This is a genomic window from Kitasatospora sp. NPDC015120 (assembly GCF_043080305.1).
GTDB lineage: Bacteria > Actinomycetota > Actinomycetes > Streptomycetales > Streptomycetaceae > Kitasatospora.
The window spans coordinates 57,672-114,140 of the sequence record NZ_JBIBVJ010000007.1 but is presented as its reverse complement, the minus strand read 5'-3'; the positions used below and the strand labels follow the sequence as shown (position 1 = coordinate 114,140).

Annotated in this window: 52 protein-coding genes (2 of these 52 running past the window's edge); 28 read left to right on the top strand and 24 right to left on the bottom strand. The window is 73.1% G+C overall.

Translation table 11 applies throughout. The features are described 5' to 3' along the window. From paaN to paaE, 10 genes are all read left to right on the top strand, one after another. Positions 1-378, top strand: partial view of a phenylacetic acid degradation protein PaaN gene (gene paaN, locus ACF1AK_RS18710; protein ID WP_391499876.1) — the 3' end only. It extends 1,335 nt beyond the left edge of the window; 378 of the gene's 1,713 nt are visible here — the last part of the coding sequence; its start codon lies beyond the left edge, outside the window; its stop codon occupies positions 376-378. Further along, on the top strand, positions 371-1,591 hold the full coding sequence (locus ACF1AK_RS18705) for a thiolase family protein (protein ID WP_391499875.1): 1,221 nt from the start codon (positions 371-373) through the stop codon (positions 1,589-1,591). The genes paaN and ACF1AK_RS18705 overlap by 8 nt, the downstream gene beginning before the upstream one ends. Beyond that, complete coding sequence (locus ACF1AK_RS18700; protein ID WP_391499874.1) at positions 1,588-2,337, top strand: enoyl-CoA hydratase/isomerase family protein; 750 nt, start codon at positions 1,588-1,590, stop codon at positions 2,335-2,337. Before ACF1AK_RS18705 ends, ACF1AK_RS18700 begins: the two co-directional genes overlap by 4 nt. After that, positions 2,334-3,188 (top strand): 3-hydroxyacyl-CoA dehydrogenase family protein, encoded by an 855-nt coding sequence (locus tag ACF1AK_RS18695; RefSeq protein ID WP_391499873.1) that lies wholly within the window; start codon positions 2,334-2,336, stop codon positions 3,186-3,188. Before ACF1AK_RS18700 ends, ACF1AK_RS18695 begins: the two co-directional genes overlap by 4 nt. Next, positions 3,185-3,604 carry an enoyl-CoA hydratase-related protein gene (locus ACF1AK_RS18690; protein ID WP_391499872.1) on the top strand — a complete coding sequence of 140 codons (420 nt, stop codon included), beginning with the start codon at positions 3,185-3,187 and terminating at the stop codon, positions 3,602-3,604. The genes ACF1AK_RS18695 and ACF1AK_RS18690 overlap by 4 nt, the downstream gene beginning before the upstream one ends. An 86-nt stretch (positions 3,605-3,690) precedes the next feature. Beyond that, a complete protein-coding gene (gene paaA / locus ACF1AK_RS18685; RefSeq protein ID WP_391499871.1) occupies positions 3,691-4,659 on the top strand; it encodes a 1,2-phenylacetyl-CoA epoxidase subunit PaaA in 969 nt (322 codons plus the stop codon). After that, a complete protein-coding gene (gene paaB, locus ACF1AK_RS18680) occupies positions 4,656-4,940 on the top strand; it encodes a 1,2-phenylacetyl-CoA epoxidase subunit PaaB (RefSeq protein WP_391499870.1) in 285 nt (94 codons plus the stop codon). The genes paaA and paaB overlap by 4 nt, the downstream gene beginning before the upstream one ends. A 39-nt stretch (positions 4,941-4,979) precedes the next feature. Then, the gene (gene paaC, locus ACF1AK_RS18675; protein ID WP_391499869.1) at positions 4,980-5,855 is read left to right on the top strand and encodes a 1,2-phenylacetyl-CoA epoxidase subunit PaaC; all 876 of its coding nucleotides are present in this window, start codon (positions 4,980-4,982) and stop codon (positions 5,853-5,855) included. Further along, positions 5,849-6,382 (top strand): 1,2-phenylacetyl-CoA epoxidase subunit PaaD, encoded by a 534-nt coding sequence (paaD, locus tag ACF1AK_RS18670; protein WP_391499868.1) that lies wholly within the window; start codon positions 5,849-5,851, stop codon positions 6,380-6,382. The genes paaC and paaD overlap by 7 nt, the downstream gene beginning before the upstream one ends. Further along, entirely contained in the window at positions 6,382-7,479 is a 1,098-nt protein-coding gene (gene paaE / locus ACF1AK_RS18665; RefSeq protein ID WP_391499867.1) for a 1,2-phenylacetyl-CoA epoxidase subunit PaaE, read from the top strand. Before paaD ends, paaE begins: the two co-directional genes overlap by 1 nt. Positions 7,480-7,575: 96 nt before the next feature. Here the strand turns inward: paaE and ACF1AK_RS18660 are convergent, their stop codons facing one another. Beyond that, positions 7,576-8,475 carry a LysR family transcriptional regulator gene (locus ACF1AK_RS18660; protein ID WP_391499866.1) on the bottom strand — a complete coding sequence of 300 codons (900 nt, stop codon included), beginning with the start codon at positions 8,473-8,475 and terminating at the stop codon, positions 7,576-7,578. A 158-nt stretch (positions 8,476-8,633) separates the two neighbouring features. Between ACF1AK_RS18660 and ACF1AK_RS18655 the strand changes: the two genes are divergently transcribed. The 3 genes from ACF1AK_RS18655 to ACF1AK_RS18645 all read left to right on the top strand — a co-directional run bounded on the left by ACF1AK_RS18655 (position 8,634) and on the right by ACF1AK_RS18645 (position 12,050). After that, positions 8,634-9,233, top strand: a complete 600-nt coding sequence (locus ACF1AK_RS18655; protein WP_391499865.1) for a hypothetical protein — start codon at positions 8,634-8,636, stop codon at positions 9,231-9,233. Between the two features lie 139 nt (positions 9,234-9,372). Continuing rightward, positions 9,373-10,875, top strand: a complete 1,503-nt coding sequence (locus tag ACF1AK_RS18650) for a carboxylesterase/lipase family protein (protein WP_391500107.1) — start codon at positions 9,373-9,375, stop codon at positions 10,873-10,875. Positions 10,876-11,303: 428 nt separating this feature from the next. After that, positions 11,304-12,050, top strand: a complete 747-nt coding sequence (locus ACF1AK_RS18645; protein WP_391499864.1) for an IclR family transcriptional regulator — start codon at positions 11,304-11,306, stop codon at positions 12,048-12,050. Here the strand turns inward: ACF1AK_RS18645 and ACF1AK_RS18640 are convergent. Then, on the bottom strand, positions 12,001-12,786 hold the full coding sequence (locus ACF1AK_RS18640; protein ID WP_391499863.1) for an IclR family transcriptional regulator: 786 nt from the start codon (positions 12,784-12,786) through the stop codon (positions 12,001-12,003). The two genes, ACF1AK_RS18645 and ACF1AK_RS18640, sit on opposite strands and share 50 nt — an antisense overlap. A 185-nt stretch (positions 12,787-12,971) precedes the next feature. Here ACF1AK_RS18640 and ACF1AK_RS18635 point away from each other — a divergent pair, with 185 nt between their 5' ends. Genes ACF1AK_RS18635 through ACF1AK_RS18625 form a run of 3 tightly spaced genes read left to right on the top strand, consistent with a single transcriptional unit; the run spans position 12,972 to position 17,381 of the window. Continuing rightward, a complete protein-coding gene (locus ACF1AK_RS18635) occupies positions 12,972-14,519 on the top strand; it encodes an APC family permease (RefSeq protein ID WP_391499862.1) in 1,548 nt (515 codons plus the stop codon). Further along, on the top strand, positions 14,506-16,026 hold the full coding sequence (locus ACF1AK_RS18630; RefSeq protein ID WP_391499861.1) for a GMC family oxidoreductase: 1,521 nt from the start codon (positions 14,506-14,508) through the stop codon (positions 16,024-16,026). Before ACF1AK_RS18635 ends, ACF1AK_RS18630 begins: the two co-directional genes overlap by 14 nt. Further along, positions 16,023-17,381: an aldehyde dehydrogenase family protein gene (locus ACF1AK_RS18625; protein ID WP_391499860.1), complete on the top strand. Its 1,359-nt coding sequence runs from the start codon at positions 16,023-16,025 to the stop codon at positions 17,379-17,381. The genes ACF1AK_RS18630 and ACF1AK_RS18625 overlap by 4 nt, the downstream gene beginning before the upstream one ends. A 675-nt stretch (positions 17,382-18,056) precedes the next feature. Here the strand turns inward: ACF1AK_RS18625 and ACF1AK_RS18620 are convergent. Next, positions 18,057-19,232: a tetratricopeptide repeat protein gene (locus ACF1AK_RS18620; RefSeq protein WP_391499859.1), complete on the bottom strand. Its 1,176-nt coding sequence runs from the start codon at positions 19,230-19,232 to the stop codon at positions 18,057-18,059. A gap of 41 nt (positions 19,233-19,273) precedes the next feature. Further along, entirely contained in the window at positions 19,274-22,543 is a 3,270-nt protein-coding gene (locus tag ACF1AK_RS18615) for a CHAT domain-containing protein (protein WP_391499858.1), read from the bottom strand. Between the two features lie 119 nt (positions 22,544-22,662). On the opposite strand from ACF1AK_RS18615, the gene ACF1AK_RS18610 reads away from it, so the two are divergent. Beyond that, on the top strand, positions 22,663-23,106 hold the full coding sequence (locus ACF1AK_RS18610) for a hypothetical protein (RefSeq protein WP_391499857.1): 444 nt from the start codon (positions 22,663-22,665) through the stop codon (positions 23,104-23,106). Beyond that, positions 23,103-24,014, top strand: coding sequence for a hypothetical protein (locus tag ACF1AK_RS18605; RefSeq protein WP_391499856.1), 912 nt, complete (start codon positions 23,103-23,105; stop codon positions 24,012-24,014). Before ACF1AK_RS18610 ends, ACF1AK_RS18605 begins: the two co-directional genes overlap by 4 nt. A 267-nt stretch (positions 24,015-24,281) precedes the next feature. On the opposite strand, the gene ACF1AK_RS18600 is transcribed toward ACF1AK_RS18605, so the two are convergent. Beyond that, entirely contained in the window at positions 24,282-28,871 is a 4,590-nt protein-coding gene (locus ACF1AK_RS18600) for a polymorphic toxin-type HINT domain-containing protein (RefSeq protein WP_391499855.1), read from the bottom strand. 223 nt (positions 28,872-29,094) lie between these two features. Continuing rightward, a complete protein-coding gene (locus ACF1AK_RS18595; protein ID WP_391499854.1) occupies positions 29,095-30,999 on the bottom strand; it encodes a trypsin-like serine protease in 1,905 nt (634 codons plus the stop codon). An 831-nt stretch (positions 31,000-31,830) separates the two neighbouring features. Between ACF1AK_RS18595 and ACF1AK_RS18590 the strand changes: the two genes are divergently transcribed. Further along, positions 31,831-32,799: a permease gene (locus ACF1AK_RS18590; protein ID WP_391500106.1), complete on the top strand. Its 969-nt coding sequence runs from the start codon at positions 31,831-31,833 to the stop codon at positions 32,797-32,799. A gap of 26 nt (positions 32,800-32,825) precedes the next feature. Further along, positions 32,826-33,710, top strand: coding sequence for a TIGR03943 family putative permease subunit (locus ACF1AK_RS18585; RefSeq protein WP_391499853.1), 885 nt, complete (start codon positions 32,826-32,828; stop codon positions 33,708-33,710). A 29-nt stretch (positions 33,711-33,739) separates the two neighbouring features. On the opposite strand, the gene ACF1AK_RS18580 is transcribed toward ACF1AK_RS18585, so the two are convergent. The 10 genes from ACF1AK_RS18580 to rpmB all read right to left on the bottom strand — a co-directional run bounded on the left by ACF1AK_RS18580 (position 33,740) and on the right by rpmB (position 39,884). After that, positions 33,740-33,904: a hypothetical protein gene (locus tag ACF1AK_RS18580; protein WP_391499852.1), complete on the bottom strand. Its 165-nt coding sequence runs from the start codon at positions 33,902-33,904 to the stop codon at positions 33,740-33,742. Positions 33,905-33,924: 20 nt separating this feature from the next. Further along, positions 33,925-34,767 carry a metal ABC transporter permease gene (locus ACF1AK_RS18575; protein ID WP_391499851.1) on the bottom strand — a complete coding sequence of 281 codons (843 nt, stop codon included), beginning with the start codon at positions 34,765-34,767 and terminating at the stop codon, positions 33,925-33,927. Beyond that, on the bottom strand, positions 34,764-35,669 hold the full coding sequence (locus ACF1AK_RS18570) for a metal ABC transporter permease (RefSeq protein ID WP_391499850.1): 906 nt from the start codon (positions 35,667-35,669) through the stop codon (positions 34,764-34,766). The genes ACF1AK_RS18575 and ACF1AK_RS18570 overlap by 4 nt, the downstream gene beginning before the upstream one ends. After that, a complete protein-coding gene (locus ACF1AK_RS18565) occupies positions 35,660-36,508 on the bottom strand; it encodes a metal ABC transporter ATP-binding protein (protein ID WP_391499849.1) in 849 nt (282 codons plus the stop codon). Before ACF1AK_RS18565 ends, ACF1AK_RS18570 begins: the two co-directional genes overlap by 10 nt. Further along, a complete protein-coding gene (locus tag ACF1AK_RS18560; protein WP_391499848.1) occupies positions 36,505-37,455 on the bottom strand; it encodes a metal ABC transporter solute-binding protein, Zn/Mn family in 951 nt (316 codons plus the stop codon). Before ACF1AK_RS18560 ends, ACF1AK_RS18565 begins: the two co-directional genes overlap by 4 nt. A gap of 276 nt (positions 37,456-37,731) precedes the next feature. Next, positions 37,732-37,896 carry a 50S ribosomal protein L32 gene (gene rpmF / locus ACF1AK_RS18555; RefSeq protein WP_391499847.1) on the bottom strand — a complete coding sequence of 55 codons (165 nt, stop codon included), beginning with the start codon at positions 37,894-37,896 and terminating at the stop codon, positions 37,732-37,734. 12 nt (positions 37,897-37,908) lie between these two features. Further along, on the bottom strand, positions 37,909-38,151 hold the full coding sequence (gene rpsR / locus ACF1AK_RS18550) for a 30S ribosomal protein S18 (RefSeq protein ID WP_391499846.1): 243 nt from the start codon (positions 38,149-38,151) through the stop codon (positions 37,909-37,911). A gap of 22 nt (positions 38,152-38,173) precedes the next feature. Then, the gene (locus tag ACF1AK_RS18545; RefSeq protein ID WP_391499845.1) at positions 38,174-39,337 is read right to left on the bottom strand and encodes a CobW family GTP-binding protein; all 1,164 of its coding nucleotides are present in this window, start codon (positions 39,335-39,337) and stop codon (positions 38,174-38,176) included. Positions 39,338-39,342: 5 nt separating this feature from the next. Next, positions 39,343-39,648 carry a 30S ribosomal protein S14 gene (rpsN, locus tag ACF1AK_RS18540; protein ID WP_391499844.1) on the bottom strand — a complete coding sequence of 102 codons (306 nt, stop codon included), beginning with the start codon at positions 39,646-39,648 and terminating at the stop codon, positions 39,343-39,345. Continuing rightward, entirely contained in the window at positions 39,648-39,884 is a 237-nt protein-coding gene (rpmB, locus tag ACF1AK_RS18535) for a 50S ribosomal protein L28 (RefSeq protein ID WP_391499843.1), read from the bottom strand. Before rpmB ends, rpsN begins: the two co-directional genes overlap by 1 nt. Before the next feature lie 156 nt (positions 39,885-40,040). Here rpmB and rpmG point away from each other — a divergent pair, with 156 nt between their 5' ends. Next, positions 40,041-40,205: a 50S ribosomal protein L33 gene (gene rpmG, locus ACF1AK_RS18530; protein WP_350741047.1), complete on the top strand. Its 165-nt coding sequence runs from the start codon at positions 40,041-40,043 to the stop codon at positions 40,203-40,205. A 217-nt stretch (positions 40,206-40,422) separates the two neighbouring features. On the opposite strand, the gene ACF1AK_RS18525 is transcribed toward rpmG, so the two are convergent. Then, entirely contained in the window at positions 40,423-41,004 is a 582-nt protein-coding gene (locus tag ACF1AK_RS18525; protein ID WP_391499842.1) for a YdeI family protein, read from the bottom strand. A 227-nt stretch (positions 41,005-41,231) separates the two neighbouring features. After that, a complete protein-coding gene (locus ACF1AK_RS18520; protein WP_391499841.1) occupies positions 41,232-41,855 on the bottom strand; it encodes a TetR/AcrR family transcriptional regulator in 624 nt (207 codons plus the stop codon). A 111-nt stretch (positions 41,856-41,966) separates the two neighbouring features. Between ACF1AK_RS18520 and ACF1AK_RS18515 the strand changes: the two genes are divergently transcribed. Both ACF1AK_RS18515 and ACF1AK_RS18510 read left to right on the top strand, forming a co-directional pair. Further along, positions 41,967-43,037: an alpha/beta hydrolase gene (locus ACF1AK_RS18515; RefSeq protein ID WP_391499840.1), complete on the top strand. Its 1,071-nt coding sequence runs from the start codon at positions 41,967-41,969 to the stop codon at positions 43,035-43,037. A 41-nt stretch (positions 43,038-43,078) separates the two neighbouring features. Next, positions 43,079-43,801, top strand: coding sequence for a GNAT family N-acetyltransferase (locus ACF1AK_RS18510; RefSeq protein WP_391499839.1), 723 nt, complete (start codon positions 43,079-43,081; stop codon positions 43,799-43,801). Between the two features lie 112 nt (positions 43,802-43,913). On the opposite strand, the gene ACF1AK_RS18505 is transcribed toward ACF1AK_RS18510, so the two are convergent. Continuing rightward, positions 43,914-44,786 carry a LysR family transcriptional regulator gene (locus ACF1AK_RS18505; protein ID WP_391499838.1) on the bottom strand — a complete coding sequence of 291 codons (873 nt, stop codon included), beginning with the start codon at positions 44,784-44,786 and terminating at the stop codon, positions 43,914-43,916. A 211-nt stretch (positions 44,787-44,997) separates the two neighbouring features. On the opposite strand from ACF1AK_RS18505, the gene ACF1AK_RS18500 reads away from it, so the two are divergent. Then, entirely contained in the window at positions 44,998-45,621 is a 624-nt protein-coding gene (locus ACF1AK_RS18500; RefSeq protein WP_391499837.1) for a nuclear transport factor 2 family protein, read from the top strand. 372 nt (positions 45,622-45,993) lie between these two features. Here the strand turns inward: ACF1AK_RS18500 and ACF1AK_RS18495 are convergent, their stop codons facing one another. The 4 genes from ACF1AK_RS18495 to ACF1AK_RS18480 all read right to left on the bottom strand — a co-directional run bounded on the left by ACF1AK_RS18495 (position 45,994) and on the right by ACF1AK_RS18480 (position 50,476). Further along, positions 45,994-46,935 (bottom strand): ornithine cyclodeaminase family protein, encoded by a 942-nt coding sequence (locus ACF1AK_RS18495; RefSeq protein ID WP_391499836.1) that lies wholly within the window; start codon positions 46,933-46,935, stop codon positions 45,994-45,996. After that, positions 46,932-48,065 (bottom strand): aminotransferase class I/II-fold pyridoxal phosphate-dependent enzyme, encoded by a 1,134-nt coding sequence (locus tag ACF1AK_RS18490; protein WP_391499835.1) that lies wholly within the window; start codon positions 48,063-48,065, stop codon positions 46,932-46,934. The genes ACF1AK_RS18495 and ACF1AK_RS18490 overlap by 4 nt, the downstream gene beginning before the upstream one ends. Beyond that, positions 48,062-48,712 carry a transcriptional regulator gene (locus tag ACF1AK_RS18485; RefSeq protein WP_391499834.1) on the bottom strand — a complete coding sequence of 217 codons (651 nt, stop codon included), beginning with the start codon at positions 48,710-48,712 and terminating at the stop codon, positions 48,062-48,064. Before ACF1AK_RS18485 ends, ACF1AK_RS18490 begins: the two co-directional genes overlap by 4 nt. Positions 48,713-49,027: 315 nt before the next feature. Then, positions 49,028-50,476 (bottom strand): amidase, encoded by a 1,449-nt coding sequence (locus tag ACF1AK_RS18480; RefSeq protein WP_391499833.1) that lies wholly within the window; start codon positions 50,474-50,476, stop codon positions 49,028-49,030. Positions 50,477-50,682: 206 nt separating this feature from the next. On the opposite strand from ACF1AK_RS18480, the gene ACF1AK_RS18475 reads away from it, so the two are divergent. From ACF1AK_RS18475 to ACF1AK_RS18460, 4 genes are all read left to right on the top strand, one after another. After that, a complete protein-coding gene (locus ACF1AK_RS18475) occupies positions 50,683-51,636 on the top strand; it encodes an Lrp/AsnC family transcriptional regulator (protein ID WP_391499832.1) in 954 nt (317 codons plus the stop codon). Between the two features lie 1,070 nt (positions 51,637-52,706). Continuing rightward, complete coding sequence (locus tag ACF1AK_RS18470; protein ID WP_391499831.1) at positions 52,707-53,030, top strand: 2Fe-2S iron-sulfur cluster-binding protein; 324 nt, start codon at positions 52,707-52,709, stop codon at positions 53,028-53,030. 11 nt (positions 53,031-53,041) lie between these two features. Beyond that, entirely contained in the window at positions 53,042-54,340 is a 1,299-nt protein-coding gene (locus tag ACF1AK_RS18465) for an NAD(P)/FAD-dependent oxidoreductase (RefSeq protein WP_391499830.1), read from the top strand. Between the two features lie 565 nt (positions 54,341-54,905). Continuing rightward, complete coding sequence (locus ACF1AK_RS18460; protein WP_391499829.1) at positions 54,906-55,640, top strand: hypothetical protein; 735 nt, start codon at positions 54,906-54,908, stop codon at positions 55,638-55,640. Positions 55,641-55,697: 57 nt separating this feature from the next. On the opposite strand, the gene ACF1AK_RS18455 is transcribed toward ACF1AK_RS18460, so the two are convergent. Continuing rightward, positions 55,698-56,469 carry the 3' portion of a multicopper oxidase family protein gene (locus ACF1AK_RS18455; RefSeq protein ID WP_391499828.1) on the bottom strand. 854 nt of this gene lie beyond the right edge of the window, so the window shows 772 of its 1,626 coding nt (coding positions 855-1,626); its start codon lies beyond the right edge, outside the window; it ends in the stop codon at positions 55,698-55,700.

Genomic DNA, 56,469 nt, shown 5'->3' with positions numbered 1-56,469 from the left:
ACCGACGCCGAGGTCTACACCCGCGAGTGGTTCGGGCCGGTGTCCTTCGTCATCGGCACCGACTCCACCGAACAGAGCCTGCGGATCCTCCGCGACACGGTCACCCGGCACGGCGCGCTGACCGCCGCCGTGCACTCCACCAGCGAGGGCGTCCTCGCCGAGGCGGAGCGCGCGGCCCTCCAGGCGGGGGTGCACCTGTCGGAGAACCTCACCGGCGGCGTCTTCGTCAACCAGTCCGCCGCCTTCAGCGACTTCCACGGCAGCGCCGCCAACCCCGCGGCCGGCGCCACGCTCTCCGATCCCGCCTTCGTCAGCGGCCGGTTCGCGATCCTCCAGTCCCGTCGCCCCGCCCCCGCAGAGGAGACCGCCCGTGTCTGAGATCTACCTGGTCGACGGGGCCCGCACCCCGCAGGGCCGCTACGGCGGAGCCCTGGCCAACGTACGCCCCGACGACCTGGCCGCCCTGGTCGTCGGCGAGGCGGTCCGCCGCGCCGGCATACCCCCGGAGGCGGTGGACGAGGTGATCCTCGGCGCGGCCAACCAGGCCGGCGAGGACAACCGCGATGTCGCCCGGATGGCGGTGCTGCTGGCCGGGCTCCCGGACACCGTCCCCGGCTACACGGTCAACCGGCTGTGCGCCTCCGGCCTGACCGCCGTCGCCTCCGCCGCCCAGGCGATCAGGGCCGGCGAGGCCGAGATCGTGGTCGCGGGCGGCGTGGAGTCGATGACCCGCGCGCCCTGGGTCATCGAGAAGCCCGGCACGCCGTGGGCCAGGCCCGGCGAGATCGTCGACACCTCCATCGGCTGGCGCTTCACCAACCCCCGCTTCACCGCGGCCGACCGAGCCGTCCCCCCGGGCGCCGGGCCCGAGGTGGCGAAGACCACCCTGACGATGGGCGAGACCGCCGAGGAGGTCGCCGCCCTCGACGGCATCACCCGCGGCGAATCGGACGCCTTCGCCCTGCGCAGCCACCGGCGGGCCGTCGCGGCGCAGCTGGCCGGCCGCTTCGACCGGGAGATCGTCCCCGTGCCGGTGAAGGACGGCGAGGTCACCCGGGACGAGGGCCCCCGCCCGTCCACCACGCTGGAGAAGCTCGGCACCCTGCGCACCAGCTTCCGCGAGGGTGGCATCGTCACCGCCGGTTCCTCCTCACCGCTCTCCGACGGCGCGGCCGCCCTGGTGGTGGCGAGCGAGAGCGCCGTCACGCGCTACGGCCTCACCCCGCGCGCCCGGATCGTCACCTCGGCCTCGGCGGGCGTGCAGCCCAACCTGATGGGCCTGGGCCCGGTGCCGGCCACCGAGAAGGCCCTGGCGCGAGCCGGCTGGAAGACCGGCGAGTTGGGAGCCGTCGAGCTCAACGAGGCGTTCGCGGCGCAGGCGCTCGCGGTGATCCGCCGCCTGGGGCTCGACGAGGAGCGGGTCAACGCGGACGGCGGTGCCATCGCGCTCGGGCACCCGCTCGGCGCGTCCGGCGCCCGGATCCTGCTCACCCTGCTCGGCCGGCTGGAGCGCGAGGACGCCCAGCGCGGCCTGGCCACGCTGTGCGTGGGCGTCGGCCAGGGCGTCGCCATGCTGGTGGAGCGGGTGTGAGCGGGTACCGGACGCTGGTCGTCGAGGAGCGCGCGGACCGCGTCGTCGTCACGCTGCACCGCCCCGACGCCCGCAACGCCATCAGCGGCCTCATGATCGAGGAGCTGCACGAGGTGTGCGCCCTGCTGGAGCGCGAGCCCCGGCTGCTGCTGCTCACCGGCCACGGCGGCGTGTTCGCCGGTGGCGCGGACATCGCCGAACTGTTGCGGCGCGGCCGGGACGAGGCTCTCCAGGGCATCAACAGCAGGCTGTTCGAGCGGGTCCGCAGGCTGCCGATGCCCACCGTGGCTGCGGTCGACGGCTGGGCACTGGGCGGTGGCGCGGAGCTGGCCTACGCCTGCGACCTGCGCATCGCCGCCCCGCAGGCGGTCTTCGGGCACCCGGAACCGGGCCTGGGCATCCTCGCCGCCGCCGGCGCGTGCTGGCGGCTGCCCGAGCTGGTCGGCGAGTCGATCGCCAAGCAGGTCCTGCTCGCCGGGCGGAACCTCGACGCCGCCGCCGCGCTGGCCTGCGGGTTGGTGATCGACGTCGTCCCGGCGGAGAGACTGCTGGAGGAGGCGCACGCCCTGCTGGACCGCATGGCCCGTTCCTCGGCCACCGCGCTGCGGCTGACCAAACTCGTCGTCGACTCCCCCGGCGCCCACCCGGTGGCCGACGACCTCGCCCAGGCCGTGCTCTTCGAGGGCAGGGACAAGCGGGACCGCATGACGCGGTTCCTGGAGAAGAGGAAGGGAGACCGCTCATGACCCGTGCACCGGGAACCGTCGGTGTGATCGGGGGCGGCCGGATGGGATCCGGGATCGCCCAGTCCTTCGCCGCGGCCGGCTCGACGGTCGTGGTCGTGGAGAGCGATCCCGGGGCCGCGGCCGCCGCCCTGGACCGCATCCGCGCCGGCCTGGAGCGCGCCGCCGCGCGCGGGCTGCTCGACGGGCCGGCCGAAACGGCCGCCGCCCGGGTCACCACCACCGACGCCGTCGGCGCGTTGCCCGCCGACGCCGACCTCGTGGTCGAGGCGGTGCCCGAGGACATCGCGCTGAAGGCGGGCGTGCTGGCCGCCGCCGAACGGGCCGTCGGCGGGCGCACGGTGCTGGCCACCAACACCAGCTCACTGCCGGTCACCGAACTCGGCGCCGCGCTCACCGATCCGAGCCGGTTCCTGGGCATGCACTTCTTCAACCCGGTCCCCGCCTCCGAACTGGTGGAGCTCGTCGTCGCCCCCATGACGTCCGATGCGACCCTGGACGCGGCGCTGGGCTGGACGAAGGCGCTCGGCAAGAAGGACGTCGTCGTCAAGGACTCCCCCGGCTTCGCCAGCAGCCGGCTCGGCCTGGCCCTCGGCCTGGAGGCGATCCGCATGGTCGAGGAGGGCGTCGCGGCGCCCGAGGCGATCGACGACGCGATGAGCCTGGGCTACAAGCATCCGATGGGACCGCTGCGCCTGACCGACCTGGTCGGCCTCGACGTGCGGCTCGCGATCGCCGAGCACCTGCACGCCACGCTCGGCGAGCGGTTCGCCCCGCCACAGCTCCTGAGGGACAAGGTCGCCCGCGGCGAGCTCGGCCGCAAGACCGGTCAGGGGTTCTACACGTGGTCATGAGCGCCGCCACCGGAGTCGAGGACACGGCGGCCGCGTGTCCGAACGGGGTCGGCTACCGGCTCAGCGGATCCGTCGCCGTGATCGAAGTGGGCCGCCCCTCCGCCCACAACGCGCTCGACCTGGCCATGAGGCACGCGCTGCTGGCCGCGGTGCGCCGGTGGGGCCTGGTGCACCGGGTGACGGAGGACGGCCGGGCGGCGGCCGAGGGCCTGGCCCTCGCCGAGCGGCTGGCCGAGGGGCCGACCGCCGCGTACCGCGAGGTCAAGGCACTGCTACGGGAAGCCGGCACCACCGAACCGGCCGCACTCCTCGACCTGGAGGCCGCCGCCCAGGAGCGGCTCGGCATCACCCAGGACCACCGCCAGGCGGTGAAGGCGTTCCTCGACCGCCTGCCGCCCGTCTTCCTCGGCCGCTGATCCCGCCCCCTCCACCCCTTGTCCTCAGCGCCGGAACAGACGACACTCAAGAACCGAACGAACGGTCGGTAGGGACATTGGTACACATGACGACGCACACCGCGCCCCAAGAGGCGCAGCTCCAGGAACACTTCGACGACACCATCGACCGGGACCAGCGGATCGAGCCCCGGGACTGGATGCCCGAGGGCTACCGCAAGACCCTGATCCGGCAGATCGCCCAGCACGCCCACTCCGAGATCATCGGCATGCAGCCCGAGGGCGAGTGGATCACCCGGGCGCCCTCGCTGCGCCGCAAGGCCATCCTGTTCGCCAAGGTGCAGGACGAGGCCGGCCACGGCCTGTACCTGTACTCGGCGGCCGAGACGCTGGGCGCCGACCGCGCCGACCTCACCGAACGGCTCATCTCCGGGCGGCAGAAGTACTCCTCGATCTTCAACTACCCGGCGCTGAGCTTCGCCGACGTCGGCGTGATCGGCTGGTTCGTCGACGGCGCCGCGATCTGCAACCAGGTGCCGCTGTGCCGCAGCTCCTACGGCCCCTACGCCCGGGCGATGGTCCGGGTGTGCAAGGAGGAGTCCTTCCACCAGCGGCAGGCCTACGAGCTGCTGATGACGCTGATGCGCGGCACCGAAGCCCAGCGGGCGATGGTGCAGGACGCCGTCGACCGCTGGTGGTGGCCGTCCCTGATGATGTTCGGCCCGCCGGACGACAACTCGCCCAACTCCGCCCGGTCGATGGCCTGGCGGATCAAGCGGCACTCCAACGACGAGCTGCGCCAGCGCTTCGTCGACATGACGGTCCCGCAGGCCGAGCACCTCGGTGTCGTCCTGCCCGACCCCGAGCTGCGGTGGAACGAGGAGCGCGGCCACCACGACTTCGGCCGGCCCGACTGGGCCGAGCTCCAGCGGGTGATCAGCGGCGACGGACCGTGCAACACGGAGCGCGTCGCCCGGCGCCGCACGGCGCACGAGAACGGTGCGTGGGTGCGCGACGCGGCCGTCGCGCACGCCGCCAAGCAGGCCCGCCGGGCCGGGGAAGGACGGGCGGCATGAGCAGCACGTGGCCCCTGTTCGAGGTGTTCGTGCGCGCCAAGCGCGGGCTGAACCACGTGCACGTGGGTTCGCTGCACGCCGCCGACGAGGACATGGCCCTCACCAACGCTCGGGACCTCTACACCCGGCGCAACGAGGGCGTGAGCATCTGGGTGATGCGCAGCGACGGGATCAAGGCGTCCACGCCCGGTGAGAAGGACCCGTTCTTCGCCCCGAGCGGCGACAAGGTCTACCGGCACCCGACCTTCTACGAGATCCCGGACGACGTCCCCCACATCTAGCCGCGACACCCGTAGGCACCGCACCGAACAGGAACCCTCATGAGTGACGACCACGTGTACCCGACCCTCGACGACGGGTCCTCCTCCGACGCGCAGTGGGCCTTCGGCACCGGCTTCGAGGATCCCCTGCACGGTGTGGACACCACGCTGCCGGCCGGTGTCGACGGCGCCGAACTCGCCGCGTACTGCCTGGCGCTGGGCGACGACGCGCTCGTCCTCGCCCAGCGCCTGGCCCAGTGGTGCACCCTGGCCCCGGAACTGGAGGAAGAACTGGCCCTGGCCAACATCGGCCTGGACCTGCTCGGCCAGGCCCGGCTGCTGTACACCCGGGCGGGCCAGGCCGACGGGACGGGCCGGACGGAGGACGACTTCGCCTACTGGCGCGAGGCGCACGAGTTCTCCTGCGTGCAGCTGGCAGAGCTGCCCGGCGGCGACTTCGCTTTCTCGATGGCTCGGCTGACGGCGTTCGCCACCTGGCGCCTCGCACTGTTCGAGAGGCTCACCGGTGCGGTGGACCCGCTGCTGGCGGCGGTCGCGGCCAAGGGCGTCAAGGAGCTGGCGTACCACCGCCAGTACGCCGCGCGGTGGGTCGTCCGCCTCGGCGACGGCACCGACGTCTCCCGGGAGAAGATGCAGCGTGCCCTGGACGAGGTGTGGCCCCACCTCGGGGAGCTGTTCGCCTCCCACCCCACGGAGCGCCGCGCGGTGGCCGGCGGCTTCGGGGTCGACCCCGGGGAGCTGCGCCGGGAGGTGGAGGCGACGCTGCGCGAGGTCGTCGACGCAGCCGGTCTGACGGTGCCCCCGATCGGCGAGGCCGAGGCCCTGGGCCGGGACGGCGGTCACACCGAGGCGCTCGGAGTGCTGCTGGACGAGCTGCAGAGCGTGGCCCGCGCCCACCCGGGGGCGTCGTGGTGAGCGCACCGTACGACCTGGAGCCCGCCCGGGCTCGCACCCGCGCGAGGCAGGCCGCCGAGGACGTGCCCGATCCCGAGCTGCCGATGCTGACCCTCGCCGATCTCGGCGTCCTGCGCGACGTCGAGATCGGGGCGGACGGCACGGTGATCGCGAGCCTCACTCCGACCTACTCCGGCTGCCCGGCCATGGCGGAGATGCGGGCCGGCGTGGCCGCGCGCCTGCGAGCGGCCGGCTTCCCTGACGTCGAGGTCCGCACCGTGCTGGACCCGCCGTGGACGACCGACTGGATCACCGCCGAGGGCCGGCGCAAGCTCGCCGAGCACGGCATCGCCCCGCCCGGGCCGGCGCCGCGTCACACGGGCGGGCCCGTGCTGCTTGAGCTGTCCCCCACCAGGAGCACCGTGCGGTGCCCGCGCTGCGGCTCGCCGGACACCGAGGAGACCGCCCGCTTCGCCGCCACCTCGTGCAAGGCCCTGCGGCGCTGCCGTAGCTGCCTCGAACCGTTCGAGCACCTGAAGGAGATCTGATGGCCATCGCCGACATCGCGACGCCCCGGCGGGGCCGCACCAGGCCCGCCTTCCACCCGCTGCGCGTCGCCGGCGTCGAGGCGCTGTGCGACGACGCCGCGGCCGTCACCTTCGAGGTGCCGCCGGAGCTGGCCGAGCAGTTCGCCTTCGCCCCCGGGCAGTCGCTGACCCTGCGCCGGGAGGTGGAGGGCCGCGACGAACGCCGCTCCTACTCGATCTGCGCCCCGGTCGGCGATGCCCCGAGGATCGGGGTACGGGTGGTCCCCGGCGGCCTGTTCTCCTCCTGGCTGGTGCACGAGGTCCGCCCCGGCGACGTGGTGCAGGTGATGGTGCCCACCGGCTCGTTCACCCCGGACCTGTCACGGCCCGCCCACCACGTCCTCGTCGCGGCCGGCTCGGGCATCACGCCCATGGTGTCGATCGCCGCCTCCGTACTGGCCGACCCGGACGCCACGGTCACCCTGTTCTACGGCAACCGCCGCACCGACACGGTGATGTTCAGCGACGAGCTCGCCGATCTCAAGGACCAGTACCCCGACCGCTTCCAGCTCGCGCACGTCCTGTCGCGCGAACCGCGCGAGGCCGCCCTGCTGTCCGGGCGGCTGGACGGCGAGCGGCTGCGGGCGCTGATCGACGCGCTGGTGGACGTCGAGGACGCCGACCACTGGTGGCTGTGCGGGCCGCACCGGATGGTCGAGGACGCGCGGGAGCTGCTGGCCTCGCTCGGCGTCAGCGAGGACCGGGTCCACCAGGAACTGTTCTACGCCGACGACGTCGCCCCCGCGCCCGTGCGGCACGAGGACCAGGTGCCGGACGGCCCCACCAGCCGGGTCACCCTGGTCCTCGACGGGCGGGAGACGGAGGCCGACCTGCCGCGCGGCCGCACCGTCCTGGACGGCGCCCAGAAGGTCCGCCCCGACCTGCCGTTCGCCTGCAAGGGCGGGGTCTGCGGCACCTGCCGCGCCCTCGTCGTGGACGGCGAGGTCGAGATGCGCCGCAACTTCGCCCTCGAACGCACCGAGGTGGACGCCGGCTACGTCCTCACCTGCCAGAGCGTCCCGGTGACCGACAAGGTGGTCATCGACTTCGACTCCTGACCACCCCACCAAGCCGCGAGCGGGGCGGGCGGCGCCGGTCCACGGCACCACCCGCCCCGTCGGCATGCCCTCGTGGGGCGGCCCGGGCAGCCGGCCTCACGGTTCCACCCCGCGCGCGTACTCCCGCGCGACCCGCCGGACCTCCGCCACCGCGGACGACAGGTCGTCGCTCCTGGTGCACAGCGAGAGCGGGGTCGGCTCGATGTCGGCCACGGGGACGAACACCACGTCGGGTCGGCGGTGGACCTCCGCCACGAGAGCGCCCGTGATCGCCACGGCCTCCCCGGAGGCGACCACTTCCAGGAGCTCGGTGATCGTCCGCACGGAGGGCCCGTAGGACACCGGCCTCCCGCTGGGGCGCGGATCGCAGGCCCACCAGCGCACCCACTCGGGATCGGCCTCGTCGTCGGTGACGTGCGGTTCGTCGTCCAGGTCGCCGAGCGAGACCGACTCCCGGCCGGCCAACCGGTGCGTCGCCGGCAGCGCGACGACGCGCGGCTCGTGGAACAGCACGTCGAACCGCAGACCGGTGGCGTCCGCGACCGGCGGGCGCATGAACGAGGCATCCACCCTTCCGTCGCGGACCGCCGAGGCCTGCTCGGCCCAGGCGAGCTCGACCAGCTGGACCGAGGACGCCGGGCCGCCCCGGCGCAGCCGGTCAAGCAGCGGGCGGAAGTGCGGGCCGGTGGCGGCGGAGATGAAGCCGATCCGCAAGGTGCCCGCGCACTCGCGACGGTAGGCCTCCACGGCGGACATCGCCCGATCCGCGGCGGCGATCGAGGCCCGCGCGTGGACGAGGAAGCGCTCCCCGGCCGCCGTCGCGCGCACCGGATGCGCCGAGCGGTCGACCAGGTCCACCCCGAGCCCGCGTTCGAGCTTGCGGATCTGCTGGCTGAGCGCCGGCGTGCTGATGAAGAGGCGCTGCGCGGCCCGGCCGAAGTGTCCCTCGTCGACGACCGTGACCAGCAGACGCGCCAAATGCAGGCTGAATTCCATGTCGCTGTCCTCCAGCGTCCTCGAAACCCGCCCGGGGATCCACCCACAAGCGCGTTAACCAATTGTCTAACGCACCTGGAGAAATGTGTCATGGACCACACGGGCGGGAGGCGTGAGAGTGGCCACACCACGGAACGGACCGATGAGAGGAGCCCACGGTGAGCCGCTATGAGCAGGAGTTCGTGACGATGTTCGCCGGGCTGGAGAAGCAGCTCGAAGGCATCGAGAACCCGCGTCACCGCGCGATCCTGAAGAACTACCGCCTGCACGGCCTGCTGGAGGTGTCCGGGCGCTACCAGGAGCTGCTGGCGCCGGACATGACCGTCGAGCACCCCCAGTACCGCCTGCACGAGGGCGGTCAGTCGATCGTCCTCGACGGGATGCCCGAGGTGACCGCGTTCTACGAGTCGCTGGTCGCGGCCAACGCGCTGGTCATGTGGGTGGCCGACCAGGACATCGCGGTCAACGACCGCGGCTTCTCCGGCGAGGTCGTGTTCAACGCGTTCGTCCCGGCGCCCATGCTCGGCGAGAGCGCCTTCGGCAACGTGCGGGCCGGCGAGGACCCCGGCGAGATCTACCTGCTGCGCCGCACCCTCGCCTTCGTCTGGCCCTACGACGAGCGGGGCCGCCTGATCGGGGAGCACGTCTACGAGGACGCCGCCTCCCGCGTCATCACCCAGCCCGACCCGGCCGACATCATCACCGCCGAACGCGCCGCGCAGCTGCTCGCTCCGGAGATCGACAAGGTCCTGCCGTAGCCGTGGGCGGGGCCGGCTTCCCCACCAGGGCCGGCCCCGCCACGCCCGCCCTCGACCGGGCGGTCAAGGACACCCAGGGTCCCCGGCGGATCCTCAATCCGGGCAAGGCAACGGCGCATCAGCCGGAAGGGACGTGACGATGGAACCGGTCGTCCACATCGGACAGAGGTCGGTCAGGGGTACTGCGGCGGAAGGGGTCCGGATCTTCCGGGGCATCCCGTACGCGGCGACGCCCAAGGGCGCGGACCGCTTCGCGGCGCCGCGGCCCGCGGACTGGGAGGGCGAGTTCGACGCGCGCGCCTTCGGGCCGACCGCGCCGCAGCTGAACCCGGCCGACATCCCCGGGATGCCCGAGCTGAGCGGGCTGCTCGGCTCCGGCTGGGACCGCGGCGAGGACTACCTCAACCTCAACATCTGGACCCCCGGGAACGCCACGGGCGGCGGCCTGCCGGTGATGGTGTTCGTCCACGGCGGCGCCTTCGTCGGCGGCTCCGGCCGGCAGGCCAGCTACGGCGGTACCCGCTTCGCCCAGGACGGCGTGGTGCTGGTGACGGTCAACTACCGCCTCGGCATACCCGGCTTCCTGCGGCTGCCGGGCGCTCCGGACAACCGCGGGCTGCTCGACCAGATCGCCGCGCTCCAGTGGGTGCGCGAGCACATCGCGGCCTTCGGCGGCGACCCGGACAACCTCACGCTCTTCGGGGAGTCCGCCGGCGCGCTCAGCGTGGGCGCGCTGCTCGCCGCCGCCCCGGCGGGCCTGTTCCGCCGCGCCATCAGCCAGAGCGGCGGCGCCTCGCACGCGCTGACCCCCGCGCAGGCCGAGCGGGTGACCGCGGTGTTCGCCGAGAAGCTCGGGGTGCCCGCGACGGTCGAGGCCTTCAGTGCGATCCCCGACGAGACCCTCATCGAGGTGGCGGGCGGGTTCGTCGCACCCCCGATCGACCTCACCGTGGACGGCGTGCGCGACCCCCTGATGGGAATCAGCCGGCTGGGCCCGGTGATCGACGGTGACCTGCTCACCGGACAGCCCGTCGACGCGGTCCGGGCCGGCGCCGCCGCCGGCGTCGACGTGCTCGCCGGGTCGAACCGCGACGAGATGAACCTCCCGCTCATCGCCTTCCCGGCCCCGGAGCCGACCGAACCGCTGGTGCACGCCGTGGCCGGCACGCTGCACCCCGACCCGGCCGCCCTGATCGACGCCTACCGCGCCGCCGGCCGGGGCAGCACCCCGCTCGAACTCCTCAGCGCCATCGGCACGGACTACCTGTTCGCGGTGCCCACCGTGCGCCTCGCCGACGCCCACGCCCCGCACCCCGGCGGCACCTGGCGCTACGAGTTCACCTGGTCCTCGCCCGCGTACGACAGCACGCTCGGCGCCTGCCACGGCCTGGAAATCCCCTTCGTGTTCGACACCGTCGACCGCGTGGACTACGGGGCACTGGAAGTCCCTTCGCAGGACGAGTCGGTGCGCGAGCTCGCCGGGCGGATGCACGCGAGCTGGGTCGCCTTCGCCCGGGACGGCGACCCCGGCTGGCCGCGCTACACGCCCGAGGCACCCGTGGTGCAGCGGATCGGCACCGAGTGGAGCACCACGACGGCGGCGGACGGGCCGGAGCGGAAGCTCTGGCACGGCGTCCGCTGAAGGTTCACCGCGCCGGGGCGGTCTCCGGCGTCCCGGCGGATCGAACCCGCGCTCCGAAACGCGACAACGGTGTCGCTCCCCCGGCACGACCGCCATCGACGCGCTGAACGGCTGCCTCACGCTTCGCGCGCCGCCTGCTCTCCGCCGTGCATCGGCCGGGGTAGGCGGCGACCAGCTCCGGAACATCGCGGGCCAACGTGTCCCACGGCATGGCGGCTGCATCCTCCACGACCTCCGGGTCGCCACGTCACCGTGCAACCGGCCACCGCGATCGACTGCGCCCGACCGCTCCGCATCGGATGGCGGTAGGACCCCAGGGCGGATGCCGCCCCGCCCGCTTCCGGACCTGGGACATCGTCTCTCCGGACTCGCGGTCAGCGGCATCGCCGCCAGGCCGGCCCGCTCGCCGCGGCCACTATGCTCGCGGGGTGAGCGCTGGAACCGTGAAGAGCCTGAGCCGAGGGCTCGACGTGCTGCTGGAGGTCGCCGCCCTGGAACAGGGGGCGACCTCGACGGAGGTGGCCGAGCGGCTCGGACGCAACCGGGTGCAGGTGGCCCGGAGCCTGCACAGCCTGGAGGCGGCCGGCCTGCTCGACCGCGACGCCCGGACCCGCGCCTACGGGCTCGGCTGGCGGCTGCGTACCCGGGCGGTGCTCGCGGCGCGGGCGCGGCTGATGGTGGAGGGGCCGCGGATCCTGCGCGAGGTGGTGGAGGCGACGGGTGTCAGCGCCTTCCTCGCCGAGGTGCGCGGGGACGGCGCGGTGGCGATCCTGGAGGACGTCCCGTCGGGGCTGTCCTGGGTGGGGCGTTCGTATCCGCTGTACTGCGACGACGCGGGCCAGGCGCTGCTCTGGGACTGCACCCGCGAGGAGCTGGAGACGGTGTTCGCGGGCACCGAGTTCATCGCCCACGGCCCGCAGACCCCCGACGGGGTGGCCGAGTTCGAGGCGCGGCTGCTCGCGGCCCGGCTGCGCGGCTACGCGGTCGTGGACGGCGAGTCGCAGCCGGGGGTGTTCGCGGTGGCCGCCCCGGTGAAGGACTTCTCCGGTCAGATCGTCTGCGCCCTGCACACCCAGGGCCCGTCCGAACGCCTCGCGCCGCTGGCCGCGTCACACGGCGAGATCATCAGGGGGTCGGCCGAGCGGCTGTCCGCCCTGCTCGGCTGGAGGCCCTGACCTCCAGGGCGTGCGCGGCGCCCAGGACCGACTCCGCGATCTCCGTCGAGCGCCCGGCCAGCCGGAACCGGGGCACGGCGATGCTGAGCGCCGCGACGACGGCGCCCGAGCCGTCCCGGACGGGGGCCGAGAAGTCGACCACGTCGTGCTCGAACTCCCGGTCGGCGACGACGATTCCGGCGGTCCGGTCGGCCGCGTTGCGGGCCGCGAGCGCCGGCACGTCGCGGACGGCCAGCGGGCCGCCGCCGACGAACTCCATCGCGCCGAGCAACGCGGTGAGCTCCTGCTCGGTGTGGTCGATCAGCAGCGCCCGCCCGGGTCCGGTGCACCAGACCGGGGTCACCGCGCCGGGCGTCGCGGCCACCGAGGAGGACCAGTGGCTGGGCTGTGCCTCCACGGTGAGCGCCACCGCGCCCGAACGCACCGAGAGCCAGGCCGGCTCGTGCCAGCGGGACACCAGCGCGCGCAGCAGCGGGCGTGCCGCCCCCAGGAGTCCGGCGTCGCCCGCGGACGCGGCGAGCGCGAAGTAGCCCGGGCCGACGCGCCAGCCGCGCCCCTGCCCCTCCCGCTCGACCAGGCCGAGCGCGGCCAGGTCCTTGAGCATGCGGGAGATCTGCGCCTGGTCGAGGCCGAGCCGTTCGGCGAGCTGGGCATTGCCGGGGTAGCCGGTCGCGCCCACCTCGGCGGCCAGCACCGCGTCGAGGAGATCCAGGCCGCGGTCGAAGGTCGAGGTCATGGCGCACAGCTTAGCGCGATCAAAGTGTTCATCAACTATTGACGATTATGAACGTCACTGCCCATGATGGCGAGCACACCGGCTCCGGGCGCCGTCCTGGCCCCGCCGGTCCCACGCCCCTCCGGGCTCCCCCGCCACGGCCGGCGCCCCGCCCCCGCCGGTACCCCCACCCTCAAGGAACCGATATGACATCGGTCGACTCCACCGCGCCCCCTCGCGGGTTGCGGCGCCTCGATGTGCTGGCCATGCTGCTGTGCGCGATCGTGGGCCTCGACACGCTCGGCTCGGTCGCCGCCAACGGCCCCGAGGGCCTGACCTGGATGGCCGTGCTCGGCCTGCTCTTCTTCGTGCCGTACGGCCTGATGATCGCCGAACTCGGCTCCGCCTTCCCCGCCGAGGGCGGCCCCTACGTCTGGACCAAACTGGCCTTCGGCCGCTTCGCCGCCGGCATCAACCAGGTCTTCTACTGGATCAACAACCCGATCTGGCTCGGCGGTTCGCTGTGCGTCGTGGCGATCACGACGTTCGAGACCTTCTTCCACCCCCTGCCCGGTGCCTGGAAGTACCTCGCCGGCGCCGTCTTCATCGGAGCGGCCGGACTCGCCGTCCACTCCCCGGTGGCGGTCGGCCGCTGGGTCCCGATCGCCGGCGCCCTCGCCCGGGTGGCCCTGCTCGGCCTCTTCGTCGTCTCCCTCGTCGTCTACGCCGTGCGCAACGGCCTGCAGCCGCTCTCGGCCGGCGACTACGCCCCCACCTACCTCGGACTCGTCGCCCTCACCCCGGTCATCGTCTTCAACTACATGGGCTTCGAGATCCCGAGCGCGGCCGCGGGCGGGATGGCCGACCCCAAGCGGGACGTGCCCGCCGCGCTCCTGCGCGGGGGCGTGGGTTCCGCCGTGCTCTACGGCGTCCCGATCCTCGGAACCCTGCTGGTCCTGCCGCGCGACCAACTCGGCTCGCTGACCGGGTTCATCGACGCCTGCCGCGCCGTCTTCACCGTCTACGGCGGACACGTCGCCGAGGACGGCACGGTCGTGCTGACCGGAGCCGGTGCGCTGTTCGCCAAGCTCGCGGCGGCCGGTCTGATCGTCGGACTGCTCACCAGCGGGACGGCTTGGGCGATGGGACTCAGCCGGGCCCAGGCGGTGGCCTGCGCCGACGGCGCCGGACCGCGCTGGCTGGGCGTGACCGACCGGCACGGCACCCCGACCCGGATCAACCTGGTCTCCACCCTGGTCGCCGCCCTGGTGATGGTCCTCGCGCTCAGCCTCAGCTCCGGTGACGTCCAGGCGTACTTCACCGCCGGGATCAGTCTGGCGATCTCCGCCACCGCCATCTCCTACCTGCTCACCTTCTCCTCCTTCATCGCCCTGCGCCGCCGGTACCCGCACGTCGAGCGGCCCTACCGGGTGCCGTTCGGCGCCCTCGGCGCATGGACGGCGACCGTGCTGACCGTCGGCACCATGGCCTTCACCGTGCTCGCCCTGATCTGGCCGGGCCTGGGCGTCGGCTGGTTCGGGACCGCGGGCGACCCGGCCGACTACCTCCCCTCCGGCTTCGAGGGGCGCCGCGCCGCGTACACGGCCAGCCAACTCGTCCCGGTCGCCCTGATCCTCCTGCTCGGCTGCGCCTTCTACGCGCTCGGCACCCGCCGGCGCCGCGAACTACCGGCCCCCACCCTCACCGTGCCCGCCCCCTCCGACCGAGGAGTCACCGCAGATGTCCCGTCCTGAACCCGCCCGGACCACGGCCGCCCGCCCCGCCGCGCTCCCGGACCACGCCGAGATCGTCGTCCTGGGCGGCGGTACGGCCGGCTGCGTCGTCGCCGGACGCCTCGCCGAGCGCCACCGGGTCCTGGTCCTGGAAGCGGGCCCCGACTACGGTGCCGACTTCGGCGGCTGGCCCGCCGACCTGCTGGACGCCAGCACCCTTCCCACCTCCCACGACTGGGGCTACCGGGGCGCCGGCCTCACCTTCGACCGCTGCCGGGTGATCGGCGGCTGCTCCACCCACAACGGCTGCACCCAGAGCGCTGGTTGGGAGGGTGACTACGACGCCTGGGCGGCCGCCGGCCTGACCGGGTGGGACTCCGTCTCGCTCGCCCCGCTGTTCGACCGGGCGGCCAAGACGCTGCGCTTCCGGACCTACCGCGACGACGAGATCCAGCCCTTCCAGCGCGCGTTCATCACCGCGGGCGCCGCCCTCGGCATCCCCGTGCGCCACGACTTCGACCGGCTCGACGGGGGGATCGGCATCGGCTGCGCGCCGGTGAACATCACCCCCGGCGGCGTCCGCTTCAACACCGCCTTCGGCTACCTGGACCCGGTCCGCGACAACGGCAACCTGACCGTCGTCGGCGGCGTCAAGGCCGACCGCGTCATCCTCGACGGCGGGCGGGCCGTCGGCGTGGAGGTCCGCACCGAGGACGGCGCACGGCACCGGATCAGCGCCGGTCTGGTGGTACTGAGCGCCGGCGCCTACGGCAGCCCCGAGGTGCTGCTGCGCTCCGGGATCGGCCCCGCCGGGCACCTCGCCGAGACCGGCGTGCCCCTCCAGCACCACCTGCCCGGGGTCGGCGAGAACCTGCACGACCACCCGTCCGTCCACCTGGAGTTCGCCGCCTCCGAGCGGCTCACCGCCGACCTGACCGAGTTCGCCAGCACCAGGATGCTGCCGGACGAGCAGGCCATCGCCAAGCTCCGCTCGCCGTACGCCGGCGCCGACGCCCCGTACGACCTGCACGTCTACCCGTGGGTGGAGCGCGACGCCACGCTGCCCACCGGCTGGCGCGTCTTCCTGCCGGTGGGCCTGCTGAACCCCCGCTCCCGGGGCACCGTGCGGCTGCGTTCGGCCGACCCGGACGCGCTGGCCGCCGTCGACCACGCCTACCTGAGCCACCCGGACGACGTCGCGGCGCTCGCCCACGGCGTGCGGTGGGTCCAGCGGCTGGACCTCTCCGACTACCTGGGCACCCCGCTGCTCACCCCCGACGCCGACGCCGACCTGCCCGCCTGGATCAAGTCCCACCACCAGCACTACTGGCACCCCGCCGGCAGCTGCCGGATGGGCCCGGCCGGCGACCCGGGCGCGGTCGTCGACCACACCGGAAAGGTGCACGGCCTGGACGGCCTGTACCTCGCGGACGCCTCGATCTTCCCCGACGTCCCCCGCGCCACCCCCGCCTTCCCCACCACCGTCGTCGGCGAGCGGATCGCCGCCTTCCTCCAGGAGACGCTGTGACCCCCACCGCCACCACCCGGACCTTCACCGACATCACCGACCCGCGCACCGGCGAGGTCTACGACCGCGTCCCCGTCGCCACCCCCGAGGAGGTCGACGCCGCCGTGCGCACCGCCGCCGAGGCCTTCGACGGCTGGCGCCGCCTCACCCCGGCCCGCCGTCAGGACGCCCTCCTCGCCCTCGCCGACGCCATCGGCGCCCGGGCGACCGACCTCGCCGAGGCCGAGTGCCGCAACACCGGCAAGGACTTCACCGAGGTGTTCGAGGACGAGATCTCGACCGCGATCGACACCTTCCGGTTCATGGCCGGCGCCGCGCGCGGAGCCCACGGGCCCGTGGCGGGAGAGTACGTCGAGGGCCACACCTCGTCGCTGCTCCGCGAGCCGGTGGGCGTCTGCGTGCTGATCGCGCCGTGGAACCACCCGCTCGGCTCGGCGGTCGACAAGCTGGCCCCGGCGCTGGCGACGGGCAACACCGTCGTCCTCAAGCCGGCCGAGACCACCCCGATGACGGCCCGGATCCTCGGCGAGATCTGCGCGGACGTCCTGCCGCCGGGCGTGGTCACCGTGGTCTGCGGCGACCGCGACACCGGCCGGGCCCTGGTCACCCACCCCGTCCCCGCCCTGGTCTCGCTCACCGGCAGCACCAGGGCCGGCCAGGAGGTCACCGCCTCCGCCGGCGTCAAGCGGCTCCACCTTGAGCTCGGCGGTGACGCGCCCGCCGTGGTGCTCGCCGACGCCGACCTGGTGCGGGCCGCCGACGGGATCGCCGAGGCCGCGTTCTACAACGCGGGCCAGGACTGCACCGCCGCCTGCCGGGTGCTGGTCGCCGAGGAGGCGTACGACCGGATGGTCCTGCTGCTCGCCGACCGGGCGGCCAAGGCCGAGGTGCCCCCGCTCAACAGCCGCGCCCACCTCGACCGCGTGAACGCCTACCTGACCGGACTGCCCGAGCACGCCACGGTCGTCGCGGGCGGCGGCCCGGCGAAGGGGCCGGGCTTCTTCTTCCAGCCCACGGTGGTCGCCGGCGTGCGGCAGGACGACGCGATCGTGCAGGAGGAGGTGTTCGGCCCGGTCCTCACCGTCCAGCCCTTCACCGACGAGGACCACGCCGTCGCGCTCGCCAACGACGTCCCCTACGGCCTGGCGGCCTCGGTGTGGACCCGCAACGGAGCGGCCGGCGCCCGCCTCGCCGCCCGCATCGACGCGGGCACCGTCTGGCTCAACTGCCACAGTGTGTACGCCACCGAGATGCCGCACGGCGGCTTCAAGCAGTCCGGCTACGGCAAGGACCTGTCGACCTACGCGCTCGACGCCTACACCCGGGTCAAGCACGTGATGGCCGCCGTCGACTGATCGCGCCAGGTCCCTGAAGCCCCGCCGTCCGGCTCGGCGGGGCTTCAGGGGTTCTACGCGCAGCGGGCCAAGGAGGAGATGGCCGGGCGCAGCCTCGGCCGATCGCCGAGCACCCGGCACGCTCCGATTCGCCCTCGGCACGAGCCCCTACGAGGCCGGTGGCCGGGTGGCCGCCCGCCGGACGGTGCTGGACGGGCACGGAGTTCACCTGGGCCGACCTCGGCACGCCGCCCGGCCACACGGTCTCGCGTCCCGTCGGTGTCACCACGGTCCGCGCCTCCGCCGGCGCGGGCACCCGCCCCTAGGTGCCGTTGTAGCTGCAGACGGTGATCGACACGGGGTGGTACAGGCGCACGTCAGTGACGGGGGCGTCGCGGTAGCGCAGGGGCGGGAGCGGTTTTGCGGCCGGCCTGGCGGCGTGGAACTGGCGACCGCCGTCGTCGGGGATGTTGCCGGGCTTCTCTGTGCCGGCGTGGACCAACTAGCCTGGCGCGCATGGCCTGTAGCGCCGTATCGCGCGACCCGTGGCGCGGTCCGGGTGCGAGAGGCGGCCCAGGCGGTAGCGGTTCAGCAGGCGATGAGCGGTGGCCGGGTTGAGCTTCAGCAGGTAGGCGGTGCGGGCCGGCCCCGCCGCCGCAGGACGCGAGCCTTGATGTGCCTCTTCGACGAACTGCATCAGGCGAGTTCGTCAATCAGCCAGTCGAGCTGCCCGGTGATGGAGCGAACGAGCGGGTGGTCCGGGCCGAGGATCCGCCGGTAACCGGAGAGGCAGCTCTTCAGGATCTCCGCTGCTTCCTGCCGACTGCCTACGTCGACCAGGACGTTGGCAAGGTTGTGTCGGGCCTGGAGGGTACTCGGGTGGCCTTCGCCGTGCCGACGGACGGTACTGACCTCCACCTCACGCAGCACGACGGCCGCTTCCTCGTACCGGCGCCTGGCGTGGAGCACGGCTGCAAGGTTGTGGCGAATGGAGAGCGTTTCGCCATCGCCCCGCCCGCCGGTGCTCTCGTACGAGGCCAGAACCGCGCTCAGCACTCGCTCCGACTCGTCGAGGCGGCCGAGCCGGCACAGGACCGCGCCGAGATTTGCACGCGCGGTGAGAAGCGCGTCGTGGTCGCCCTCGACCTGCCGTTCGAGACGATCGATCAGATCACGCAGCTCTCTCTCGGCCTCTGCCCACCGGCCCGCCATCGTTAGCGATGCCGTGTACTCGTTCGCGTCTTCCAGGGTGTCGGGATGGTCCGGCCCGAGGCCGCGCCTACGCCGTTCGAGCACGTCCCTGCGCAATGCGACGGCTTCCGGCACGCGATGCAGATCTTCCAGAACGTCGGCCAGGTGGGCCGCGCTGTCGAGCGTGTCCGGATGATCACGGCCGAGGAGCGAGGCCCGGCTGGTCCAGACGCTCCTCCACACCTCCTCCGCCGTCCCCAGCTCCCCCAACTCCCGGATCAGCTCGGCCAGGGCGGCCGCAGTCGCCAGGGTCTCCGCGTGCTCGAATCCCAGCATCCGCGTTTGCTCTCGCACGAGGTCCATCAAGCGCTCGCGGGCCTCCTCCCGGCGTCCCTTCATGTGGCCGAGCACCACGGCGTACTCACGAAGCGCCGCCTGCGTCTCCGGGTGATCGGGCCCCAGTTGCGTCCGGGCGGCGTAGGCACTCAGCCCGTAGTAGCCGGCGGGAGAAATGGGAATCCGGGATATCTCCTCCTCCGCTCCGTCCGGTCCGATCCTTGTGAGGATCCATTCGCCTGCCGGCGGAAGCTCACCCTCGGCTTCGGCTTCGTGTTCCGGCTCGGGAACGGGCTCGGCCTGGTCGTCGGAAGTCTTCGAATGGCGCTGCCACCATCGAGCCATATCGGGTCGGTTCCCCTCTCCCGTCAGAAACGGACTTCTCGTCAGGCTCCGGAGTGCACATAGGCCGCCCACAGGCTGGGCACGTCGCGGAAGGCATCGCGGCACTCACGGACGGCGTGGTGCAGAGCGGCGGCGCTTCGTTCCGCATCGAGGCCCGGCAGCTCCGGCGGCCGTCCGCTGCGCAGGAAGCGATAGAGGCTGGCGGTCACCCTCACCGCCACCGCGTCGTGCACCTGCCAGAGCGTTCCGACAACGTGCGGATAGCCGGCCACCTGGAACGCCGAGGTGATGTGCACGAATTCGTCCGCCAGGCGTTCGGTACCCCTTGCGGTCACACAGGCCGACAGCACCGCGAGACGTGCCTTGGGCAGGTCCAGTCGGGAGACCCGGTGGACCGTCAGCGGCTGCCGCTGGTGGTCGTGGACCAAGAGTTGGGCGTGCGACGGATCGTCCGGATCACTCACTCCGTGGCAGGCGAAGTGAACGTAGGAGTACTGGGGAAGCTCCTGCAGGATCCGGGGCGTCGTCGCGTCCGCGCCGGTGATCAGGTCGAACGGCAGGAGCTTCGCGAGCTTGGCCGCCTCCCGCCGGGCACCGTGCAGCGGGCGGGCTCCGGCGGTGTCGGGCTGCGTCACCGCCAGCAGGCGGCCCGGCGGCGACGGATCAGCCGCCCTTGCCCGGGCGTAGGCCAGCGCCCGAACAGTCGGCGAGTAGGAAGAGATCACCCGGTCGACGACGGCGCGGCGTCCGTCATGGTGGCCGGCCGCGTGCAGCGGCAGCGCGGCGAGCGCGCCGCCCGGGGACCACCACATCCGGGGCCAGTCATCCCCCGGCGGCTCGTCCAGCAGCCCGAGCCGGGCGAGGACCGGCTCGGCAACGTGGTCCCACGCCCACGCCAGCACGGCCCGGACGGCCTGCTGTGCGTGCTGTTCCCCGGTCGGATCGGTGGCCGCCGCGAGGGCGCTGTCCAGCCGCGCCACCTGACGTTCCACCTCCGCAGGACCGGCCTCCGGCAGCGGCACCACCAGCACACCCTCCGGTCGCAGCACCAACGCGTCGCTGCGGTACGGACTGCAGTACGCGAGCACCACCGGTCCCCGATCGGCACACGCCAGCAGGCTGGAGAGGGCCGGCGCTGCCAGGAAGTCGGCAAAGCCGGGCAACGCCCGGATCTGCGTGACGAGCCGTTCCCACTCGACCGCCAGCCGATGCCGGTAGTCGGTCGAGGGTGTCCGCTCCTCTACGTCGAGTGCCTCGACCTCGTCCCGCAGCCGGAGGAAGCGCTCGGCCAGTTCCGGATGCATGGCGAGTAGTCGCTGCCACTCCCCGCGCGGTGCGATCGCCTGCCAGAGCAGTACGCCCCGACCCTGCTCAAGCAGCAGAACGGCGAGCGCCGGGTCGCCCGCGTTGACGGCGCACGCCGCGGCGTCGGCGGCCAGCCCCTGAACCTGGGCGAGGCCGTGTTCCCGGTCACCGCGCCCCGACCGCTGGGTGATGCCGAACGGGAGCAGGTCCACCGCAAGCCGGTACGCCCGCGTCGCCTCCGCCCAGCGCCGTCCGTCCGCGGCGGCCGCGCCCCAGTGGCGGGCCGCCCGGATCCGCCGGACGGCCGGGACGGCCTCTGTCTCCGCGACCTGTCGGTAGGCGTCCCCGGCCGCCCGCAGCACGCCCGGGTCACCGGTGACGCCGTACAGGCTCCTCAGAATTCGCGCGTAGGTCCACAGGTGTTCCGCGTCCGCCGCCTCCCCCTCGGAGGGCGCCCAGACCGCCCGGCCGGCCGTGGTGACCGCCTGCTCCAGCAAGGCCAGATCCTCGGTGGCCTGCGCCTTGGCCTCCAGCATCGTGCTGAGATTGTGCAGCACCCGGGGAAGTCCCGGATCGCCGTACGGCAAGGCGTCGACGGCCCGGGTCAGCAACCGGATCGCCTCGTCGAGGTCGGCCTGGCCAGCGGGGTCCTCGCGACGACTGCCCAGGGCGTTGGCGAGATGGTTCATCCTCTCGCTCCAGCCCGGGCTGGACTCCGGGGTTCGGGTCAGCACCAGTCTGGCGACCCTGACAGCCTCGGTCGCCGCCCATTCCTCTCCGGTGCGGTCGTACCACGTCTGGAGGATCACTCCCAGGCTGTCCAGATGGGGGGTGGACTCCCCCGCGGTCTCGAAGAGTCCGACCGATCTCCGAGCCAGCTCGGCGGCTTCGCGCAGCGAGGCGAGGTCACCGGTCTGGTGATAGCGCTCGCGCAGCGCGAGCGCCAGGTTCGAGATGCACCAGGGCCGCTCGGGCAGACAGCCGGCTACCGCCTCCCGCAGCACCTCGACGGCCTCGTCCAACAGCCCCACGTTGCCGGCCCGCTGACCCAGCCGGTGCAGGACATTGCCCAGACTGTTCAGCCTGTCCACCCGGACCGGGCTGGACGGCCGGGTGTGCCGGGCGGCCTCGCGTAACAGACCCGCGGCCTCCCGCAGCATCTCCGTGCCGCCACCGTGTTCTTCGGCCAGGCGCAGCGCCACGCCCAGCCGGGCCAGCGCCCTCAGCCGAGCCGGATGGTCCACCCGCTCCGAGGCCTCCGCCAACGCGGTCCTGGTGACCCGGAGCAGTTCTTCGAAATCCGACTCTCCGGGTGCGGCACCGCTCCACGTGATCAGTACCCGCCCGAGGTGGTTCAGGACGGCCGCACGGTGGCGCGCGCCGGGCGGGCAGTCCGCCACCGCCGCGCGCAACAGCACGAGCGCCTCGTTCAGCGGATCGAGGTCGCCCGTCGATTGGAAGGAACACTCGCAGGCGAGAGCGAGTTCGGCCATCGCCCGTGGTCGTACCGGATCACCGGGCCCCGCATGGCTCAGCGATCCGCGCCCCGCGTGCACCGCCTCCGCCAGGTCGTGCGCGTCCCCTCCCTCCTCGTACCGTTGACGGAACGCCGTGCTGAGCATCATCAGCGCAAACGCCCGGTTCCGGCTCCGCTTCAGAGGGACCTCCAGCGCCCGCCGCAAAGCCCTGATCGCACCATCAAGGTCCTCGCGTCGACGCCCGCCGTCGAAACGGTCGCTCAACGCGACCCCGAGGAAGATCGCGTCCTGCTCCGCTTCCGCACCGGGCCGCGCCTCGGTACACAAGATGATCAATTCGTCCCGGTCGCGGTCGTCGCCGAAGGACAACCATCTGGTCCACAGGCACGCCCGAAGATTCGCACCCGCGAGCTGGGCCTTCCGTTTGCCCGACGCCTCCCGTAGCTCCGTCCGGTAGCCCTCGATCGCCCGGTCCAGATCGCTCCGGTCGCCCGTGAGTCGGGACCACTCCATCAGTACGAAGGCCATCACCGTCCGGTCCGACGGTGTGACTCCGTCCCCGTGCGACATGGCTGGCTCCCGCGTCCCTCGGTGATTGTTCACCATATCCAACAGGCCTGCACGGCTTGGCCGTTATTCTGATCCGCGTGGAGGTGGACGACGTGACGGAACCCACGCCCGGTCACGAACGACTGGGTGAGCTCTGCCGCAGGATGATGGCTGCTCCACCCGGACCGACTCCAGACGCGCGCCTGCGCCGACTGGTGGAACACGTGCTCGCCGAGGTGCGCAGCGGTCGGCCGCCCGGGGAGCTGGAGGACTTCTTCGACGAGGTGGAGGAACTCCTCCTGGCCACCGGTCACAGCGCCGGGCTCGGCTCCTACCGCACCGCACCCGGCTCCTACCAGCAGCTTCCGGGTGCCGGCCGCGGGCACTCGGCCCTTCATGTGCTCGCCTGCCCGCTCGGCCGGTGCGCCCGGGTCGAGGCGCCGACCTCCGACTACGCGCGGCCGAGCAACCGGGAACGCCAGGACCGGCCGCACTGTCTCGTCTTCGATCAGCCGCTGCGCAAGATCACGTTGCGACCATGACCGCCTTCCTCAGCACCATCGGGGATCGACTCGCCGAGCGCTGGATCTCGCTCCTGGCGATCCCCGGTCTGATCTACCTGACGGCACTCACCGCGGCCCTCACACTCGGCCACCAGCACTGGCACGACATCGGTCGCCTGCGCGCCCGGCTCGACGCCCTTGCGGTCGACCCCGGCACTCACAGCCCGGGGGCCATCGCGGTCTCCGCCGTCGCCGTCCTGGCCGGTGCCGCCGCCATCGGAGCCTTTGTTCAAGCCGTAGGCACGTGGATCGAAACCGTCTGGGTCGCGGGCTCACACAACCTCGTAACCCGCCGTCTGACGGCCCGCCGCCGTCGCCGCTGGCTGGCTGCAGACAGCGCCTACCGCACCGCCTTGGTGGCCGCCGGGCGGGCCACGATCGCGGAGGCCGACGACGCCGGCCGCCTCACCGAGGAAGCCGAGCTCCGCTACGCGGCCCGCGAGCGCATCTCCCTTGTCCTGCCCCATCAGCCGTTCTGGACGGGTGACCGCATCACCGCTCCCGAACACCGCGTCCGGCGCGCCTACCAACTCGACCTTGCGGCTGCCTGGCCTCACCTCTGGCTCCTCGCGTCCGACGGTGCCCGAGCCGAACTCACGTCGGCCCGAAGCTCGTTGATGTCGGCCGCCCGACTGGAAGCCTGGTCCGCCGCCTACCTCCTGCTCGGTGCCCTGTGGTGGCCCGCCGCCGTCGTCGGCCTGCTCACCGCCGCGACCGCAGCCACCCGGGTCCGCGCCGCCGCCGCGTCCTTCGCGGACCTCACCGAAGCGCTCACCGATCTGTACGGCAAGGACCTGGCCTCGGCCCTAGGCATCCCGTGCGAAGGTCCTCTCACCCGAGAGCTCGGCGAGGCGATGACACGCGCCCTGACCAAGGATCCCGGCTGAGGGCGGGACACACGGTCGACGACGACAGTGGCGGCACTGAGTCTGGCCATCCGGCCAGGCCGCACTGGGCCGGAGCGCCGACGGCGGCGGCGAGGGTCCACCGATCCTGCCGGCGGAGCAGCCTTTCCCACTGCCGCGCACGGGTCGGCACGTTGTCAGCGTACGCCGTCAGGACGTCGACATCGGTTCCCACCTCCTCGCGCCAGTACCGGTGGAACGAACCGGCCAGGTGGGGGAGCCCGAATTCCAGGTCACGGTGGCGACTTTTTATGGTTTGTCCAGAATGGGGAAGATCGATGAGACGAACCAGTTCCTGCCGCCGGGGTGGTTCGGGTCGGACACCATGCGTACCTCGACCCTGGTACCGGCCGTGATCTCCTTCACCGACCGATCGGCCTGGCTGACGTAGATCGTGCCGAGCGAGGTGACGTTCTGTCCGTTCACCGTGAGGTCCTTGAGTGTGGTCTTGAACTTGCCCTTGGCGCGCCCCGAGCTGCGGAATGTCGCCAACCACCCGCTGTTCTGCTGGACGGCCTTCCGCAACGCGGCCTCGGCGGTGGCCAGGTCGGTGAAGACGCCGTTGCTGCCGTCGGCGATCGCCTTGAGTCTCGCGTCGGCGACGGTGATGCCCAGCGGGCCGTTCGGGCCCGGGACTCCGAAGGCGACGTGGTCACTGATGGTATGGGCGTCCGCGAGGGTGAGCTCGTCCTTGAGGAGGTCGTAGCAGTTGTGGGCGAGGATCTCGGAGCCGTTGTCCTGCCGCCCCTGGACGTAGAAGGTGTGCGGGCCGTCGACGGTGAGGTCGTAGACCTTCTCGGGCGCGATCGCGGGACGGTCGTCGAGGCCGGTGACCGGGTGCCGGGCGCCGTCCTGGCCGATGAGGATGTCGCCGATGCGAAGGGTGGAGACCTCACGCCAGCCGGTGTTGTCGACGTAGAGGAGGTGTCCGGCCGTGCTGGTGACCCGTCCGACCTGTTCGACGTCCAGGTCGATCAGGCGGTCGGTGTCGTGGTCGAGGGTGTCCGTGACGGTCTGGGGACCGGTGATGCCGGTGGTGGGGTCGGTGCTCAGTATCCGGTCGCCGACCTTGAGGCTCTCGATCGGACGGCTGCTGCCGTCGGCCATGACCACGGAGGTGCCGGCGGGGAAGCTGTTGGTGTTGCACATGGTCCGGACGTCCGCCGAGACCTGGGCCTCGATCTCCAGTTGCCGCATCAGGGTGCGGTCAATGGTGGCGTTGGCGCGGATGGCGAACAGCGCTTCCTCGGTGCCGACGCCGCTCACGAGGGTGAGGCGGAAAACGGCAACCTTGTCGGCCAGCGCATTGAGGCCGTCGACGAGGGCCTGGCTGTATCCGTTGAGGGTCGTCTGGAGGGCGAGCCTGGCCTCGTCGACACCGATGCCCGAGATGATGGCGAACCGGTAGGAGACGACGCCCTTGGCGGCCTTGGTCAGGGTGCCGATGGGCAGGATCGTCGCCACGGCCAGACCGCAGGCCTTGTTGAGGCCCGGGTTGTTGAAGCACTTGACGAAGTCGCCGGTGAGCATGTGCCAGAGGAGCCGACCTGCGAGTACCTGCGGGTCGTAGTTCTGCTTGTAGTCCTGGTAGGTCATCTCGACCTTGGTCTCGTACGGGACGCCGTTCAGCTGCTCGGTGCCGAGGAGCATGGTGTCCCACGTCTGGTACCGGCCCTTGCAGGCCTCGATGGTGAGGCCGGATTCGGGGCAGGTGCGCAGGAGGTAGTCGACCGTACCGGAGACCCTGGCGGTGACCTTGACCTTGCAGACCGTCTTCCCGGCGGCGTTCTCGTACCAGGTGTGGTTGCTGCCGAAGAGGGACTTGATCGCGCCGTACGTCGTGGCCGGGTCGTCGGTGATGCACTTGGACATGTCCTGCTTGACATTGCTCGGCCTCAGGTCGTCCCGGGGCACTCGTTCGACGTAGTACGTCCGGCCGGTGGGATCGGAACCGGTACCGTCGTCGCCGCCCTCGACACCCGAGGTCTCGGCGGGTACCTGGGCCGCGACGTCCTCCTCCTCCTGCTTCTTCCAGAAGGCGATCTTGGCGTCGTCGGCCGCCTTCTGCGCCTCCTCCGAGCTCTTCTGCGCGGCGACGGCCGAGGCGTGCGCCTGGTCGGCGGCGGTCTTGGCGTCCGCCGCGTACTGGTGGGCCTGGGAGGCGTAGTCGGTGGCTACGGCGACGGAGGCGCCGGCGCGGCCGGCGGCCTCGGTGGCGGAGGCCGCGGAGGTCCGCGCCTGCTGGGCGGAGGCGGCGGCCTGGGCGGCGGAGGCCTGGGCCTGCCGGGCGGCCTGGGCGGCCTTCGCGGCCCAGTCGGTGGCCTGGGCGGCGCTGGTGCGGGCCTGGGCCGCGTAGTTCGCCGCCTCGGCGGCCGCGCCGCGGGCGGTGGCGTAGGACTGGTTGGCCTCCAGCGCGTACCGGCGGGCGACGGCGGCCTGGCCGTCGATGGTGGCGAGGTACGACTGGACGGTCGCCACGTGCGCGGCGGTCGTCGCGTCGCGTTCCTGCGCCCGGGACCAGCCGCTCTGCAGGAACGGTTCCAGCCGGTCGGCCGGGCCGGACAGCACGGCCTGGGCGGCCGCCCTCACCTCGGGCCCGCCGGTGGTCAGGGCCTGGGTGACCTGGACGCGGTTGTCGTCCTCCCGCGCCCGGTACTGACCGGCCTCCAGGAACGCCCGGACATCGGCGATGGTGCCGTCCAAGGCCTTCCCGGCAGCGTCCTTCACGCCGGGCCCGCCCGCCGCCATGATCTGCGACACCAGCACCCGGTCGTCGTCGTCCTTGCCGGGGTACTGGCCGGTGGCGAGGAACGTCCGTACGTCCTCCACGGTGCCGACGGAGGCGGCCTCCGCCGCGAGGCGCTTCTCCAGCTTGCCCGGGCTCCGGGCGATGGCCATCACGCTGGTGCGGTCGTCACGCTCGCGGGCGAGCGTCAGAGCGGTGCCGAGGAAGACGCGGACGGCGGCGTCGTCTCCCTCCAGAGCGGTCCGGGCGGCGGCCTTGGTCCACGGGCCGCCCGCGTCGAGGAGCCGAATGGCGGCCTGGCGACCCTTGAGCACGGCGACCTCGGGGTCGACGCCCGGGGCGGTCGCGTCCTTGACGAGCTGTTCGGTGTCGGCGGCGAGCCGGGTGGCCCTGCCCGCCTCCCACGCCGCCGTCCTGGCCCTGAGGTCGGCCGCGCGGCCGGCTTCCTCGGCGGCGGCCGTCTCGGTGGCCTGCTGGGCGTCCAGACGCTCCTGGTCGACGGCACGGGCGATGTCGGCGACCTTGTGGGCCTGCGCGGCGGAGTTCGCCGCGGAGTCCGCGGTTGCCCCCGCCGCCGTGGCGGCGGTCTGGGCGGTGGTCGCCCACCTGGACGCGTCGCCGGCATGCGCCGCCGCCTCCCCTGCCGCCGCTGCCGCCGCTTCGGCGTGCGCGGCGGCGGCGTTGGCGGCGCGCTGCGCCTCGGCGGCGGCCGAGGCTGCCTCCCCGGCGATCCTGACGGTGGCGGCGGCGGCGCGCTTGGCCTCGGCAGCGGCGCTCTTCGCCCGGGCGGCGGCTTGTCGAGCCCGGTAGACCGCGGTGTCCGCCACCCCCGAGTAGTCCGCCGCCTCGGCGGCCGCCGAGGCGGCGAGGACAGCGTTGGCGCCGGCCGAATCGGCGGACCGGGCGGCGGCTCCGGCCTGGGACGCGGCGAGGCCGGCCCACTGGCTCGCCTCGGCGGCGGTGCGGGCGTTGACGGCGGCCTCGCGGGCGGTGACGGCGGCGGCGCGGGCGAGGTCGGCCTTGCCCGCGTCACCGGCGGCAGCGGCGGCAGCGGCCAGGGCGCGGGAGGCGGCGTCGCCGGCCTTCGTCGCGGCCGAGGCGGCGGCGGCCGCGGCGCTCGCGGCCTGGCGGGCCGCCTCATTGGCGGCCTTCGCGGCGGAGGACGCGATCTGGGCGGCGTTCGCGGCCCGACCGGCGGCATCGGCGGCGCGTCCGGCCGCGTTGGAGGCGGCTCCGGCCTGCCCTTGCGCCTGTTTGGTCTCGGCCGCGGCCCGTTCGGCGGCGGCCTTGGCGAGGGCGGTGGCGTCGAGGGCGCGTCCTGCGGCGTCCCTGGCGGTCCGGGCCTGCCGTCCCGCCTGGGTGGAGGCGTTCCTGGTGAGGTCGGCGAGCTGGGCGACCGTCAGGGTCTCCTGGTCGTGGGCGGCGGCCGTCTGGTAGCCGTACTGGAGGAACTGCCGGACGTCCTCCGTCCCTCCGTCGAGCGCGGCGCCCGCGGCCCTGCGCACCTCGGGGCCGCCGGTGGCCATCAGCTGCGAGAGACGGATGCGGTCGTCGTCGTCCTGCGCCTTGAACTGTCCCTCGGACAAGAAGGCGTTGACGTCGTCCGTCGTGCCGTCGAGCGCCCTGCCCGCGGCCTCCCGGACAGCCGGCCCGCCGTCGGCCATGATCCGCGACAGTTCGATCCGCTGGTCGTCGTCGAAGGCCTTCTGGACGCCGGTGGCGAGGAAGCTCTGCAGCGCGCTCGCCGGGCCGTCCAACGCGGTCGTCCCGGCTTCGCGGACACCGGGGCCCGACGCCGCCACCAGCTCCTCGATCCCCGCCCGCAGGTCCTGCTCGGCCGCGCCGGCCTGACCGGTGGCCAGGAACCTCCTGAGATCGTCGGCGGAACCGGTCAGCGCGCTCTCCGCCGCCTGCCGTACGGCCGGCCCGCCGGACAGCCGCGCGGCGACGGTCCGCACCCGGTCCGGGTCCGGCCCGGTCGCGGGCGTGGTGTCGGCCGCCGTCGCCGGGACGGTGAGCAGCCCGGCGAGCAGCCCGCCGATGACGAGCCCGGCGGCTGTGCGCGCCGGTCGAACCCGGGGAATCGATGACACCCTCATCGAACGTCGCCGTCCTGTTCTGTGCTCGGGCACCGGAGTGCCGCCGCACCGCCACCGGCGGGCCGGTGACGGTGGGCGCGGGTGCGGACAGGGGTTGGTGCGTGATCGCGGTGGTGCGGATCGCTGTCGTGCGGATCGCGGTGGTGCGGATCGCTGTCGTGCAGATCCCGGTGGTGCGGATCCCGGTGGTGCGGTGCGGGCCGGGCCGGCGGAGGTGCTACAGGCCGCCGGCGACGGCCGTGCCTGTGTGGTCGCCGGGAAGGCCGGTCAGGTTCACGGGCTCGGCGGACACCGACCAGGTGGAGCCGGCGTAGCGGCTCGTGAGCAGGACGCGGTTGTCGGTGGTGGTGATGGCTGCGTAGGCCTTCCCCTGGACGGTGCCGGCACTGATCGACCTGGCGCGGGCCTGGCCGAACCCGCCGTCCAGGATCCGGAACGGCTGCCAGGTGCCGTTGGTGGAACGGATGGTATGGAACTGGGCGCCGGTGTCGGTGACGACGAGGAGGTTCATACCGTCGTTCTGTGCTGCCAGGGCGAGGGCGGTGACCGGGCCGGCGGAGCCCGTCTGGCCCTCGACGGAACTCCACCTCCCCCAGACCCCGTTCTGGTCGAGGCTGGTGGTGTGGACCTGGCCGCCGGCACTGACGGCGACGTGGGTGGTGGTCCCGGCGACGGCCACAGCGACAGCGGTGACGTTGCCGAGGACGCCGGTGGAGGGGAACACCGGGGAGAATCCCTCCCACCACCCGCCCCCGGAGGTGTGGTACAGGCTCTGGTGGAGGAGCCCCCCGGCCAGGACGACGACCTGGAGGTCGTCGCCGACGGCGGCGACGGCGATCTGGGTGACTCCGGTGAGGACCCCGGCGGCCCGGTCGACGTCGCTGAAGGCGCTCCAGCTGCCGTCGAGCCGGTGGACGGCGTGGCGAAGGCGGCCGTCCCCGCCGAGGGCGACGATGTGCGTGTCCCCGTGGATGTCCGCGGCGCCCATGGTCCGGACGCCGCCGATGTCGCCGGCCCGGGCCTGGACGTCCTCGTACGGTGTCCAGGAGCCGTTGTTCAGGCGGGTGGCGTGGAACAGGCCGTTGCCGTTCCTGACCAGGGTCTGGAGCTTCCAGCCCGGTGCGGTCGCCCGGAGCTGCTGCACCCAGCCGGCGACGTCGTCGACCCGGGTGGCGGTCACGCCGGTGCGGGTCTCACTCGGGGGAACGCCGACGCAGCCGGCCTGCCAGGAGGCGGTGGCGATGGCGAAGAGCTCGTAGCCGTCCTCATTGTCGCGGATCAACGGGGCGCCGGCGTCGCCCAGGCAGAGGGGGGCGGTGGCGCCTCCGGTCGTCGGCAGGGTGTCGACGGTGCCGCTGCCGACGGCGGTGACCGTGTGCCAGCTCTCGTGGGCCTTGGACGGCACCCAGTCGGTGGCGGACCGGCCCAGGCCGACGTAGGCCACGCGCCCGCCGGTTGTCGGCGCGGCCGTCCCCACGTAGAGGGGTACGGTCGTCGGGATCGGGAAGGCCAGGTGGACCATCATGAGGTCGCGCTCGCCGTGGGGGACGAGCCGGTCCGCTGCGACGTTGTGGCGGGACGTGAGGACGCGGGTCGTGCTCGTCGGCGCGGTCACTCCGGCGAAGCAGCCGGCGGAGGTGAGGACCCAGGACGGGTCGACGATGCTGCCAGTGCACGACCGCGCGCCGAAGCCGGGCTGGCCGATCGTGACTCTGGCGATGGCGGCGGGCTCCGGCTCGGCGGGGACCGTCGGTCCGGCCGAGGCGTTGAGTTCCAGCAGGGTGGTGCTGCTGCCCCCGGGGATACCCTCGCCGACCGGGGTCCAGGTGTTCTTGGGCACCCCGATGTAGACGGGGTTGCCGTCAGTGGTGAAGGTCGCGGTGACCGAGTGGTCGGCGTCACCCTTGATGGAGTAGACCTTGGGAAGCTCCAGTTGGAGGCGCCCGGTGGCGCCCGTGATCCTGAAGCAGGTCTCACTGGGCTGCGCGGCCCGGCTGAACAGGCGCAGCAGGTTCGAGCCGGACGCGCAGTCGACGAGCTGGATGTGGCCGTCGCCCGATCCGACGGTGATGTGCCGGTCCGCGAGGATGCTCGCGGCACCCGGGTGGATGTAGTTCTCCACAAGGGCGGGCGCGCCGGTCCCCGCAGCCGGGGCGGGTGTCGCCGCCGTGACGAGGCCGGTCGCCAGTAAGGGAATTGCCAGCGTCGCGCCGATGAATGGGGAGAGTCTTCGGGCGGCATGCATCAGAACTCCCGGAAAAGGGGCCTCCCGGGAGACGTCGAGCGACCCCCGAGCTGCTGACCGATGAAGAGGTATTACGGGGCGGACGATAGGGCTCGTGAAATTTCGCCGTCAAACAGGATGACCCTCATTCCGCCAGAATTCCGAGGGAACGTCACACCTGCAACGGGCGAAGGCGCGCGTCGCGGATGACCCGTCGGAACATGCGGACACCACGGGTGGATCCGGCACGACGCATGCCGGAGTGCCGCCAGGGACAGAGCGCCACACGGCGCTCTCACCCCACCCGAACCAGCACCTCGGAACCGGAGAGGAAAGTTCACCGATGTGCGGGACGGGTGTGTCGGCAACTGGTTCGTGGGGGCCCGGCTGCGCCGGATGATCCCGCTCCCTCCCACGCCTCCTGACGCCCGCCCGGCCACCCGGGTCCGGGTGAGTGGTGCACACCCGCACCGAGCCGTGGGAGCACACCACTTGCCGAGGCAAGACGGAGCGGCAGTCGCTGGGAGGCGGACCCGCCCGTGAAGGCAGGCTACCGACCGCGGAAACGGCACGGAAGGCCTAGATGAATATGATTATCACCGCTACTCTGTCCCCGGCTCCCCGAACATGACGGTGAGCAGACAGGTCTCGCCGACGCATCGGCGGCGAGCGGGCTGAGGAGCGGTCACCTTGGTGGAGACGAGTCTCGGCAGCGTCCGGCACCTCCCAGTGGCGCCGGCGGAAACCCCGCCACCACGCTGGAGGTCAGCGCTGCTGATCGGAGTACCGGCGGTCGTGGCGGTGGCCGCGCTGGTACCAGTGTGGGACGCGGGCGCTGTGCAGACCTGGCGGACGGTCATGGTCGCCATCACGGTGCAGGGCGTGCCGTTCCTGATGCTGGGCACGGTGGTGTCGGCCGCGATCGGGGCGTTTGTCCCGGAGCGGGTGTTCACCCGGGTGCTGCCGAAGAACCCGACGCTCGCCGTGCCGGTGGCGGGAGTGGCCGGCGCCGTCCTGCCGGGTTGTGAGTGCGCGTCCGTCCCGGTGGCCGGCAGCCTGATGAGGCGCGGGGTGGCTCCGGCGGCGGCCCTGGCGTTCCTGCTCTCCGCGCCCGCGATCAACCCGGTGGTGCTGGTCGCGACCGCGATCGCCTTCCCGGACGAGCCGGAGATGGTGCTGGCCCGGCTGCTGGCCTCGCTCGCCACGGCGGTCGTGATGGGCTGGCTGTGGGTGGCGTTCGGCCGGCCGGAGTGGCTGCGGCTGCCGAAGAGCCCGGCCGGTCACGGCGAGGGTGGGCGCAATCCGCTGGAGGAGTTCCGGCGCGGACTGCAGCACGACTTCCTGCACGCGGGCGGCTTCCTGGTGGTCGGCGCGGCGGCCGCGGCGACGTTCAACGTGCTCGTCCCGCCGTCGGTGTTGCGGGTCTTCTCCGACTCGCCGTGGCTGGGTGTGCCCGTGCTGGCCTTCCTCGCCGTGGTGCTGGCGGTCTGCTCCGAGGCGGACGCGTTCGTGGCCGCCTCCCTCACCGGCTTCTCCCCCACCGCCCGGCTCGCCTTCATGGTCGTCGGCCCGATGGTCGACCTCAAGCTGATCGCCCTCCAGTCGGGCACCTTCGGGCGCGCCTTCGCGCTCCGTTTCTCCAGCGCGACCTTCCTGGTCGCCGTTGTCGCCAGCATCGTGATCGGAGGGGCGCTGTGAAGGCCACTGCCGTGAAGGCCACTGCTGTGAACGCCACTGCCGTGAAGGCCGCCGTCCGGGGGCTCGCCCCGTCCCTGCTCGTCGCACTCGTCGGCGCCGCCCTGCTGCGGATCACCGTCGGCAGCGACGTCTTCCTGCAGTACGTCGAGGAGGGCCTGCGGATCCCGCTGATCGCTTCGGGGATCGTGCTGCTCGGGCTCGGGATCGCGGGCGCGGTGCGCCGCGTGACCGCCCACCGGCAGGAGCCGGTGATGCGGTTCGGCCGGGACGCCGAGGGCAACGCGGTCTGGCTCCGGCCCGTCAAGGACGACGGACACGGGCACGGGGAAGGGCACGAGGACGGGGAAGGGCACGATCACGACCACGGCCCGCGCGTGGCCTGGCTGCTGACCATCCCCGCCGTGCTGCTGCTCTGCCTCGCCCCGCCCCCGCTCGGTTCCTTCACCGCCTCCCGGGACGGCTCGGACGCCGTCGTCGGACCCGCGGAGTACGCCGACCTGTCCGAGCAGCCGGCCGCCCCGGGCAGCGCTGCCGGTTCCGGTGCTTCCGTCACGGTGCCGACGCCGATGTCGCTGGCCGAGTTCATCGGCCGCAGCCGCGGCCCGAACAAGAGCCTGGCGGACCGCAAGGTCCGGCTCACCGGCTTCGTCTCCCCCGGCGCACGGCCCGGCGAGTGGTACCTCAACCGGCTCGTCGTCAGCTGCTGTGCGGCCGACGCCCGTCGGCTGCGCGTCCTGGTGCACGCCGCCGGTGCGGCCCCGGCCGCGGACAGCTGGGTGGACCTCACCGGCGTCTGGAAGCCCGCCCCGGACGCACCGGCCACCGCAGCGCCGAGGATCGACGCCTCCGAGCAGCACGCCGTCCCCCGGCCGCGCGCCCCGTACCGGGACATCCCGCCCTCGGACCAGTAGCCGCTACGACACCACGAGACCAGTAGCCCCTACACGGGGCAGTCGCCGTACGCCTCCCAGGCGGGGAACGGGTCCTCGCCCCGCAGGATCGGCTCGCCGTCGGCCAGCAGGCGGGCGGCGAGCCACTGCCGGACGAGCACCTGCTGCGGGGTCTCCCGCCGGGCCGGCACCGGTGTCCGTCGGGTCCTCGTCACAGCCGCCGCCCCCGGCCCGGTCAGGCCGTGGCCCGGCGGTCGGCCGCGCGGGCGGCCGGGCGGACCAGCGCCGTGGCGCCGTAGCAGGCCGCCGCGATCGCCATGATGGCGAAGCTCGGCGGCAGTTGCGGCGCGGCGGCGCTCAGTGCCAGACCGGCCCACAGTTCCAGCACGGCGAGGGCGGCGGAGAGCGCGAGGGCCCGGTACGGCCGGTCGGTCAGGCGCAGGGCGGTGCCGGCGGGCGCGGCCAGCAGGCCGAGCAGGAGCAGGGCGCCGACCGCCTGGGTGGCCTCGGCGGCGCAGGCGCCGACCAGGGCGAGGAAGGCGAAGCCGAGCGCGCCCGTGCGTACCCCGCGCGCGGTGGCGACGGCCTCGTCGAGGGTGGCGAACAGCAGCGGCCGGGCGATCAGCAGCGCGGCCGCGCTGACCGCCGCGGCGACCAGGACGGCCGTCACGGTCTGGGCGCCGTTCAGGCCGTAGATGGAGCCGAACAGGACGCTGATGCCCGCGTTGCCCTGGGTGGTGCTGCGGTGGGTGGTGTAGAGGGTGAGGAAGAAGGTGCCGAGGCCCAGGATCCCGGAGAACAGGGTGCCGATGACGACGTCGTCGGGCCGGCCGCGGCGGCCGAGGAGGCCGAGCAGCAGGGCGACGCCGATGGTGGCGGCGAACAGGCCGAGCCGCAGGTCGTACCCTCCGGCGAGGGCCGCCATCGCCCCGGTGAAGGCGACGTGGCCGAGGGTGTCGCCGGTGAAGGTCTGGACTCGCAGGACCAGGAAGTAGCCGACCAGGCCGGAGGCGAGGGCGATCGCAGTGCCGGCCAGCAGGGCGTGCTGGAAGAAGGCCTGGTGGAGAACGCTGGTCATGCCGGTGCTCCGGTCGTCAGCGGGGCCCGGCCGAGGAAGCCGGCCACCGCGCGGGCGAGGTGGGCGAGGAGGTACCCGGCGAAGGCGAAGGTGGTCACGAAGAAGCCGAGCGGGTAGGGCTGGTAGAAGGCGGCGATCAGGCCGAGCCAGCAGGCGGCGAGGGCGAGCAACGCCCCCAGCAGCAGGCCGAGGGCCGGACGTGCGGTGAGTACCTGTGCGGTGGCGGCGGGAATGACCAGCAGCGCGAAGACGAGCAGGCTGCCGGCGATCTGGCCGGCCTCGGCGGCGGCCGCGCCGAGCAGCAGGAGGAAGCCGAAGCCCAGCAACCGCACGGGCACTCCGCGCGCTGCGGCGACCTCGCCGTCGAGCGAGGCGAACAGCAGCGGCCGCCCGATCACCGCCAGCAGGGCCAGTACGGACGCGCCGACAACGGTCAGCACGATGACCTGCTCGGTGGTGATGCCGAGGAAGGTGCCGAACAGCAGCGCCTGCGGCCCGCCGAGCAGCCCTTTGTACAGGGTGACGAACAGGAATCCGCAGGCCAGCGCGAAGGCCTGCACGGTGCCCGTCCCGGCGGACTCCTCGACGACGCCGGCGCGGCCCCGCTCGCGCAGCAGGGCGATGACGAGCGCGCCGCCCAGGCAGGCGCCGAGGTAGCCGAAGGTGGTGGAGATCCCGAGCAGGGTGGCGAGGGCGGCGCCGGGGAAGGCGACCACCGACAGGGTGTGGCCGGCGAAGGTCTGGCGGCGCAGCACCATGAACCAGCCCACGACGGCCGCGACGACGGCGACGACGGTGCCGGCCCGGAAGGCGTTGACCATGAAGGGGTAGGCCCACATCTGCTGGAAGTCGGCCACGAGGTTCCAGGAGAAGCCCGGTGAGACGGTGTCGGCTAGCAGCATGGGCCACGGCTCCTGCGGTCTTCCGGGACGCCGACCACGACCAGCCGTCCGTCGGCGGTGCGCAGCACCTCGACGGGCGCACCGTAGAGGCGGCTGAGGGTGTCCGAGGTGATCACCTGCTCGGGCCTGCCGGTGACGGCTCGTCCCTCGGCCAGGTACACCACGTGGTCCAGGTGGTGGAGGATCGGGTTGACGTCGTGGGCGACCATGACGACGGCGACGCCGTCCTCGCGGCAGATCCGGCCGAGCAGGGCTGCCATGGCGCTCTGGTTGGGCAGGTCGAGGCTGTCGAGCGGCTCGTCGAGCAGGAGCAGGCGTGGGCGGGTGACCAGGGCCTGGGCGAGCAGCAGTCGCTGCTGTTCGCCGCCGGAGCATTGGCCGATCGGCCGGGGCGCGTAGCCGGTGGCACCGACCGACGCGATGGCCTCGTCGACGCGTCGGTGTTCGGCGCGGCGCCGGGCGCGGTGGATCCCGGGCAGCGGGATGCCCCAGCGGTGGCCGTCCAGGCCGAGGCGCACGACGTCGATGCCTCGGATGCGCACGCCGGCGTCGAAGCTGCGGCGCTGCGGGAGGTATCCGATGGCGGCGCGGGCCGGGACGCTCACCTGGCCCGCGGCAGCGGGGTGGGCGCCGAGGAGGGTCTTGACGAGGGTGGACTTGCCGACCCCGTTCGGGCCGAGGATGGCGGTGAACTCCCCGGCTCCGACGGTGAGATCGACGTCCGACCAGAGCGTGCGGCCGCCCACCCGCACGGCCGCGCCGTGCAGCTCCAGGACCGGATCGGGGGTGGGGGCCGGGGCCTCGGTGGCCACGGCGGGCTCGATCGGTGCGGTGGTCACTTGCCGGTCGCCTGCTTCAACGCGTCGGCGATGCCCTGGAGTTCGGTGGTCTGCCAGTCCTGGAAGGGGGCGCCGGCCGGGGTCGGGGTCTCGGTGACGGTGGCGACCGGGATGCCCTGGGCCTTGGCGGCCTCGACCTGGGCCTTGATGTCCGGGGTGTCGTTCTGGCTGTTGTGGACGTAGACCTTGATCTGCTTGGACTTGATCTGCTCGTCGGCACTCGCCTTGTCGGCGGCGGTCGGGTCGGTGCCCTCGCTGACGGCGTTCAACAGCCTTTCGGGGGTGAGCAGGGTGAGGCCGAGGCCCTCGGCGAGCGGGGTGACGATCGACTCGGAGGCGCCGATCGGGGTGCCGGCGTACTTGGCCTTGATGTCGGCGATGAGCCGGTCGTACGGGGCGAGGGTCTTGCCGAGGAAGTCGGCCTTGCGCTGGTCGAAGTGGGCCGCGTCGGCCGGGTCGAGCTTCTTGAGGTCGGCGGTGATCTGCTCGACCACCTTGTGCACGCTCTCCGGGGAGTACCACTGGTGCGGGTTGCCGCCCTCCTTGACCCCGACCAGGTCGCCCACCTTGAGGGCGGTGCGGCTCGGCGCGGGGTTGGCGGCTATCAGCTTGTCGGACCAGGCGTCGTAGCCGATGCCGTTGGTGATGACGTACTGGGCGCCGGCGACCGTGCGGCCGTCGGCGGCGGTGGGCTCGTAGTCGTGCGGGTCGGCGTCGGGATTGCTGATGATGTTCGTCACCTTCACGTGGTCGCCGCCGAGTTGGCCGGCGATCGAGCCCCAGAAGCTCTCGGCGGCGGCGACCTGGACGACCTTGCCGGAGCCGCCGGCGGTGTCCTGGGACGTGGTGCTCTCGGCCGGCGCGGTCGAGCAGGCACTGGTGGCGGCCAGCGCGGCGACCGCGACGGCGGCGAGTCTGACGAGGCGGGCGGGCAGGGCAGTACGCATGGCTGGAGTACTCCTCGCGGAGGGGAGAGATGGGGGGGACGAGGCCAAACAATAGGTGGGAACGGTTTTCATCACCAGCACGTTTAGGTAAATATGAAAATCATTACCGAACCTTGACCTCGCTCGCGGCGGGTTCCGTGGTTCATTGGTCCGGCCCCCTCCACCGACCCGGGAGCTACCGCCGTGGCTTCCGGCTCTCCGCTGGTCCGCGTGCTGAAGTCCGCGCGCTGGAACGGGTGCGGGGCCGCAGCGCACGCGCGCTGCGGCCCCTCGCGTTCACGGACCGATCAGCCCGCGCTCGTACGCGCGGACCAGGTTGCGCGGGACGAGGTGCTCGCGCCCGTCGACGGTGATCGGGACGAGCTGCGGGGCCGCGGCCTTCCACTGCGAGCGGCGGTGGCGCGTGTTACTGCGGGAGGTCTTTCGCTTGGGAACGGCCATGGGAGGTCTCTCCTATCGGGCGGTGGAGGCGTAGGGCAGCAGTGCCGTCTCGCGGGCGTTCTTGATCGCCCGCGCCACGGCTCGCTGCTGCTGGACGGTGAGCCGGGTGACCCGGCGGCTGCGGATCTTGCCGCGGTCGGAGATGAACTTCCGCAGCAGAGTGGTGTCCTTGTAGTCGATGTAGGTGATGCCCGCCTCGACGAGAGGGTTCGGGCGCGGGCGGGGCGGCTTGCCGCCGCCGGGGCGCTTGGCCATGCCGGGTCCTTCGTACGGTCGTTCAGGAGACGGGTTCGAGCAGGTCCTCGAAGGCATCGGGCAGGGCCTTCCAGCCGGTCTCCCCCGCCATCAGTTCGGTGTCGGTGAGCAGGCAGGAGTCGAGCAGCCCGGTGATCCCGTCGACGTCCAAACCCTCAGCGGTGAACACGAGTTGTTGAATGCGATCTCCGTGCTCGGCATGCCAGTCGAGGGCCGCGGCGGCCCGCCGCGCGGGCGGGTACAGCTCCCAGGCGGCGTCCGGCAACGAGGCGAGCCAGGGGCCGCACTCCTCGACGGCGAGGTTCGCCCCGGCGGCGTCCCAGGCGAGCATCTGCTCGGGCCGGTTGGCCAGCCAGAACCGGCCCCGGCTGCGCTGCGCGGCCGGCACCAGCAGCTCCAGCGCCTCGTACAGCCGGCCCGGCTGCAGCGGACGCCGCCGCTCCCACACCAGCGTGGCCACCCCCGCCTCGTCGGCCTGCTGCGGCAGCAGCGCGAGCGCCGGGTTCACCCGGTCGCGGGCGGCGGCCACGTCGAACCCGCCGAGCCCGGCCCGCAGCAGCCCACCGCTCCCGAGCAGGACCCGCCGGGCGGTCGGGTGCAGCTGACGCAGCATCGCCAGCCCAGTCTCGCCGCCGCGGGCGACGGCGATGGTGGTGGCGTACTCGATCTGGTGGGCGAGCGCCTCGGCGCGCGTGCGGGTGTCCTCTGCGGACGTGTGCTCCCCGTGCTCCTTGAGGTCGTCCGGGACGGAGAGTTCGCCCAGCAGCCGATCGGGATCGACCGCGACCACCACACCCGCCAGTTCGATGAACTCCTCCATCGGCCGGCCGCCCACCTCGCCGCCGGCGATCACCTCGACCGCCGGGTGCGGATCGCTGCCGCCCCACAGTTCGACGACGGCCAGGCCGTGCTGCCCGGCCTCGGCCATCCCCACCAATTCCGGGAGCAGGTCCTCGCGAAGCGCGCAGCAGGCGCAGTCGTTGGCCAGCGGGAGCTCAGCGGTGTCGTACACGCCGTTGCTGTCGCGCAGTTCGCGGTGGACTGTGCCGCGCGAGGCGTCCCACAGGTCATGGTGGAGGCCGACGGCGTTGACGCTGCCGTCCAGCAACTCCTGGACGGCGCGCCGGCGTTCGGCACGGTGGAGCCCTGCCACCACAACGACCGGGAGCCTTGCGTGTTCGGGCATCGCGCTCACCAGCTTGACTTCCGCACGCCGGGCAGCTGCCCGGCGTGGGCCATGGTGCGCAGGTTGATGCGGGAGAGGCCGAAGGCGCGCTGGTAGCCGCGGGGGCGGCCGTCGACGCTGTCGCGGTTGCGCAGGCGGGTGGCGCTGGCGTCGCGGGGCTGGCGGGCGAGCTCGCGCCGGGCCGCCACCCGCTCCTCGGGCGTGCTCGACGGGTGGGCAATGACGCACTTCAGCTCGGCCCGGCGCTCGGCGTACCGGGCGACGACCCGGCGGCGCTGCTCGTTCTTGGCGATCTTGCTCTGCTTGGCCATCAGACCTTCTCCCCTCGGGCGCGGATGCGGGCGACGGCGGCTTCGATGCCGATCGCGTCGACGGTCCTCAGTCCCTTGGCGCTGAGCGTGAGGCGGACGTACCGGCCCTCGCTGGGCAGCCAGTAGCGCTTGCGTTGGATGTTGGGGTCGAAGCGGCGGCTGGTGCGGCGGTGCGAGTGGGAGATGGCGTTGCCGAAGGACGGCTTGCGGCCGGTCAGTTGGCAGTGAGCGGACATGGGTGACGACTCCTTGCGGATCGTGCGGGCAGGCAGACGGTCACGCTCCGGGGGCCGGCGCGACGACCCCGGAAGCGCAACTCACACTAGCCTAGGTGAAAACGGATTTCATTTCGCTATACAGTGGTGTCATCAACGCCACCCGAGGGGACACCCATGGCCCGCAACGAACTGCGCCCGATCATCAAGCTCCGCTCCACCGCCGGCACCGGCTACACGTACGTCACCCGCAAGAACCGCCGCAACGACCCCGACCGACTGGTCCTGCGCAAGTACGACCCTGTCGCCAGGCGGCACGTCGACTTCCGCGAAGAGCGCTGATCACCACCCCGGATCACCTGGAGGACCAACCGCATGCAGCCCGGAATCCACCCCACGGTCCCCGGACGACGAACGCACCCCGGTCATGGCCGACGAAGGCGGCGTCCTCGTATCCGTAGTGGTCGAGTAGCGCGACGAGGACAGCGCCTTCCTGGGGCTCCCCGCAAGCCTCCGCAGGTCTTGCCGCCCTTGATCTGCGCGTTGCCCCGGCGGTCGATCATGATGGCCGCTCGGACCTTGCCATCGAGGCCACCATCCGCTCCAAGCGGGCCAGCCGCGTCTTCTCGGTACGGGCGGTGACCAGGCCGAGGTACAGGGCGAACCGGTCGGACTTGCCGAGCGTGTCGTAGAAGACCCGCGCCGCAGGGTTCGCGTCGAGGGCTTCGATGAGGTCCGGTGGTGCGGTGGCGTTCTTCTGCGAGGCGTATGCCGTCTCCCAGCGGCCGTCCGCCCGCGCCGCTTCGACCTCGGCCAGCCCGCGGGGGCGCATCCGGCCTGCCGCGATCAGGGCCTCGGCCTTGTCGACGTTCACCTGCGACCAGGCGGAGCGGGGGCGGCGGGGTGTCGTGCGCTGCAGAAAGTACGAGTCGTCGAAGCCTCGTCGCTGACCGTCGATCCAGCCGAAGCAGAGCACCGTGTCGACCATCTCTTCCCAGGTGAGCGACGGGATGCCGGTATGCTTTTTGGCGATCTTCACCCAGAGCGCGGCCTTCTCCCCGTGATGCTCTTCGAGCCACGCCTCCAGCTCGGCCGGGCTCGCGGGGACAAGGATCTCGACGCCGTCCTCGTGTTTCTGCACAGACCGCAGGCTAGAGGCCGTACAGGACAGATGATGACCTACTCAAGACCCGCTCAGGCGACCTGTCGGCGAGGGGTGGCGGGAGGGGGCGGCTCAGGGGCCGCGCCCATCGGCGGCGCTTTCTGCGGATGCGGCGGGCGGTCTGCGCCCGGCCGCCGAGGGGGCCGGTTCGTGGCGGCCCGGTCGACCGCCGTGCCCGACGCCCCGGCGGAAGTGACCGTCCGCCGTCAGGGCCGTCCTGCCGGCCGGTCCCGCGCCAGTCCGTGCAGGAGAGCGTCGACCGTCCGCTCGACCAGGTCGTCGTCGACCGGCCAACGCGTGAGCAGCGCACGGAAGTACAGCGGTGCGACGAGGAGTTCGAGGGCCAGCGCCGCATCGGTGCCGGGGGGCAGTTCCCCGCGGGCCACGGCGCGGTCGATCACGACCCGGGTGGTCTCGACCCGGGAGCTCCAGAACCGTGCCCGGCCGGCCGCCAGGTCCGGATCGTCGTCGGAGGCGGCCATCGAGCGGGTCAGCGCGGCGCCGAGCGGCGTGTCCAGGGCTGCGGCGGCCGAGCGTGCGATGGCGCAGAGATCGTCGCGCAGCGATCCGGTGTCGGGGGTCGACAGCTGCTGCTCCCCGTGGTTGAGCAGGGCGTCGAGGAACAGTTGCCCGGCGGAGCCCCAGCGCCGGTAGAGCGAGGTCTCGTGGACTCCGGCGCGTCGGGCGATCTCGCCGATGCCGACCACCCCCGAGTTGCGTTCGGAGATCACTTGCAGGGTCGCTTCCAGGACGGCGGCGCGTACCCGGGCGGACCTGCCACCGGTACGGCGCCGCACGCCCTTCTCGCTCGCCTCGGGCTTCTCGTTCATCGCGACCAGGCTAACGCAGCTGACTTGCGTTAGCGAGGCGTGCCTCATACGGTCGGTTAACGCAGAACTCTTGCGTTAAAAGGGATGAGCGTGGGCGCCGAAGGAGTCGCGATGCCGTACCAGTGGGACGTGGATCCGCAGGAACTGTTCGGCGAGCGCTACGCGCAGATGGTCGTCACCGGACTACCGGCGGCGGACCTGGACGCGGTGCGTGCCGCGATCACCGCCATGTGGCCGGACGCCCCGGGCGGCTGGGTGTACGAGTGGTCGCGGCTGGCGGCCGGCTACGCGGCGGTGGGCGCGCACCCGCTCGCCTCTCTGGCCTACGGCTGGGCCAAGTTCCCCACTCTGGCCGACACTGCCAAGTGCGCCGCGCTCGCCAACCAGATCGAGCAGTACGAACTCGCCGCGCCCGGCTTCGGCGTGGGGTTCCGACGCGAGGTCCTGGCCCTGTCCCACCAGGGCGCCACCACCGCGGTACCGGTCCACGTGTTCACGCCGTCCGGCCTGCCCGCGGACCGGCCGGTGGTGATCGTCGGCGGCGGGGTGGACACCTGGAAGACGGACCTGCACTCGCTCCTGGTCGCGCTCGCCGTCGGGCTGCGCGTTCGCGTCGTCGCGTTCGACATCGCCGGCACGGGCGAGTCCTCGGTACCGCTGACCCCGGACGGCGGTGCGGAGATCGTCCGCGGGCTGACCGCCCGTGCCCGCGCCCTCGGCAACGGCGTCGTGGCCCACCTGGGGATCTCGATGGGCGGGTACTACTCCGCCCGCTCCGGTCTGGCCGGTGAGGTCGACGCCGCCGTCGTCCTCGGCGGACTCGTCGAGGCGGCCGCTGCCCGGCCGCCGTCCCGGTTCGGCGTGACGGACATCATCGGCAACGCCATGGGCTTCGACCGCCGGCCGGCCGCCGCCGAGGTGGCCGAGCGGTTCGCCGCCTTCGATCTGCGCCCCCTGCTCGACCAGGACCTCAACGCCCCGATGCTGGTGGTGAACGGCGCCGACGACATCCACGTCCCTCAGCACGACACCCTCGTGTTCCGGGGCCGCCGCGACACCGAGGTCCACCTCCTCGCGGACAGCGGCCACTGCGCGCTCTCCCGGATGGACGAGGTGTTCCCGCTCATCCTCGACTGGCTCCGCCGCACCCTCGACGGTCCCGCCGAGGGTCCCACCCGGTGACATCAGGACCGACCGGCCACAACGAACGGAAACCGGACGACATGTTCCCCTCCGCCATCACCGACTTCTGGCTGACGCCCTCCCCGACGAGCCGCTTCCTCTGCGGCGACGACACCTTCGGCATCACCGCCGACACCGCCCTCGACGAGGGCGAGCGGCTCACCGTCCTCACCACCACCGACGGCAGGACGCGCGTGCGGCTCACCCCGGCGGTCGCCGCGGCTCTGGACCTGGACGGCGGGCAGGCGGTCGACGAGACGGGGTTCGGCCGGCGCCTGGAGGTGGCGGGCATCGCGCTGCACGGGGCCGACCACCTCTTCTACTTCACCGACGGGGCGCGGAAGGCACTGCTCGGCGAGCCGGACGACCCCTCGGTCCGGCCGCTCACCGCGGCCGACGCGGAAGCGTTCGCCCGGTTCGAGGCGGAGGCGACGGAGCAGGACCTCGACGACGCCTTCGTCGAACTGGACCACTGGGCGGTCTACGGCGCGTTCGAGGACGGCCGGCTGGTCGGCGCGGCGAGCACGTACCCGTGGGGCGGCGCCCAGTTGGCCGACCTCGGCGTGCTGACCCTCCCGCCCCACCGGGGCAGGGGCCACGCCCGGCGCCTGGTGCGCGCGATCTCCCGGCATGCCCTCACCCGGGGGTACGAGCCCCAGTACCGCTGCCAGCTCGACAACCACGCCTCGGTGGCCCTGGCCGGATCCGCCGGCCTCACCCGCTTCGGGACCTGGGACATCGTCTCGCCGGACTCGGACGGCTGAGAGGGGAGGGCGCAAGGCCCGGTGACGCAGGTAGGTGACTCCGCAGGAGTCATCCGTCGACCCCGGCCGGGGCGCAGGTCACGCAGCCGCGGCGCAGGTCACGCAGCCGCGGCTACCGGCCCGGTGACAAGGCCTCGACGAGCTTGCCGAGAACGACGCGGACGGCCGGTGCGAGTTGCTCGTGGTGGCTGATCAGGCCCAGACGGGCGTGGACGTGGGCGTCCTCGATCGGCGCGGCGGTGATGCCCTCGGGGGCCGCGATCGCGGACGGGAGCACGGCGACGCCGCCCCCGCGTCCGGCCAGACCGAGGAGCGTGAGGGGAGAACTCGCCTCCATGTCGATGCGCGCCTCGATCCCGGCCCGGGCGCACGACTGCTCGTAGGCGGCCCGGATGCCGCTGCCCGGCGGCAGACACAGCACGGGATGCCGCTGAACCTCCGCGAGACGGGGGCTGGGACCGAGAGCGATGCCCGGCGCCGCGAAGGCGTGGAGTTCTTCCTCACTGACGAGGTGGTGCACGAAGTCCGCGCGGAGCGGGCCGGCGTAGCCGATCAGCGCGATGTCCAAGGTGCGGTCCAGAATTCCGTGCTGGAGTTCCGCGACGTCGCCCTCGTTGACGCGCAGAGTGATTCCTGGATCCGTTCTCCCCAGACCCGCCACGACGTCGAGGAATCCCGGGGGCGTGTATCCGGGCACCATGCCCACGCGCACCGGCCCGCGGACCGTGTCCGCGAACGCCGCCGCGGTGCGGGCGATCGCGTCCAGGCCGGCCAACGCCTCGCGTGCCAGTGGCAGGATCGCCCGCCCCGCCGGTGTGAGGCCGAGGGTACGGCCCCGGATGAACAGGCGCTGCCCCAACTCCCGCTCCAGTTTCGCCAGCTGGGTGCTCACGCCGGACTGGCTGACGTGGAGCCGGGCCGCGGCCGCCGTGAAGGAGCCCTCGGCCGCGACGGCGGCGAAGTAGCGGAGCTGATGGACCTCCATGACCGCGAATGATAGCTCGTATCCACTCCAGATATTGGACGGATACCTGGCGGGGATTCGACAATCGATCCAGGAACAGCCCCGATCGGATCGACGGACCGTTCCGGGGCTTGAGGAAAAAGACTTCGAAGCAATTCGGCTCCTCGCCCTCCTCGATCCAGGCCCCGGTGAAACCGCCGGGTCCTCTCGCTCATGACGAAAGGCGGAAACCATGACGGATTCGCAGGTCACGGAACCACCGGTCACCCTGGAGGACCTGCGGGTCGGCCAGCTCGTGGTCCGGGAGCGGGAGGCCCGTGACCGGTGGTGGTGGGAGCGGATGCGGTCCCACTACCTGCCGGACTCGGTGGTCACCCTGAGCTGGTTCCAGGGCACCGGCCCCGACTTCGTCACCCGGTCACGGATCCTGAGCGAATCGGCGATCCCGTCGCGCCACCGCCTCGGCCCGCCGTCCACCCGGATCCACGGCGACCGCGCGATCGTCTCCCTGCCCGCGGCCGTCGAGACCTACCCCACCGTCGACGGTGTGCCCGTGGTCCTCACCGCACACTGCCGCCTGCTGTACCGGCTCCGCTCCGTCGACGGGGAGTGGAGGATCGCGCAGCTCGACGGCGTGTACGAACGCGACGAGATCGCCCCCGCCGTCCCCGGCCAACAGCTGACCATCGATCCCGCCGAGCTCGAAGGACTCCGCGCGCCGTACCGGCTGCTCGCCTGGACCACCGCCCGCAACGGCTACCCGGTCAGCCAGGACCTGCCCGCCGACGACCGCCCCGAGCAGGTCCGCGAGATCTACCGCCGGGCAGAGGCCTGGGCGGCACTCGGAGAACGCTGACGACTCGACTGCGCCCTCACCCTGCCGGTGGGTCCTGAACGGCCTCGCACCGGCAACGAGGCCGCAAGCGCTGCGCCGGCCGGTCAGCAGCCGGTCGCGGCCGGCCCGGCGGACGGAGCATGTCACCGGCATGCCGCCCAGCCGGGTGCGGGCACCGTGCTCCGCGGACCGCGCCCGGGGCGGTCCGCAGCCGTATCCCGCACTCCTCCCACAGCGAGGAAGGGCGGTCGGCGGGCCTGCGGCCGGGCCCGGCCCGGCCGCGGTCAGGGGTCGGGCCGGGGGCCCGCGGGCGAGCGGCCTCCCCTCCCGGGGCGGGCGGCGGTGGACAGCAGCGCGGGCGGGCGGAACCGGACGAGGAACGGCGAGGGACGCCTACGGGGCCAACGCGCGCAGGACGGCCGAGGCGAGTGCCGCGTCGAGTGCGCCGACGCCGGTGAGGTCCGCGACCGTGATCGCGCCGTCCGGCCGCTCGACGGGCCGTTCGAGGAGGAGACCGACGGGCGTGTCGCTGCTGTCGGCCGTGGCTCCGGCGCGCACGGCGCGGCCGAAGTCCCCGTGGTCCAGGCACTGTTGGTGGTCGTCGGTGGCGATCAGTGCCGCCCGGGCGAAGAGGGCGGGCGGCAGTTCGTTCTTGTGGGGCATGTCGGTGCCGACGCCGGTGACGTGCGCGCCCGCGCGGATGTCACCGGCCCGCAGGACCGGGGCGGTGGCCGGCGTGGTGGTGATGACCATGTCGGCCGCGGCCGCCTCGCCGGCCGGGGCGGGACGGGCGTGGAGGCCGAGGGCGTCGAACTGCCCGCACAGCGTCCTGGCCTTCTCCTGGCTGCGGCCGTGGACGAGCACCGTGTCGAGCGGGCGGAGCCGGGCCAGCCACTCCACCTGGAGGCGGGCCTGTTCCCCGGTGCCGAACACGGCCAGGGTGGCGGCGTCGGGCCGGGCCATGGCGTGGGTGACCAGCGCGCCCGCCGCCGCCGTGCGCCGGGCGGTGATCAGGCCGCCGTCGTCGAGGATCGCGCGGATCCCGCCGGTGCGGGCGCTGACGACGCAGACCAGGCCGTGGTTGGTGGGCAGGCCGGCGGCGGGGTTGCGGTAGAAGCCGGTGGCGATCTTGACCGTGAAGTCGGATGCGTCGGTGACCCAGCCGGCCTTGACGTGGCAGTCGCCGCCGGCCTCGGGGAACTGCAGGTGCAGGGGTGGCGGCACGGTGGTGCGGCCGCGGGCGTGGGCGATCAGCGCGTCGCGGACGGCGGCGAGGACCAGCTCCGGGGCGGCGGCGCGCTCGATCGCGGTGGGGCCGAGGACGAGCGGGGTCATCGCCCGGCTCGCAGCCACTGGGCGAAGGCGGCCAGGCCCGCCTCGGGGTCGGCCCGCCCGATGCCGATGCGGAAGCGGTCGGCGGGCGTGGGGGTCAGCTCGGAGCGGTAGATGCCGGCGGGCAGCAGCAGGACGCCGGCCTCCTCCACCAGGCGGGTGCAGAACTCCTCCACCCCCTCGGGGCCGAGGTAACGGGGGTAGGCGACGCAGCCGCCGTCCGGGGCCCGCCACTCGAACAGGTCGGCGAACTCGCCGAAGAAGGCGTCGAAGCGCGGGAGGTTGCGGGCGATGAGTGCCCGGTTGCGGTCCAGGATCGTGGCGCGGGCCTTGAGCGCGATGCGGGCCAGGACCTCGCTGGGGGCGGAGTTGCAGATGGTGGTGTAGTGCTTGGCCCGCTCCAGCCGGGAGAGCAACTCCCGGTCGCGGCAGGCGATCCAGCCGATCCGCAGGCCCGGCAGGCCCAGCGACTTGGAGGTCACGTTCAGCGAGAGGGCGCGCTCGGAGAGGTCGGCGGCCTGCGGCAGAGTGCGGGCCGGGTCGCGCTCCAGCCCGCGGTAGACCTCGTCACTGAACAGGCGGATGCCCCGCTCGTCGCACAACCGCACCAGCTCGGCGAAGTCGGCGGCGTCGATGATCTTGCCGGTGGGGTTGTTGGGGAAGTTCACGGAGACGACCCGGGTGTTCGGGCGGATCGCCGCCTTCACGGCGTCGAGGTCCAGGGCCCAGTCCCGGTCGGGGTCGAGGGCGACGCCGGTCACCTCGCACAGCGCCAGCGGCACCGTCTCGGCGGCCTGGTAGTTCGGGGTCACCACCACCGCGTGGTCGCCCGCGTCCAGCAGGACGTTCATCGCCAGGTAGAGCGCCTCCTCGGCGCCCGCGAAGCAGATGACGTCGGCCGCGTCGGCCCGCTCGTACATCCCGGCGATCGCCTCCCGCAGGGCCGGATCGCCGAAGGTCTCGGTGTAGCCCAGCGACAGGTTCTCGAACGCGGCCCGGTCCCCGTCGTCGGCCAGGGCGAGCAGCTCGGCGAGCGTCATGGTCCGGGCGTCGGAGGCGGTCAGGTGGTGGCGTGCGGTGAACTCCCACCGGGAGAAGTGGGTTTCCAGCCGGAAGTCGGGCAGACGGGTCATGACGTGCGGTCCTTCGGTGCTCGGAGTTCGGCCAACAGGCCGTAGAGGGTGGAGCGGGAGACCCGCAGGGCGCCGGCGACGACGGGGGCCGCGCGGCGCACGGAGAAGACCTTGGCCTCGTCCAGCCGGGCGAGGACGGCCAGCCGGTCGGCGCGGGTCAGCCGCTCGACGGGGCGGCCGCACTCGCGCACGTAGGCACCGACGATGTGCTGGACGCTCTCGTTCCAGTCCTGCTCGAACAGCGGCTCCGGCCGGGCGACGGCCGGGGCGCCGAACGCGGACAGCACGGCCGCTGCCTGCTCCAACGGGGTGCGGTCGAGGTTGACGCACAGCACCGCGGCGGCCTTCCCGCCCGGCTCCCGCAGGACGGCGCTGACCGACGACAGGCGCCGGCCGTCCGCGAGCAGCTTCTCGTACGGGCCGAACACGTCCCGGGCCGACGGATCGAGCTGGTCCAGCTCGCCGAGCAGGGAGGGGTCCCCCGGGGCGCGGGAGCCCGTCGGGTTCCAGATCGCCAGGATCCGGTCGGTGTCCGGATCGTGCAGCACCACCTCGGCGTAGGGGCCGAGCAGCAGCGCGACGGCCCGGCCCACGGGCGCCCACAGCCGGACCCGGGGGTCGGTGCCCTCTTCCTCGGTCTCCATCATGGGTCGGACTATATGTCCAGGCTGGATGAAGAGTCCAGTAGGAGGCCGTCGCCGTCTCAGCCGGTGGCCGGAGCCCGGGTCGCGACGGGCACGGCAGGACGCCCGGCCGGGGCTTCCCGGCCGGGCGTCCTGTTCGAGGGCGGTTGAGCGGGCCGGTCACGGCGACCGGGCACCCCGGGGTTCGGACCGGAGGATCGGCGCCCCACCGCGCCGGTGGCCGGAGACGGCCGGCGGCTCACCGAGTCCGGGGACCCGGCCCATCGGCGAGGCCACCGGAGCCGCCGGCCCCGGCGACCGCTCTCCGGCACGCCTCTTTCAGTAGCCCGGCGGGCGGCGGAAGCCGCCGATCACCTCGGCGAGGCGCTGCACGAAGCGGACGGCGGTGCGGTCGTGCAGGTAGGGCGCGATCACCTGGATGCCGACCGGGAGGCCGTCCCGGGTCGACCCGACGGGTGCCACCGCCGCGGGCAGCATGTTGAGCGCCGACGGTGCGATCCACGGGAGCATCGCGTCGTAGGGCCGGTCGGCACCGTCGATCCGCAGGGTCCGGACGGACCAGTCGGGGTCGGGCCGGTGGTCGTGGGGGAAGGCGGCGGTGGGGCCGACCGGGCAGATGAGCACGTCGACGTCGCGGAAGAACTCGGCCCAGCGGCGGCGGGAGAGCTGCCGCCGCTGGTCGAGCGCGTGCCAGTCACGGAAGCCGATCGTGACGTCCGACGCGAATCCGCCCGAGGCCCCTTGTGCCGCGGCGAGGTCCACGAGCGCCGCGTACGACTCGGCGGGCTGCATCAGCCCGGACTGGGCCATCAGCAGCGGCCGGTAGAGGGCCGTCGTCTCCGCGAGCCCGACCGGCCCCTCGCCCTCGACCACGACGGCGCCCTCGGCCCGCACCGCCTCCACCGTGGCCTGCATGATCGCGACCAGCTCGCTGTCGACGGGGCAGAACGGGTCGTCGAGCCAGGCCGCGACCCGGAAGTCCCGCAGGACGTCCGCCCTGGCGGCGGGCAGCTCCAGGCGCCAGGCCGGGGCCTGGAGGTGGTCGGCCCCGGCGAGCACGTCCAGGCCCAGGCCGAGGTCGTCGGCGTGCCGGCCGAGCGGGCCGAGGACGCCCATGTCCGACTCCGTCAGCGTCCCGGGAGCCCGGCCCATGACGTGCCCGGACGTCGGCACGATCCCGTAGGACGGGCGCAGCCCGTAGACGCCGCAGAAGTGCGCCGGGATCCGGATCGAGCCCGCCGTGTCGGCGCCGAGCTCCAGGCCGGTCAGTCCGGCCGCGAGGGCCGCGGCGGCACCGCCGGACGAACCGCCCGGGCCGCGGGTCGGGTCCCACGGGTTGTTGGTGGTCCCGTAGATCTCGTTGTAGGTCTGCCAGTCCTGGGAGTCGGCCGGCAGGTTGGACTTGCCGAACACCACGGCTCCGGCGTTCTTGAGCCGCGTGACCGTCTCGGCGTCCTCGGCCGGGACGTGGTGTCCCCACCGGGTGGAGCCCCCGGTGGTCCTCATCCCTGTCACCTCCACGCTGTCCTTCACCGTCACCGGGACGCCGTGCAGGGGGCCGAGCGGCTCGCCGCGGGAGACCGCACGGTCGGCCGCCAGCGCCGCGGCCCTCGCCCCCTCCCGGTCCTGGGCGACGATGGCGTTGAGCTGCGGATCGAGCCGGTCCACGCGCGCGAGGTAGTGGTCGAGCAGTTCGACGCTCGACACCTCCTTCGCCACGATGGCGGCCGCGAGTTCGCGGGCGGAACGGAAGGCCAGATCGGTCATGCGAACCTCCGAAGACGGACAGGAGAGAACAGAACCAGGACAGAACAAGCGCCGGACGGATCACGAGTCGGCGCCGGAGGCCGGTCCGGGTCCGGCGCGGCCGACGATCACGGAACGCGGCGCCCCCACTCTGCGAAACGGACCCGGCCGCACTCCAGCCACTGTCCCGTCGGTGCCGGATACCGCCACCGCATACGCTGACCACCGTGGAAAGCCTCGACCTCCAGCTCGTTCACGCCCTCTACGTGGACGGCCGTGCCTCCTTCCGCCGGATCGCCGCCGTCCTCGGCGTCTCCGAACAGACGGTCGCCCGCCGCTACCGCAGGCTCCGCGAGAGCGGCGCGGTCCGGGTCGTCGGCCGCCTCGACCCCCGCTACCTCGGCCACGCCGAGGAGTGGGTGATCCGGCTGCGCTGCGCGCCGAGCGCGGCGCTCGCCGTCGCCCAGGCCCTCGCCCGCCGGCCCGACACCTACTGGATCCGGCTCGCCTCCGGAGGCACCGAGATCGTCTGCCACGTGCAGACCTCCGACCAGCGGGCCCGCGACACGCTCCTGCTCGACAAGCTCCCCGCCACCCGCGAGGTCACCTCGGTCGAGGCGCACCAGGTCCTGCGGCTGTTCCGCGGCGGCGTGACCGGCTGGCACGCCCCGGTCGCCTCACTGAGCTCCGGGCAGGTCGCCGACCTGGCCCCGCCGGCACCGCAGGACCCGACCCTCGTCGACCTCGACGACGGCGACCGGCTGCTCCTGCGCGAACTGGCCCGCGACGGACGCATGCACCACGCCGCGCTGGCCGCGAGCACCGGCTGGCACGAGTCGACCGTCCGCCGCCGCATCGCCCACCTGAGAGCCCGCGGCGCCCTCTACTTCGGCGTCGACTTCGACGAGCACCTGGTGGGCGACTTCAGCCACACGGCGCTGTGGATCTCGGTCGAGCCGGCCGCCCTCGACGCCGCCGGCACCGCCCTCGCCCGGCACCCGCAGACCTCCTACGCCGCCGCCACCACCGGGCCCACCAATCTGATGGCCAGCGTCACCTGCGTCGGCACCGACACCCTCTACGAGTTCATCACCACCGGGGTCGGCTCGCTGCCCGGCATCCAGACCGTCCAGAGCTCCCCCGTCCTGCGCATCGTCAAACGCGCCGCCGCCCTGACCTGACGCCGCCTCACCGCGGGCCCCCGGGCCGGCCGCACGACGGGGCCCCGGACCGTGCGAGACGGATGCTGTGGGGTGGTTCGGGCTCTGCCGCTTCGTCCCGTCGACTTGGTCGGCGGGACGAAGTGCTGCGAAGTGGCGGGTGCGGGCCCGGGGGCTTCGGTGAGATGGGCGCCGATGCGGGCGAGGTTGACGGCGGCGCCGGTGAGCTGATGCCGAGGACCGGTCTTCGCCAGGCTCCCGGCGCCATCGAGGTCATCCTGCCCACAAGAGGCCGCACGGCCCTGGACAACGTCAGTCGTCTCGCGCGCGAAGACCGCCCTGCCCCAAGCGCGCACCTCGCCCACCCGCCGCACGATCCAGCGCCGTGGGAGGAGGCCAATCGGTGGTTCCGTGCCGGGGTGGCGGTCGGGACCCGGGACCGCGTCCACGGACGGAAGCGGAAGGAAGCGGAAGGGCAGAGTGACGGGTGGAAGAGGGTGAGCAGAAGGGGAAAGCGGACGGGCGGACGTGGTCGGGTTCCTCGTCTCGCGTGTGCAGGTGGCGGGCATTGCTGCCCGCCACCTGTACGACGAACCCCACCGATGACGTTAGACGAGGATCGCGCGCGCTTTCCAAGACCGATTTTGCTATGCAGGGATAACACATCAGGCATCAACAGGGCCGAACCGTGGATTCGCCGCAGTCTCGCCACCGCCGGACAGCCGGCCCGGAACCGGTCCGCCCGCCACTCTGAAGTCGCCCGGCTCTTACGGGAGTTCACTCCCGAATGAGCCGCCGGTGACGCTTCGCCGGCCGGATCTCCGGACGCTGCGCGAGGGAGTCCGGCCAGGCAAGCGGGCCGGTGATCGATCCTGGCGCTCCCTGGGGCCCTTTGCTACATTCCAATCAGCTGCTGTGTTCCGGCCGAGGGCGTCGCGTGCCCCGACGGCCGAGAGGAGACGGTGGATCGGCGGAGGCATCGGCCCCCGCTCCGACCGTCGGCGGCACCCTTCCTTCCCTTCACCAAGTCACCGGTGCCCGTGCTCCGGCGCGCCCTCGCGCGCACCCGGGCACCATCGAGGAGTTCCCGCATGCCCAAGATCACCTATGTCGCCACCGACGCCACGGAGCGCACCATCGACGTCCCGGTCGGCACCAGCGTCATGCGCGGTGCCGTCATCAACGACCTCGACGGCATCGTCGCCGCCTGCGGCGGCAACCTCCAGTGCGCCACCTGCCACGTCTACGTCGACGAGTCGACGCTCGACAAGCCGGAGCCGATCCGGCCGGACGAGAACGAGATGCTGGACTTCACCGCCTGCCGGCGCCGGCCCGAGAGCCGGCTCAGCTGCCAACTCACGGTGACCGAGGCCCTGGACGGCCTGATCGTGCACCTGCCCGAGCGGCAGAAGTGATGGCGGCCGACGTGACGACGCACGCCGTCGCACCCTCGGCGGACCGCCCCGCACCCGGCCACCCCGCCTCGGTGGTCATCGTCGGAGCCGGGCAGGGGGGCTATCAGACGGCCGCCTCGCTGCGCGAACAGGGCTACCGGGGTCGGCTGGTGCTCATCGACGCCGAGGACGAACTGCCCTATGAGCGGCCTCCGCTGTCGAAGGCCTACCTCCTCGGGGAGGCCGACGAGGACCAGCTGCGGCTGCGGCCGGCGACCTACTACGCGCGTCAGTCGGTCGAACTGGTCGCGGGCTCGGTGACGGCGCTCGACCCGGCCGCCCGCACCGTCCGTCTGGCCGACGGCCGGGTGTTCGGCTACGACCACCTGGTGCTGGCCACCGGGGCCAGCGCGCGCACGCTCGACGTGCCGGGGGCCGGGCTGCGCGGCGTGCACACGCTGCGCACCACCCGGGACGCCGCCGCCCTGCGCGCCTCGCTCGGCACGGCCCGGCACGCGGTAGTGGTGGGCGCCGGGTTCATCGGTCTGGAGTTCGCCGCCGCGGCCCGCCGGGCGGGCCGCGGGGTGACGGTGGTGGAGACCCTCGACCGCCCGCTCGCCCGGGCGGTCTCCGCCCGCACCGCCGAGCACGTCACCCAGCTGCACCGCCAGGAGGGCACCAGGCTGCTGTTCGGCCAGGGAGTCGCCGCCCTGCACGGCGACGAGCAGGGCCGGGTCTCGGCGGTCGAACTGACCGACGGCTCCTGGCTGTCGGCCGACCTGGTCCTGGCCGGGATCGGGGCGATCCCGCGCACCGGTCTGGCGGCGGCGGCCGGGCTTGCGGTGAGCGGCGGCATCGTGGTCGACTCCCGCCTGCTGACCAGCGACCCGCACATCTCGGCGATCGGCGACTGCGCGGCGTTCCCGCAGGTGCGGTCGGGCAACCGGCTGCGGCTGGAGTCGGTGCAGAACGCCGTCGGCCACGCCGAGGCGGTGGCCGCCCGGCTGACCGGCGCGGCGCGCGACTACGACGAGCTGCCGTGGTTCTGGAGCGACCAGTTCGCGACCACCGTCCAGATCGCCGGCCTGAACGAGGGGCACGACACCGAGGTGGTGCTCGGCGAGGACCCGGACGCGTTCTCGGTGCTGCTGTTCCGTGCCGGCGAACTGCGGGCGGTGGAGTCGGTCAACCGGCCGGGCGACCACCTGGCGGCCCGGCGGCTGCTCGGCCAGGGCGTGCCACTGGATCCGGCCGAGGCCGCCGCGCCCGGCTTCACGCTCCGCGGCCACCTCGCGGCCCCGCGCGGTGGGGCCGCGGTGCCGCTGGGCTGACCGAACGGGCCGCTCGCCGTCGGACGGCGGCCGTCACCGGGCTCCCCCCTGGCGGAAGGTGACCTGGATCACGCCCGCCGGGGGGCGCCCCCACCGCACCCCGCCCGGCGCCGTCCCGGCGGCGCGGTGGTCCGGTGGCGAGCGGTGGTCCGGCGGCGAGCGGTGGTCCGGCGGCGAGCGGTGGTCCGATGGCGAGCGGTGGTCCGATGGCGAGCGGTGCGGGCAGCCGGAGTCGTCCACCACGTCGTACCGGGGCAGGGGGGCCGACGGTGAACATGCTGCCCTGGTGCAACCGGTGGCGCGACCTCGGCCTCCCGCATGCGCTCGCCGGCCCGGACGGGGGCGGTGGCGCAGAGGCCGTCCCACCAGTCGGCGGCGTGGCCGGCCCAGCGGTCCGCCTCGGGGGGCGGACAACCCGTCGAGCAGGGCGAGAACGTCCTCGTTGGAGCGGACGGAGCGGCTCAGGAGCGGCCCTTCCGACGGGGTTCGGTACGGGTCGAGCGCGGGCGTCTGTCCAAAGCCGGCCCGTCCGTGCTCAGATGGACGTCGGCTCTGGGGGGTTGCCATGAACGCACGAACCGGGAAGCCGGAGCCCGCGGGCCGGCTCAGGCTCCCGGGCGCGGTCGCCCGCTCGCTGACACCGGCCCTGCTCTTCCTGGCGGGACTGGTCACCACCACACTGGGCTTCGCCTGGTTCGCCGGCGCGGACGTCCGGGTGCACGCCTACCGCACCGCCCCCGTGTGCGGCACGGCGGCGGCACACGGATCCGGCGCGCACTGCGTGCGGCACGAGCGGGGCACGGTGACGGCCAAGGCCGCCCACGCCGGCGCCGGTCCTTCCGCCGGCGACCCCGAGGCCGAGCACACGGTGACCGTGGCGCGCGAGGCGGCTCCCCCACGGACCTTCTCCGTCGGCGCAGCCTTCTACGCGGACGTGGAGACCGGCGCGACCGTGGACCTGACGGTCTATCGCGGCCACGTGGCCGCGATCACCTACCGGGAGCACCGCGCCGACACCCCGAGCCGCTCGTCCCTCGCCGTCCTCCTCGGTGTGACGGCCCTCGTCGGCCTGGGAGTGACACTCGCCTCCCACGGCCTGTCCTGGTCACGGCTGGGCCCGAGCGCGGCCCGCTTCGCCGCCGTCGGTGCCGTCGCCGCCGTCCTCGCGTTCTTCGGCGGTCTGGCCCTCATGTGGATCCCGCTGTCGCCCGATGTCCTCCTGCCCGTTCCCGTCCTCCTCTGGCTGATCGTGACCGCCGCCGCCACGGCCGTCGTCCGGAACGACCGGCCTTCCCGGTGACGCCACCGCCCCCGGACCGGGGGCGGTCCGGGGGCGGGTGGGCGGCGGATCCGGGTGTCACACGACTTCGAGGTTGGCCATCATCCCCATGTCCTCGTGTTCGGCGTTGTGGCAGTGGAAGAGGTAGCGCCCGCGGTAGCCGTCGAAGCGGGTGATGATCTCCACCGACTCGCCCGGGCGCAGCGAGACGGTGTCCTTGAGGCCCGCGTCGTGGGGCAGCGGGGGCTTGCCGCTTCCGCGGGAGAGGACGCGGAAACCGACCAGGTGGAGGTGGACGGGGTGGTGGACGTCGGCGACGAAGCGCCAGACCTCCACGTCGTCCAGGTTCACGGTGACGTCGGTGCGGGAGGGGCTGAAGGCGCGGCCGCCGATGAGCCAGCCGTGGCCGCCGTTCATCTGGCCGGCGCGGAAGGCGAGGTCCCGCACCCGGACGGCGTCCTCGCGGTTCCAGCCGGGCAGGTCGGTCGAGAGGATGGCCGGGACGCGGCTGTCGTCGGAGGTGGCCCGGCGGGCGACGCGGAAGGCGAGGACGTCGCGGGTCCGGCCGCTGCCCAGGCGGTTGCGGACGCGCACCAGGGTGCCGACCGGGACGTCGGTGAAGTCGACGACGACGTCGTAGCGTTCGGCGGGGGCGATCGGCAGGGCGCGGTGGGTGACGGCGGTGGTGAGGAGGCCCTGGTCGGCGCCGATCTGGATGAGGTCGAGCCGGCGGCCGTCGTCGCAGACGAGTTCGAGCTCGTAGTGGCGGGCGTTGGAGCCGTTGAGCAGACGCAGCCGGTGCCGGGCGGTGTCGACCTCGTGGACGGGCCAGGGGGCGCCGTTGACCAGG

Coding starts and splice junctions, on each gene's coding strand:
- ACF1AK_RS18695 (WP_391499873.1), top strand. CDS start 2,334: ATGACCCGTGCACCGGGAACCGTCGGTGTGATCGGGGGCGGCCGGATG.
- ACF1AK_RS18690 (WP_391499872.1), top strand. CDS start 3,185: ATGAGCGCCGCCACCGGAGTCGAGGACACGGCGGCCGCGTGTCCGAAC.
- paaA (WP_391499871.1), top strand. CDS start 3,691: ATGACGACGCACACCGCGCCCCAAGAGGCGCAGCTCCAGGAACACTTC.
- paaB (WP_391499870.1), top strand. CDS start 4,656: ATGAGCAGCACGTGGCCCCTGTTCGAGGTGTTCGTGCGCGCCAAGCGC.
- paaC (WP_391499869.1), top strand. CDS start 4,980: ATGAGTGACGACCACGTGTACCCGACCCTCGACGACGGGTCCTCCTCC.
- paaE (WP_391499867.1), top strand. CDS start 6,382: ATGGCCATCGCCGACATCGCGACGCCCCGGCGGGGCCGCACCAGGCCC.
- ACF1AK_RS18660 (WP_391499866.1), bottom strand. CDS start 8,475: ATGGAATTCAGCCTGCATTTGGCGCGTCTGCTGGTCACGGTCGTCGAC.
- ACF1AK_RS18650 (WP_391500107.1), top strand. CDS start 9,373: ATGGAACCGGTCGTCCACATCGGACAGAGGTCGGTCAGGGGTACTGCG.
- ACF1AK_RS18640 (WP_391499863.1), bottom strand. CDS start 12,786: ATGACCTCGACCTTCGACCGCGGCCTGGATCTCCTCGACGCGGTGCTG.
- ACF1AK_RS18635 (WP_391499862.1), top strand. CDS start 12,972: ATGACATCGGTCGACTCCACCGCGCCCCCTCGCGGGTTGCGGCGCCTC.
- ACF1AK_RS18630 (WP_391499861.1), top strand. CDS start 14,506: ATGTCCCGTCCTGAACCCGCCCGGACCACGGCCGCCCGCCCCGCCGCG.
- ACF1AK_RS18620 (WP_391499859.1), bottom strand. CDS start 19,232: ATGGCTCGATGGTGGCAGCGCCATTCGAAGACTTCCGACGACCAGGCC.
- ACF1AK_RS18615 (WP_391499858.1), bottom strand. CDS start 22,543: ATGGCCTTCGTACTGATGGAGTGGTCCCGACTCACGGGCGACCGGAGC.
- ACF1AK_RS18605 (WP_391499856.1), top strand. CDS start 23,103: ATGACCGCCTTCCTCAGCACCATCGGGGATCGACTCGCCGAGCGCTGG.
- ACF1AK_RS18575 (WP_391499851.1), bottom strand. CDS start 34,767: ATGACCAGCGTTCTCCACCAGGCCTTCTTCCAGCACGCCCTGCTGGCC.
- ACF1AK_RS18570 (WP_391499850.1), bottom strand. CDS start 35,669: ATGCTGCTAGCCGACACCGTCTCACCGGGCTTCTCCTGGAACCTCGTG.
- ACF1AK_RS18560 (WP_391499848.1), bottom strand. CDS start 37,455: ATGCGTACTGCCCTGCCCGCCCGCCTCGTCAGACTCGCCGCCGTCGCG.
- rpmF (WP_391499847.1), bottom strand. CDS start 37,896: ATGGCCGTTCCCAAGCGAAAGACCTCCCGCAGTAACACGCGCCACCGC.
- rpsR (WP_391499846.1), bottom strand. CDS start 38,151: ATGGCCAAGCGCCCCGGCGGCGGCAAGCCGCCCCGCCCGCGCCCGAAC.
- ACF1AK_RS18545 (WP_391499845.1), bottom strand. CDS start 39,337: ATGCCCGAACACGCAAGGCTCCCGGTCGTTGTGGTGGCAGGGCTCCAC.
- rpsN (WP_391499844.1), bottom strand. CDS start 39,648: ATGGCCAAGCAGAGCAAGATCGCCAAGAACGAGCAGCGCCGCCGGGTC.
- rpmB (WP_391499843.1), bottom strand. CDS start 39,884: ATGTCCGCTCACTGCCAACTGACCGGCCGCAAGCCGTCCTTCGGCAAC.
- rpmG (WP_350741047.1), top strand. CDS start 40,041: ATGGCCCGCAACGAACTGCGCCCGATCATCAAGCTCCGCTCCACCGCC.
- ACF1AK_RS18520 (WP_391499841.1), bottom strand. CDS start 41,855: ATGAACGAGAAGCCCGAGGCGAGCGAGAAGGGCGTGCGGCGCCGTACC.
- ACF1AK_RS18515 (WP_391499840.1), top strand. CDS start 41,967: ATGCCGTACCAGTGGGACGTGGATCCGCAGGAACTGTTCGGCGAGCGC.
- ACF1AK_RS18510 (WP_391499839.1), top strand. CDS start 43,079: ATGTTCCCCTCCGCCATCACCGACTTCTGGCTGACGCCCTCCCCGACG.
- ACF1AK_RS18505 (WP_391499838.1), bottom strand. CDS start 44,786: ATGGAGGTCCATCAGCTCCGCTACTTCGCCGCCGTCGCGGCCGAGGGC.
- ACF1AK_RS18500 (WP_391499837.1), top strand. CDS start 44,998: ATGACGGATTCGCAGGTCACGGAACCACCGGTCACCCTGGAGGACCTG.
- ACF1AK_RS18495 (WP_391499836.1), bottom strand. CDS start 46,935: ATGACCCCGCTCGTCCTCGGCCCCACCGCGATCGAGCGCGCCGCCGCC.
- ACF1AK_RS18490 (WP_391499835.1), bottom strand. CDS start 48,065: ATGACCCGTCTGCCCGACTTCCGGCTGGAAACCCACTTCTCCCGGTGG.
- ACF1AK_RS18485 (WP_391499834.1), bottom strand. CDS start 48,712: ATGATGGAGACCGAGGAAGAGGGCACCGACCCCCGGGTCCGGCTGTGG.
- ACF1AK_RS18480 (WP_391499833.1), bottom strand. CDS start 50,476: ATGACCGATCTGGCCTTCCGTTCCGCCCGCGAACTCGCGGCCGCCATC.
- ACF1AK_RS18470 (WP_391499831.1), top strand. CDS start 52,707: ATGCCCAAGATCACCTATGTCGCCACCGACGCCACGGAGCGCACCATC.
- ACF1AK_RS18460 (WP_391499829.1), top strand. CDS start 54,906: ATGAACGCACGAACCGGGAAGCCGGAGCCCGCGGGCCGGCTCAGGCTC.